The organism is Methylosinus sp. PW1, assembly GCF_000745215.1.
Lineage (GTDB): Bacteria > Pseudomonadota > Alphaproteobacteria > Rhizobiales > Beijerinckiaceae > Methylosinus.
Map to the genome: position 1 here is coordinate 56,688 of NZ_JQNK01000008.1, position 56,123 is coordinate 112,810.

54 protein-coding genes and 3 pseudogenes (1 of these 57 only partly in view) are annotated in these 56,123 nt (G+C 64.0%); 19 read left to right on the forward strand and 38 right to left on the reverse strand.

All coding sequences use genetic code 11. The features are described from left to right. The 10 genes from pheT to K369_RS05740 form a co-directional block, all read right to left on the reverse strand. Positions 1-139 carry the 5' portion of a phenylalanine--tRNA ligase subunit beta gene (gene pheT / locus K369_RS05690; protein ID WP_036289041.1) on the reverse strand. 2,285 nt of this gene lie to the left of the window's left edge, so 139 of the gene's 2,424 nt are visible here — the first part of the coding sequence; it begins with the start codon at positions 137-139; the stop codon falls past the left edge of the window. Between the two features lie 6 nt (positions 140-145). Beyond that, positions 146-634, reverse strand: a complete 489-nt coding sequence (locus tag K369_RS05695) for a hypothetical protein (protein ID WP_036289042.1) — start codon at positions 632-634, stop codon at positions 146-148. After that, entirely contained in the window at positions 634-951 is a 318-nt protein-coding gene (locus K369_RS05700) for a hypothetical protein (protein ID WP_156967748.1), read from the reverse strand. Before K369_RS05700 ends, K369_RS05695 begins: the two co-directional genes overlap by 1 nt. A 34-nt stretch (positions 952-985) precedes the next feature. Beyond that, entirely contained in the window at positions 986-2,068 is a 1,083-nt protein-coding gene (gene pheS, locus K369_RS05705; protein WP_036289056.1) for a phenylalanine--tRNA ligase subunit alpha, read from the reverse strand. A 121-nt stretch (positions 2,069-2,189) separates the two neighbouring features. Next, the gene (locus K369_RS05710; protein ID WP_036289076.1) at positions 2,190-3,323 is read right to left on the reverse strand and encodes a hypothetical protein; all 1,134 of its coding nucleotides are present in this window, start codon (positions 3,321-3,323) and stop codon (positions 2,190-2,192) included. Between the two features lie 326 nt (positions 3,324-3,649). Beyond that, a complete protein-coding gene (locus tag K369_RS05720) occupies positions 3,650-4,837 on the reverse strand; it encodes an acetate/propionate family kinase (protein WP_036289078.1) in 1,188 nt (395 codons plus the stop codon). After that, complete coding sequence (locus tag K369_RS05725) at positions 4,834-5,790, reverse strand: bifunctional enoyl-CoA hydratase/phosphate acetyltransferase (RefSeq protein WP_051949095.1); 957 nt, start codon at positions 5,788-5,790, stop codon at positions 4,834-4,836. Before K369_RS05725 ends, K369_RS05720 begins: the two co-directional genes overlap by 4 nt. A gap of 34 nt (positions 5,791-5,824) precedes the next feature. After that, positions 5,825-6,268, reverse strand: a complete 444-nt coding sequence (locus tag K369_RS05730; RefSeq protein ID WP_036289079.1) for an ArsC/Spx/MgsR family protein — start codon at positions 6,266-6,268, stop codon at positions 5,825-5,827. Positions 6,269-6,548: 280 nt separating this feature from the next. After that, positions 6,549-7,325, reverse strand: coding sequence for a M48 family metallopeptidase (locus K369_RS05735; protein WP_036289080.1), 777 nt, complete (start codon positions 7,323-7,325; stop codon positions 6,549-6,551). Between the two features lie 118 nt (positions 7,326-7,443). Next, positions 7,444-8,070 (reverse strand): SCO family protein, encoded by a 627-nt coding sequence (locus K369_RS05740; protein WP_051949096.1) that lies wholly within the window; start codon positions 8,068-8,070, stop codon positions 7,444-7,446. 329 nt (positions 8,071-8,399) lie between these two features. On the opposite strand from K369_RS05740, the gene K369_RS05745 reads away from it, so the two are divergent. Beyond that, positions 8,400-9,947, forward strand: coding sequence for a helicase HerA-like domain-containing protein (locus tag K369_RS05745; protein WP_036289083.1), 1,548 nt, complete (start codon positions 8,400-8,402; stop codon positions 9,945-9,947). 114 nt (positions 9,948-10,061) lie between these two features. Next, positions 10,062-10,871 (forward strand): hypothetical protein, encoded by an 810-nt coding sequence (locus K369_RS05750; RefSeq protein ID WP_156967749.1) that lies wholly within the window; start codon positions 10,062-10,064, stop codon positions 10,869-10,871. Positions 10,872-10,888: 17 nt separating this feature from the next. Here K369_RS05750 and K369_RS05755 read toward each other — a convergent pair whose 3' ends face one another. Beyond that, positions 10,889-11,368, reverse strand: coding sequence for a hypothetical protein (locus K369_RS05755; protein WP_036289091.1), 480 nt, complete (start codon positions 11,366-11,368; stop codon positions 10,889-10,891). Positions 11,369-11,383: 15 nt separating this feature from the next. Beyond that, positions 11,384-11,584: pseudogene (locus tag K369_RS05760) on the reverse strand (HNH endonuclease); the annotation flags it as partial. 227 nt (positions 11,585-11,811) lie between these two features. Here K369_RS05760 and K369_RS05765 point away from each other — a divergent pair. Next, positions 11,812-13,248 (forward strand): site-specific integrase, encoded by a 1,437-nt coding sequence (locus K369_RS05765; RefSeq protein WP_210165042.1) that lies wholly within the window; start codon positions 11,812-11,814, stop codon positions 13,246-13,248. 7 nt (positions 13,249-13,255) lie between these two features. Further along, positions 13,256-16,387 carry a VPA1269 family protein gene (locus K369_RS05775; RefSeq protein ID WP_084570529.1) on the forward strand — a complete coding sequence of 1,044 codons (3,132 nt, stop codon included), beginning with the start codon at positions 13,256-13,258 and terminating at the stop codon, positions 16,385-16,387. Positions 16,388-16,397: 10 nt separating this feature from the next. Here the strand turns inward: K369_RS05775 and istB (K369_RS05780) are convergent, their stop codons facing one another. Both istB (K369_RS05780) and K369_RS05785 read right to left on the reverse strand, forming a co-directional pair. Further along, the gene (gene istB, locus K369_RS05780) at positions 16,398-17,126 is read right to left on the reverse strand and encodes an IS21-like element helper ATPase IstB (RefSeq protein WP_024882319.1); all 729 of its coding nucleotides are present in this window, start codon (positions 17,124-17,126) and stop codon (positions 16,398-16,400) included. After that, positions 17,059-17,740: pseudogene (locus K369_RS05785) on the reverse strand (IS21 family transposase); the annotation flags it as partial. The pseudogene K369_RS05785 and the gene istB (K369_RS05780), both read right to left, overlap by 68 nt. A gap of 183 nt (positions 17,741-17,923) precedes the next feature. Here K369_RS05785 and istA (K369_RS05790) point away from each other — a divergent pair. Both istA (K369_RS05790) and istB (K369_RS05795) read left to right on the forward strand, forming a co-directional pair. Beyond that, positions 17,924-19,465 carry an IS21 family transposase gene (gene istA, locus K369_RS05790; RefSeq protein ID WP_036288765.1) on the forward strand — a complete coding sequence of 514 codons (1,542 nt, stop codon included), beginning with the start codon at positions 17,924-17,926 and terminating at the stop codon, positions 19,463-19,465. Positions 19,466-19,478: 13 nt separating this feature from the next. Beyond that, on the forward strand, positions 19,479-20,231 hold the full coding sequence (gene istB, locus K369_RS05795) for an IS21-like element helper ATPase IstB (RefSeq protein WP_036288768.1): 753 nt from the start codon (positions 19,479-19,481) through the stop codon (positions 20,229-20,231). A gap of 508 nt (positions 20,232-20,739) precedes the next feature. Here the strand turns inward: istB (K369_RS05795) and K369_RS05805 are convergent. From K369_RS05805 to istA (K369_RS05815), 3 genes and pseudogenes are all read right to left on the reverse strand, one after another. Further along, positions 20,740-21,933, reverse strand: a complete 1,194-nt coding sequence (locus K369_RS05805) for an IS91 family transposase (RefSeq protein WP_036289122.1) — start codon at positions 21,931-21,933, stop codon at positions 20,740-20,742. Between the two features lie 9 nt (positions 21,934-21,942). Then, positions 21,943-22,527, reverse strand: coding sequence for a site-specific integrase (locus tag K369_RS05810; RefSeq protein WP_036289128.1), 585 nt, complete (start codon positions 22,525-22,527; stop codon positions 21,943-21,945). 107 nt (positions 22,528-22,634) lie between these two features. After that, positions 22,635-23,534, reverse strand: a pseudogene (gene istA / locus K369_RS05815) (IS21 family transposase); the annotation flags it as partial. 161 nt (positions 23,535-23,695) lie between these two features. Between istA (K369_RS05815) and K369_RS05820 the strand changes: the two are divergent. Together K369_RS05820 and gmtX are read left to right on the forward strand one after the other, a co-directional pair. Beyond that, positions 23,696-23,857: a hypothetical protein gene (locus K369_RS05820; protein ID WP_245278112.1), complete on the forward strand. Its 162-nt coding sequence runs from the start codon at positions 23,696-23,698 to the stop codon at positions 23,855-23,857. A gap of 41 nt (positions 23,858-23,898) precedes the next feature. Beyond that, positions 23,899-24,630: a gamma-mobile-trio protein GmtX gene (gene gmtX, locus K369_RS05825; RefSeq protein ID WP_036289135.1), complete on the forward strand. Its 732-nt coding sequence runs from the start codon at positions 23,899-23,901 to the stop codon at positions 24,628-24,630. 432 nt (positions 24,631-25,062) lie between these two features. Here gmtX and K369_RS26210 read toward each other — a convergent pair whose 3' ends face one another. From K369_RS26210 to K369_RS05835, 4 genes are all read right to left on the reverse strand, one after another. Further along, positions 25,063-25,386, reverse strand: coding sequence for a hypothetical protein (locus tag K369_RS26210; RefSeq protein WP_156967750.1), 324 nt, complete (start codon positions 25,384-25,386; stop codon positions 25,063-25,065). A 98-nt stretch (positions 25,387-25,484) separates the two neighbouring features. Beyond that, entirely contained in the window at positions 25,485-25,757 is a 273-nt protein-coding gene (locus tag K369_RS26215) for a hypothetical protein (protein ID WP_156967751.1), read from the reverse strand. A gap of 342 nt (positions 25,758-26,099) precedes the next feature. Beyond that, positions 26,100-26,666, reverse strand: a complete 567-nt coding sequence (locus K369_RS05830; protein ID WP_036289139.1) for an HNH endonuclease — start codon at positions 26,664-26,666, stop codon at positions 26,100-26,102. Next, positions 26,663-27,184 carry an HNH endonuclease gene (locus tag K369_RS05835; RefSeq protein WP_245278113.1) on the reverse strand — a complete coding sequence of 174 codons (522 nt, stop codon included), beginning with the start codon at positions 27,182-27,184 and terminating at the stop codon, positions 26,663-26,665. The genes K369_RS05830 and K369_RS05835 overlap by 4 nt, the downstream gene beginning before the upstream one ends. Positions 27,185-27,510: 326 nt before the next feature. Here K369_RS05835 and K369_RS05840 point away from each other — a divergent pair, with 326 nt between their 5' ends. Next, positions 27,511-29,010: an exopolysaccharide biosynthesis polyprenyl glycosylphosphotransferase gene (locus K369_RS05840; RefSeq protein ID WP_036290151.1), complete on the forward strand. Its 1,500-nt coding sequence runs from the start codon at positions 27,511-27,513 to the stop codon at positions 29,008-29,010. A gap of 136 nt (positions 29,011-29,146) precedes the next feature. Here the strand turns inward: K369_RS05840 and K369_RS05845 are convergent, their stop codons facing one another. The 5 genes from K369_RS05845 to K369_RS05865 are packed head-to-tail and all read right to left on the reverse strand — an operon-like array spanning position 29,147 to position 36,732. Then, entirely contained in the window at positions 29,147-29,452 is a 306-nt protein-coding gene (locus K369_RS05845) for a hypothetical protein (RefSeq protein ID WP_036289141.1), read from the reverse strand. Between the two features lie 43 nt (positions 29,453-29,495). Next, positions 29,496-33,269, reverse strand: coding sequence for an AAA family ATPase (locus K369_RS05850; protein WP_036289146.1), 3,774 nt, complete (start codon positions 33,267-33,269; stop codon positions 29,496-29,498). Further along, positions 33,269-34,492 carry an exonuclease SbcCD subunit D C-terminal domain-containing protein gene (locus K369_RS05855; RefSeq protein ID WP_036289149.1) on the reverse strand — a complete coding sequence of 408 codons (1,224 nt, stop codon included), beginning with the start codon at positions 34,490-34,492 and terminating at the stop codon, positions 33,269-33,271. The genes K369_RS05850 and K369_RS05855 overlap by 1 nt, the downstream gene beginning before the upstream one ends. A gap of 54 nt (positions 34,493-34,546) precedes the next feature. Then, entirely contained in the window at positions 34,547-34,999 is a 453-nt protein-coding gene (locus K369_RS05860) for a cupin domain-containing protein (protein WP_036289152.1), read from the reverse strand. Positions 35,000-35,013: 14 nt separating this feature from the next. Then, positions 35,014-36,732 (reverse strand): OFA family MFS transporter, encoded by a 1,719-nt coding sequence (locus tag K369_RS05865; RefSeq protein WP_036290154.1) that lies wholly within the window; start codon positions 36,730-36,732, stop codon positions 35,014-35,016. Between K369_RS05865 and K369_RS26220 the strand changes: the two genes are divergently transcribed. The 4 genes from K369_RS26220 to K369_RS26225 all read left to right on the forward strand — a co-directional run bounded on the left by K369_RS26220 (position 36,677) and on the right by K369_RS26225 (position 39,310). Next, positions 36,677-37,072, forward strand: coding sequence for a hypothetical protein (locus K369_RS26220; protein WP_156967752.1), 396 nt, complete (start codon positions 36,677-36,679; stop codon positions 37,070-37,072). The two genes, K369_RS05865 and K369_RS26220, sit on opposite strands and share 56 nt — an antisense overlap. Positions 37,073-37,141: 69 nt before the next feature. Continuing rightward, positions 37,142-38,140 (forward strand): LLM class flavin-dependent oxidoreductase, encoded by a 999-nt coding sequence (locus tag K369_RS05875; protein ID WP_036289158.1) that lies wholly within the window; start codon positions 37,142-37,144, stop codon positions 38,138-38,140. 121 nt (positions 38,141-38,261) lie between these two features. After that, entirely contained in the window at positions 38,262-38,915 is a 654-nt protein-coding gene (locus tag K369_RS25370; protein WP_198033051.1) for a DUF433 domain-containing protein, read from the forward strand. Continuing rightward, complete coding sequence (locus tag K369_RS26225; protein WP_156967753.1) at positions 38,912-39,310, forward strand: DUF5615 family PIN-like protein; 399 nt, start codon at positions 38,912-38,914, stop codon at positions 39,308-39,310. The genes K369_RS25370 and K369_RS26225 overlap by 4 nt, the downstream gene beginning before the upstream one ends. 368 nt (positions 39,311-39,678) lie before the next feature. On the opposite strand, the gene K369_RS05895 is transcribed toward K369_RS26225, so the two are convergent. Beyond that, positions 39,679-40,644 (reverse strand): hypothetical protein, encoded by a 966-nt coding sequence (locus K369_RS05895; protein ID WP_036289167.1) that lies wholly within the window; start codon positions 40,642-40,644, stop codon positions 39,679-39,681. Between the two features lie 128 nt (positions 40,645-40,772). Between K369_RS05895 and istA (K369_RS05900) the strand changes: the two genes are divergently transcribed. From istA (K369_RS05900) to K369_RS05920, 5 genes are all read left to right on the forward strand, one after another. After that, entirely contained in the window at positions 40,773-42,302 is a 1,530-nt protein-coding gene (gene istA, locus K369_RS05900) for an IS21 family transposase (protein WP_156967678.1), read from the forward strand. Beyond that, positions 42,292-43,074, forward strand: a complete 783-nt coding sequence (gene istB / locus K369_RS05905; protein WP_036286363.1) for an IS21-like element helper ATPase IstB — start codon at positions 42,292-42,294, stop codon at positions 43,072-43,074. Before istA (K369_RS05900) ends, istB (K369_RS05905) begins: the two co-directional genes overlap by 11 nt. A gap of 600 nt (positions 43,075-43,674) precedes the next feature. Beyond that, a complete protein-coding gene (locus K369_RS26230) occupies positions 43,675-44,121 on the forward strand; it encodes a helix-turn-helix domain-containing protein (RefSeq protein WP_156967754.1) in 447 nt (148 codons plus the stop codon). A gap of 384 nt (positions 44,122-44,505) precedes the next feature. After that, positions 44,506-45,210 (forward strand): transcriptional repressor LexA, encoded by a 705-nt coding sequence (lexA, locus tag K369_RS05915; RefSeq protein ID WP_018264383.1) that lies wholly within the window; start codon positions 44,506-44,508, stop codon positions 45,208-45,210. Positions 45,211-45,449: 239 nt separating this feature from the next. Next, positions 45,450-47,330: an AsmA family protein gene (locus K369_RS05920; RefSeq protein WP_245278114.1), complete on the forward strand. Its 1,881-nt coding sequence runs from the start codon at positions 45,450-45,452 to the stop codon at positions 47,328-47,330. Positions 47,331-47,339: 9 nt separating this feature from the next. Here K369_RS05920 and K369_RS05925 read toward each other — a convergent pair whose 3' ends face one another. The 8 genes from K369_RS05925 to xth all read right to left on the reverse strand — a co-directional run bounded on the left by K369_RS05925 (position 47,340) and on the right by xth (position 53,510). Next, a complete protein-coding gene (locus K369_RS05925) occupies positions 47,340-47,867 on the reverse strand; it encodes a GNAT family N-acetyltransferase (protein ID WP_051949097.1) in 528 nt (175 codons plus the stop codon). Continuing rightward, positions 47,860-48,150 carry a DUF1778 domain-containing protein gene (locus K369_RS05930; protein ID WP_036289174.1) on the reverse strand — a complete coding sequence of 97 codons (291 nt, stop codon included), beginning with the start codon at positions 48,148-48,150 and terminating at the stop codon, positions 47,860-47,862. Before K369_RS05930 ends, K369_RS05925 begins: the two co-directional genes overlap by 8 nt. 264 nt (positions 48,151-48,414) lie before the next feature. Beyond that, complete coding sequence (locus K369_RS05935) at positions 48,415-49,209, reverse strand: ABC transporter permease subunit (protein WP_036289176.1); 795 nt, start codon at positions 49,207-49,209, stop codon at positions 48,415-48,417. Continuing rightward, positions 49,206-50,120, reverse strand: a complete 915-nt coding sequence (locus tag K369_RS05940; RefSeq protein ID WP_036289178.1) for an ABC transporter permease — start codon at positions 50,118-50,120, stop codon at positions 49,206-49,208. The genes K369_RS05935 and K369_RS05940 overlap by 4 nt, the downstream gene beginning before the upstream one ends. Next, positions 50,120-51,193, reverse strand: a complete 1,074-nt coding sequence (locus K369_RS05945; RefSeq protein ID WP_036289180.1) for an ABC transporter ATP-binding protein — start codon at positions 51,191-51,193, stop codon at positions 50,120-50,122. The genes K369_RS05940 and K369_RS05945 overlap by 1 nt, the downstream gene beginning before the upstream one ends. Before the next feature lie 55 nt (positions 51,194-51,248). Beyond that, on the reverse strand, positions 51,249-51,959 hold the full coding sequence (locus K369_RS05950; protein ID WP_036289183.1) for a bifunctional 2-polyprenyl-6-hydroxyphenol methylase/3-demethylubiquinol 3-O-methyltransferase UbiG: 711 nt from the start codon (positions 51,957-51,959) through the stop codon (positions 51,249-51,251). Beyond that, positions 51,941-52,408: a DNA polymerase III subunit chi gene (locus tag K369_RS05955; RefSeq protein ID WP_036289184.1), complete on the reverse strand. Its 468-nt coding sequence runs from the start codon at positions 52,406-52,408 to the stop codon at positions 51,941-51,943. The genes K369_RS05950 and K369_RS05955 overlap by 19 nt, the downstream gene beginning before the upstream one ends. A gap of 325 nt (positions 52,409-52,733) precedes the next feature. After that, positions 52,734-53,510 carry an exodeoxyribonuclease III gene (gene xth / locus K369_RS05960; protein ID WP_036289185.1) on the reverse strand — a complete coding sequence of 259 codons (777 nt, stop codon included), beginning with the start codon at positions 53,508-53,510 and terminating at the stop codon, positions 52,734-52,736. A gap of 122 nt (positions 53,511-53,632) precedes the next feature. Here xth and K369_RS05965 point away from each other — a divergent pair, with 122 nt between their 5' ends. Beyond that, positions 53,633-54,250 carry an HAD family phosphatase gene (locus K369_RS05965; protein ID WP_036289186.1) on the forward strand — a complete coding sequence of 206 codons (618 nt, stop codon included), beginning with the start codon at positions 53,633-53,635 and terminating at the stop codon, positions 54,248-54,250. Between the two features lie 9 nt (positions 54,251-54,259). Here the strand turns inward: K369_RS05965 and pyrF are convergent, their stop codons facing one another. The 3 genes from pyrF to K369_RS05980 are packed head-to-tail and all read right to left on the reverse strand — an operon-like array spanning position 54,260 to position 56,067. Beyond that, positions 54,260-54,973, reverse strand: coding sequence for an orotidine-5'-phosphate decarboxylase (pyrF, locus tag K369_RS05970; RefSeq protein WP_036289187.1), 714 nt, complete (start codon positions 54,971-54,973; stop codon positions 54,260-54,262). Between the two features lie 22 nt (positions 54,974-54,995). Next, the gene (locus K369_RS05975) at positions 54,996-55,424 is read right to left on the reverse strand and encodes a GNAT family acetyltransferase (RefSeq protein ID WP_036289189.1); all 429 of its coding nucleotides are present in this window, start codon (positions 55,422-55,424) and stop codon (positions 54,996-54,998) included. 37 nt (positions 55,425-55,461) lie between these two features. Beyond that, on the reverse strand, positions 55,462-56,067 hold the full coding sequence (locus tag K369_RS05980; RefSeq protein WP_036289191.1) for a class I SAM-dependent methyltransferase: 606 nt from the start codon (positions 56,065-56,067) through the stop codon (positions 55,462-55,464). Between the last annotated feature and the right edge of the window lie 56 nt (positions 56,068-56,123).

Here is a 56,123-nt window from a genome sequence, read left to right on the forward strand (position 1 = left end):
TGCGGAAATCCTTCAGCTGCGCGGCGGGATCGTGCAAATGCTCGACCTCGAGGCCGATGCGCGTCAGAGTTTCGACGACCTCCTCGAGCGAGGCGTTCGTCTCGAGATGGTCTTTCAGCCAGGAGAGTGTGAGTTTCATTCGAGGTCAGTTCCTGCCGGCGTCGGCGATGGCGTTTCGACGCCGCTTTGTCACGAGATGGGCGGCGAGCAATAATCTCGTTTCCGCCTCGAGAGATTTTATGGCCGCGACGGTCTCCCGCGCTTCCTCGACCAATTTGAGCGTATCGTCACGTCCGTAACGGAAAGGTTCTGGATCATAGTCCGCCTCTTCGCGCGCCTGCTGGAGGCGTAAAAAGGACGAGCCGATTTTTTCGACTTCGGCGCCATAGGATTTCGAGGTCCGCGCTCGCTCGAATAAGCGGCGGGCTTCGTTGTGATCCAGCGACCGATAGACTGGACTGAAAATGCTCCACGGCTTTTTCCATCCGACGAGCTCGTCGGCGCATAGGCCGGCGAGCGCGTGAAAAACGGCGTAATAGGCAGTCGAAGCGGCGCGCCGCAATGACGCTTGTCTCGGCTTGCCCTTCTCGCGTTGGGCGAGATCATGCGCGATATCGAGCAGATCATCGATCATCAATGCGACGCCGAAGATTTCGCATCGCGCGCGCGAATATCGTCGACGGCATATTCGTCGCCCGGGAATTTGAAGCTCAGATAGGGGAAGCGCGTATCGCCCAGCGCCAGAAGAGCGTTGCTGACCGCCACTTGTGTTTCTATCGACTCCCGGGCGCTCAGATCGTCTGGCCCGGTCTTCGTCACTATATCGAGGAACAGCGCCGGCTCATCGGCATGGTTGAAATCCTCTCGGACGTCGACATGATCGAATCGCGCAGGACCGAGCGCGCGACGCAGCGCATCATCGATCGCATATCGCATGGCCTCGGTCATCATCTTCATCTCTCCATGCCGCTTTCGCTTCGAAGCCTCACCCGCTCAAGCCCCCCGCCAGCGTCGGGAAATCCAGCGGCCTGAATCCATAATGCGTCAGCCAGCGCGCATCGGCCTCGAAGAAGGCGCGGAGATCCGACATGCCGTATTTCAGCATGGCGAGCCGATCTATGCCGACGCCGAAGGCGAAGCCCTGATATTTGTCGGGATCGAGCCCGCAATTGCGCAGCACATTCGGGTGCACCATGCCGCAGCCCAATATCTCCATCCAGTCCTCACCCTCGCCGAAGCGAATGTCGCCGTCCTTGCGGCGGCATTGCACATCCACTTCCGCGGAGGGCTCGGTGAAGGGGAAGAAGGAGGGGCGAAAGCGCATCTTCACGGACTTCACCTCGAAGAAGGCCTTCAGAAACTCCTCCAGCACCCATTTCAAATGGCCCATATGGGTCGTCTCGTCGATGACGAGCCCCTCGACCTGATGGAACATGGGCGTATGCGTCTGGTCGCTGTCGCAGCGATAGGTGCGGCCGGGGCAGATCACGCGGATCGGCGGCGCCTTGCTCAGCATGGTGCGCACCTGCACCGGGCTCGTATGGGTGCGCAGCAGCTTGCGCTTGCCGTCGGCGCCCGGCGGAAAGAAGAAAGTGTCGTGCATCTCCCGCGCGGGATGCCCCTCGGGGAAGTTCAGCTTGGTGAAATTATAATCGTCGCTCTCTATGTCCGGCCCTTCGGCGACCGAGAAGCCCATATCGGCGAAGATCGCCGTCAGCTCGTCCATCACCTGTGAGATCGGATGAATGCGCCCCAGCTCCTGGCCGCTCTCCTGCACCGGCAACGTCACATCCACTGTCTCGGCGGAGAGGCGCTTCCCCAGCGCTTGCCGCTGCAGAATGTCGCGACGCGCGGCGAGCGCCTCTTGGGCCTTGTCCTTCAGCGCATTGATCTTGGCGCCTTCGGTCTTGCGGTCGTCCGGCGACATTTTGCCGAGCGTCGCCAGCAGCGCCGAAATGCTTCCCTTTTTGCCGAGAGCGCCGACGCGCACGGCCTCGAGCGCGGCCTCATCGGCCGCCGCCGCGATCGCCGCCAGAGTCTCGGTTTCCAGTTCCGCTATGTTCGTCATCGTCCCGCCACGGCTTTTTTGAGATTCCGGGGCGGTTTGTGCCACGCTCGGCAGGCGATGTCGAGAACGCGGGCGGCGGGGGCGCCGCCGCGCCGGGGCCGCCGCGCCCGCACCGACTATTTTAGATTTTCCAGCGCAGCGCCATGCCGGCCTGCCAATTCTTGGAGAGCTGCGGCCCGTTCAGGCTCTGATAGACCGGAATGCCCGCTTCCAGCGCGATGGTGAGCGCCTCCACGCCGATGAGGGCGCCGGCGATCGTCGCGCCGCCCCACAGCTCCACGCGCTGGCCGCCGTAGAAATTCGGATTGGCCGCCTGCGCCTTGCCGCGGATCATCGGATCGAGCCCGCGGATTTCGCCCTGCGTCGAGGCGCCGACGCGGAAAGTGGTGGTGAGGCCTTTGATCCAGCTATAGCCGGCCCAGCCGTTGAACTCGTGCAGATCGCCCCAGAGATAGCCCTCCGGATTGGCGGCGAGCGGAAAGCGGCCGCGATAGGAGAGGCCCCAGGACCATTTGTCGAAATGGCCAGCGTAGACGATTCCCGGCAGAACGTCGAAAGTGCCGGCGCCCGGCTGCAATGCGTAAAAGGCGCGGCTCGTGGCGTAGCTGCCGTCCGGCAGCAGCAGGCGGAAGGTGTTATGGGTGCTTCCCGTCGGGAAGCTCACGCCGAGATTGAGCTGAATACGGTGTATCGGGTCCTGATAGACGCGATAGATCGTCGAGGCGGTGAAATCGGTCAGGCCGTCGGTTCCCGTATGGCTCAACCCCAGCCGGTTGAGGCTCGTCGGCCCTTGGAAGGTCAGCATGTCGAGATTGCGCTCGATCATGCCGCCGGTAATCACGACGGACCAGTCTCTGGTTATTCCATAGGCGAGCGCGAGCGTCTGCGAAGCGACCGAGACATTCTGCGGCACCAGCCGGAGCTTCAATGTCGGATGGCCGAACCAGGGCGTCGTCGCCGCCACCTCTTCCGATGAGACCTGCCGCGTTCCCTTCAGCGTATGCGAGAGATTGGCGAATTGCGGGATGATGGAGACGACGAGCTTGCCGGCGGGCGGCATATCGGCGCCGAAGACGCCGAGCGGCGCGGGCGGGAGCGGAGCCGGCGCCGCCACATCGGGCGCAGGCGCGGGGACGAGCTTCGCGGGCGCGTCCGCGCCCACCGCCTCTCCGACGCAGACGCCGAGCAGAGCGGCGGCGATGGCCAAAGTCTTCGCGCTCGCAGCGGTCGGGCGCGGCGGAGCGCTTCGTTTCATTCTCATCATTTTGTGTCTGCCCCTCGTCGGCGCCGCGCTCCGTCGGGGCGCGACGGACAAAAAAAGCCGCCGTCCGACGATCGCGCTTTGGGCGCGACACGATCGGAACAGCGGCGTTGCTGATTTTGGCCCGTCTTTGGGCCACGCCGAAAGCTCGGCTCTCGGCGTCCGACTAGACGCAATCTCCGCGCCATCTCAGCGCGGCCGGCCTCGTCTCGACAAATCAGGCGCTTGTGAAAAAGCGGCGCGCGGGCGGCGCGATAATTAGCCCGCAAAATATGCGACGGGCGCCGAATTGCTGTGCGATTTTCGGCGCTTCGTCGCTCTCAGTGGACGCCGAGCAGCGCTCGCGCGGCCTCGGCGATCACCGCTTCCTCATTGGTGGGAAGCACGAGGGTTTCGATGCGGCTCGACGGCGCGCTGATGATTTGCGCATTCGCCGCATTCGCTTCATCGTCGAGCTCGAGGCCGAGAAAACCGAGATAGGCGCAGATGCGCGCGCGCATGGAGGGCGAATTCTCGCCGACGCCGGCCGTGAAGACGAGGAGGTCGAGCCCGTTCAGCGCGCTCGCGAGCGAGCCGATCTCGCGCGCGGCGCGATAGGCGAAGAGCGCCATCGCCTCCTCCGCCGCGGGATAATCGCTCGCCTCGAGCGCGCGCAGATCGTCGCTGATCGCGGAGACGCCGAGCAGGCCGGATCGCTCATAGAGCAGCGCATGGACTTGCTTGGGCGAATAGCCCTCCTGCATCACGAGATGCAGCAGCAGGCCGGGATCGATCGCGCCGCTGCGCGTGCCCATCATCAGCCCGTCGAGCGCTGTGAAGCCCATTGTGGTGGCGACGCTCTCAAGATCGCGCATGGCGCAGAGGCTGGCGCCATGGCCGAGATGCGCGACGATCGTGCGCCCCTGGGCGCGTTCGAGGCGGCGCAGCTCTTGCGCGATGAACTGATAGGAGAGGCCGTGAAAGCCGTAGCGCAGCACGCCGCGCTCCGCGAATTCGCGCGGCAGCGGAAACAGCTGCGCGAGACGCGGCTGCGTGCGGTGAAAGGCCGTGTCGAAACAGGCGATCTGCGGCAGCTCGGGCGCGCTGTCGAGCAGGCTGCGGATCGGCGCGAGATTATGCGGCTGATGGCTGGGCGCGAGCGGCGAGAGCGCCTCCAGCCGTCGCAATATTTCGGGCGTGACCCGCACGGGACGGTCGAAATCCGCGCCGCCATGGACCACCCTATGCCCCACGGCCGCGAGGGGAAGCTCCGCCAGACGCTCGCCGATCGCCGCGATGAGCCAGCGCGCCGCGCCCTCGTGGTCGATGTCTGGCGCGGGGCCGGGGCCGGCGGCGAGCGCCGCCGCGACCTCGCCTTTGACGGAAAAGCGCGCCGGCTGGTCTTTCTCCTTTATGGCGGTGACGCCGCCACGGCAAAGAGGCGCGAGCGTCGCCGCGTCATAGAGCGCGAATTTGAGGCTCGAGGAGCCGGCGTTGAGCGCCAATAGAACCGCAGAAGGGCCGCTCACGCAGCCTCCACGACGCGATGGGCGAAGAGCTGCGCCAGCGCGCAGGAGACGATGCGGGCGCGCACGCCATCGGCGCGACTCGTCAGCACGATCGGCGCGCGGGCGCCGAGCACGATGCCGGCGTCCTCGGCGTCGGCGAGATAGACGAGCTGCTTGGCGAGAATATTGCCGGCCTCGAGATCGGGCGCGAGAAGAATATCGGCGTCGCCGGCGACATTGGAGACAATGCCTTTCGCCTTCGCCGCCTCGGGCGAGATGGCGTTGTCGAAGGCGAGCGGACCATCGACGTCGGCGCCTCTGATCTGGCCGCGGTCGGCCATTTTGCAGAGCGCCGCGGCCTCGATCGTCGAAGGGATTTTGGCGTCCACCGTCTCCACGGCGGAAAGAACGGCGAGCTTGGGGCGCTCTATGCCGAGCGCATGGGCGAGATCTATGGCGTTTTGCGCAATGTCGCGCTTCTCAGCGAGCGTGGGGGCGATGTTGATCGCGGCGTCGGTGACGAGCAGCGGCTTGCAGTAATTGGGCACGTCGAGAACGAAGACATGGCTGACGCGCCGCTCGGTGCGCAGGCCCGTCCCTTCGCGCACCACGGCGCCCATCAGCTCGTCGGTGTGGAGCGACCCTTTCATCAGCGCCCCGAGCTCGCCGCGCCGCACCAGCTCGACGGCGGCGTCGGCGGCGGCGTGGCTATGCGGCGCGTCGACGATCTCGACGCCCTCGAGCGAGAGGGCGGCCGCTGCGGCTGCGGCCGCGATCTTGGCGCGCGGCCCGACCAGAACGGGAGTGATGAGTCCCTGATCGCGCGCAGCGAGCGCGCCTTGCACGGAAACCGTGTCGCAAGGATGCACGACGCCGATGCGAATGGGGCGCAGCGCGCGGCATCGCTCGAGCAGCGACTCGAAATACAGGCCGCAAGGCGCGCCGGAGGCCGCGACATCGCGCCGAAACAGCATCGGACCTCCTTGCGACCTTCGCTCGCTCCCGCAATCAGTCGGCGGGCGCGGCTCCCGCCTCGCTCTCGGCGCGTAGCGCCGCCGCTTCCGTCCGCACGCAAGTGTCGCTCACCCGCTTCTCGGTCGGCTGCAGCCCGATCCAGGCGCCGATCCGCTCGGGATCGAAGCCCGCCTCGCAGCGGCCGCCGACCTTGATGAGCGGTCTGCGGATCAATATTGGATCGATGATCATCATGACCAGCGCCGCTTGCGGCGTGATGGTCTCTATGTCGATCTCGCCGGATTTGACGCGGGGCGCCGCGAGATTGAACCACTCGCGCACCGGCGTCTCGCCGAAATAAGGCCGCAGGCTGGAGACGCTCCAAGGCTCGGCGAGCAGATTGCGCACCTGCAGCGCATGGCCGGAGGAGAGCAGCAGAGCCTTTTGGCGCGCGTTTCCGGCGCAGCCGGGTTTCTCGTAGAAGATAACGTCGGCCATACGCCACCTCGAAGAGCGACTACCGAAGAAGGAGCTTTGTCTCTTTTATAGCGCATTTTTGTGCGCTGCGGAACGGCCGTGATTCGTTCGGGAGGAGAATTTTAACGAATCAGAAACCATTAGCGGTGAAGCGCCGATAACGACGCGTCTTTACGTAGAAGGGCGTGACGCGCCGATGACAGCGCGTCACGCGAAGCGGCGGGCCGCGCGTTTCATAAAGAGGCAGGCCGCTCCAGGATGGCGCGGTCGCTTCATAGAGAGGAAAGTGAGAAGGCCGCGTCTATTCGGTCACGCCGAATTTATGTAAATGCGCGCCATGCGTGGAGAGCCAGCCCTCGGCGCGATCCGTCTCGGCGCAGAGGCGCCGCGTCAGCGCCCAGAAACGATCCGAATGATCGAGATATTCGAGATGCGCGACCTCATGCGCGGCGAGATAGTCGAGCACGAAAGCGGGCGCCATTATGAGCCGCCAGGAGAAATTCAGCGAGCCCGACGCCGAGCAGGAGCCCCAGCGGCTCACCGTGTCGCGCAATCCGACGCTGCGCGCGGGCAGGCCGAGCGCGCGCGTGTGGCGCTCCACCGCCGCCTCGAGATCGTGGCGCGCCTCGCGTTTCAGAAAATCGACGATGCGGCGATGCACATGTTCCTCGCGGCCGGCGACGCAGAGATCGAAACCGTCGCAGAGCGCCGTGTCGAGAGCGAAACGCGTCTCCGTCCATACGGTCCCACGCGCGCTGGGGCGATGCGCGATGGAATGGTCCACGCCGCGGAGCGGCACGACGGCGCCGTCGCGAAAGGGGATCGTGTCCGGCAGGCGATTGAGCCGCGCGGCGATCCAGGCGGCGTGACGCTCGGTGAACTCGCGCGCCTCACGTAAGGAGGCGCGCGCGGGCATTGTGAGCACAGCGTCGCGCGCAGCGAAGCGCACGCGCAGCGTGAAGCGCCGCGCGCTGCGCAGACGGCGCAGCGAGACGGTGAGCGTCTCGCCCGCATGTGTGAGTGTCAGGGCGGTGGAGCCCGCGGCTTTCGCGAGCCCGTCGCGTCGAAGACGAAGCATGATTCGATGCTAACGCAAAGCCGCGCCGAGTCGCGACAGGGAAGTTCGCGACCTACACAAAAAAATCTCGGCTGTGTCGTTTTTGCGTCTCTGTGTCTTCGCGTCTCGGCGTCGCGCGTCACATATAGCGCTCGAGATCGCGCGCGGCCTCGGCGGGCTTGCGTCCCACATTGAAGGAGCTGACGAAGCGGCCGTTCTTGTCCATCAGATAGACGACGGTCGTATGGTCGACCGCATAGTCCTCGCCGCTTTCCGCAGCCTTCTTCGAATAGATGCGATATTCCTTCAGCATCGGATCGAGCTGCGCGCGCTCGCCGGAGACGCCGACGATGCGCGGATCGAAATTGGAGAGATAGTCCTTGAGCACGGCGGGCGTGTCGCGCTCGGGATCGACGGTCACGAACAGAGCGCCGGCGTTGGCCTTCGGCCCCAGCGCGCGCAGCACCTCGGAAATCTCGAACAGAGTGGTGTGGCAGATGTCCGGGCAATGCGTGTAGCCGAAGAAGACGAGGAAGGGCCTGCCGAGAAAGTCCTTCTCGGTGACTGTCTGGCCATTATGCGCGACGAGCTGGAACGGCCCGCCGATGGCGGAGGCGGGCGGCGGCGGCGGCTTGAGGCTGGTGAACGCCACCAATGCGGCGAAGGCCGCGAGAAAGACTCCGCCGATCGCGAAGAGAGGCAGCTTGGGAAGGTCGCGGCCCTTGGCGCGACCCTTTTGCGAACTCTTGGCGTAGCTCTTTGACATGCGTTTCTTCCCGAAGATATGGCGTCGTTTCTCGTTTATCGCCGCGGCCGAGTAGATCGCGGCGCGTCGCGATCATCGGCGGCTCTGTAGAGCGGCTGGGCCGGGCGGCGGCGATCTCGCGTGACGCTCCTCTCTATGCGCGGAACTTAGCCTGCGGAGGAGCGTTCGCCAAGCGTCACAGCAGAGCGTCACAGCAGAGTGGCGCGGCGGAGCGAGGCCGTCGCCGCGGCGCCGCGTCGCAGCACGCCTTACGAAATCGCCCGCGGCGGCGACGGCCGGATATATAATGTCGGCGCATCGATTCTCCCATTGAGCGCAGGCGCGAGAACATGAGCGACGATCCGAACGCCAGCCCCGGAAAAATCCTCGTCGGCGCGAGCGCCGACGGCGTTTATAGTTACCTTACCCTTTCCGTCGGCAATCGACACGGCCTCATCGCCGGCGCGACCGGCGGCGGCAAGACAGTGACGCTGCAAAAGCTCGCCGAAGGCTTCTCCAATGCGGGGACCGCCGTCTTTCTCGCCGATGTGAAAGGCGATCTCGCCGGCCTGTCGCAGCCCGGCGAGATGCGCCAGGCCTTTGTCGATCGTTCGCTCGAGATCGGCCTCGCCTATGCGGTGGACCGTTTCCCCGTCGTGTTCTGGGATTTGTTCGGCGAGCAGGGGCATCCGGTGCGCGCCACCATTTCCGAAATGGGGCCGCTGCTGCTCGCGCGCCTGCTCGAGCTCAATGACGTTCAAGAGGGCGTGCTCAATGTGACGTTCCGCGTCGCCGACGAGCAGGGGCTCTTGCTGCTGGACCTCAAGGATCTGCGCGCCGCGCTCACCTATGTCGCCGACAATGCGGGCTCTTTGAAGACGAAATACGGCAATGTCGCGCCCGCGACCGTCGGCGCCATTCAGCGCCAGCTGCTGGTGCTGGAGACGCAAGGGGCCGAGAAATTCTTCGGCGAGCCGGCGCTCGACATTTCCGATTTTCTGCGCGTCGATCGCGACGGCCGGGGCGTCATCAATATACTCGCCGCCGACAAGCTGATGCGCTCGCCGCGGCTCTACGCCACTTTCCTGCTGTGGCTCTTGTCGGAGCTGTTCGAGCAGCTGCCGGAGGTCGGCGATCTCGCGCAGCCCAAGCTCGTCTTCTTCTTCGACGAGGCGCATCTCCTCTTCGACGATGCGCCCAAGGCGCTGCTGACGGCGATCGAGCAAGTGGTGCGGCTCATCCGCTCCAAGGGCGTCGGCGTTTATTTCGTCACGCAAAATCCGCTGGATGTGCCGGACAGCGTGCTCGGCCAGCTCGGCAATCGCGTGCAGCATGCGCTGCGCGCCTTCACCCCGCGCGACCAGAAAGCCGTGCGCGCGGCGGCGGAGACCTTCCGCCAAAATCCGGCCTTCGACACGGCGGAAGCGATCATGCAGCTCTCCGTCGGCGAGGCGCTCGTCTCCATGCTCGACGCCAAGGGCAAGCCGGAGATCGTCGATCGCGTGCTGATCGCGCCGCCCGCCTCGCGCGTCGGGCCGATCACCGCCGAGGAGCGCGCCGCCGTGCTGGCGGAGAGCGCGCTGCGCGGCAAATACGACATGCCCATCGATCGCGAATCGGCCTTTGAAATATTGCAGAAGCGCGCCGAGGGCCATTTGAGCTCGGCCGGCGCCGGCCCCGCCCGGCCCGAGGCGCAGACGACGCAGGCGAGCGCCGGCGGCGGTCTCATCGGCACGCTCGGCGGCGTGGTCGGCGGATTGTTCAAGCGCGAGAATCCCAAGCGCATGTCCACCGGCGAGCTGGCCATGCGCTCGGCGGTGCAATCGGCGGCGCGCTCCATCGGCACGCAGATCGCGAAGGAAGTGCTGCGCGGCGTGCTGGGCGGGATATCGCGCTGATGGACGACGCTCTATGGCGCGATCGACCAGACCGGAAAATCCGCCTTCGCATCTTTCAGATCGATGGTCGGCACGCAATGCTCATTGAATCGTCCATATATAGAGTCGCATATAATGCTCCGCCCACAGGCCTGGTTGAGAAAGAAATGGCTGCGGCGCGCTTTGCGCGATTATCCGCTCTATGATCCGCCGCACAAGGTGGAGGAGCGGCTGCTCTCGCGGGAGCAGGCGGCCGAGAATTTCGACTATTTCATGAGCGTGCGCCATGAACGCGTCGCTTATTTTCGGGAGTGGCTGCGCCGTTATTTCTGCGTCTCCATCTGGCCGGACGAGAAAGGTGTCAGGGCGCTCAATCGCTGGGGCAATAAATTTGCGGGGTTGCTCGTTCTCGTGGGGCCGGACGGCTATCCGACGGGTTCATACTACACCTACGACCCGCCGTGGACGGGCGAGAACACCGGCTACAATGTGATCTTCGACATGGGAATCACAACCGGCGAATTCATCATCGGCAATTGCCCGAATCTGCATTGGGATTTCGATCCGATCTCGCCGGTGCTGCCGCGCAGGGCCGAGAAGCTGAAGCAGTCGGCAGGCATGGGTTTCCAGAGGCCGAGGCTGACTGGTTTCGACGATCCGGTTTCGGAAGGCGTGCCTCTGCATAACGCCTATGGGTTTGCGCGGCAAATGCTGAGCAATATGGTCACGGTCGAGGGTTATCGCAGATATAGCGGCCGTCCGCGTGGTATGCGGCGGATGACCCGCGACCAGCTTCTGAGTGGATTCACGGCGACGATACGCATCTACCCGTCCGGTGACCTGGGCGGCGAGATTGACGAGCTGCGGCGACATATGGAGCCACAAGAATATTTGAAATTCGTCGACAGGATATCGGTCGAAGAGGAAGACGACGACGATGAGTGACGATAACGCGGCGATATTCACATAAGCCCTTGCGGCCGCTCTCCGCGCGGCTCTCGCCCGCGCATGGCGATCAGCCAATAGATCGTCCCCGTCAAAGCCCCGGCGAGAAAGAACAGCAGCGTGAAGCGCCCCTCGGCCGGGCTCGCCTCGATAAAGCGTCCGCTCCCGCGCGCGGCGCGGAGTATCGTCGGCGCGGCGGCGGCGAGCAGGGCCGTCGCCCCGGCGTACCAGGTGTAGGCGCGCGCTCCGGCGATCTCGCCGACGAGCGCCACAATGGCGAGCGGCGCCGCGCAGGCGGCGATCCCCATGGCCCAGAGCAGATAGCCGAAGGCCGCCGCGACATCATCGGGCTCGGCCGAGAACAGCGCGCCCATGGCCAAGGACGAGCCGGCCTCGCGCGTCGCGGGATCGCTGAGCGCGGCGATGGGCAGGAAGATCATGCCCGCGCCGGCGGCGAGCACGAAGGCGAAAGAGACGACGAGGAGGCGACGCAGCATGTGGCTCGATTGCGATCAGGGCTCCAGCACCGAATCCCAATAGAGATAATCGAGCCAGCTCTCATGGAGATAATTGGGCGGGAACAGCCGCCCATTGCGGTGGAGATCGGCGACGCTCGGCTGAAAAGGCGGCTGGGCCGGCAGCATATGCGCCTCATGCGGCAGCCGGTCGGCCTTGCGCAGATTGCAGGCCGAGCAGGCGGCGACGACATTCTCTTCTATGGGGGTTAAAGCGATATATTGCAACTCGCACTCCCTGCCGAAAAGCCACGATTTTGCGGGCTGTCTCGCCGCCGACATACCCCATGGGCGACCGTTATGGTCCAGCTTGATCCTGCGTTCTTGGGGGTTGTATATTGCATCGTGTAACTCTGACAAGCGATTCGATTTTTCATTTTCGATAGGGCTGCGGGGCGATGGGCAGGTTCCATACTACGGTTTGGGTGCCGGTGGAGACGCCGCCTGGACAATCGATCCCGCTGATCGTCCTCGACACCGGTCAGATCCTCTACGAAGCGTGGTATTTTTTCCGCGCCGACGGCGTCCGTGGCCACAGCTCCGCTTGGTTCGAAAAAGCGGCCCGCTTCATCGGCTCCTTCTACGACTATTTCCGCGCCACTCATAAAGGGTCGCTTGGGGACAAAGCCGACGCGGACGCTTTTATCGACAACTGCATGAGTGCTTTTGCTTACGGCACCGTGCAACCCGACGGCACGGACCCCACGGGGTTGTTTTGGGAGCCTTGGATGCCGTCGAAGCTCGCTCATGCGAGGAGCGTCCTCAAGGACTTCTGTCGCACTGTCACCGACCTCTGGGGGGAGAAGAACCCGCTTTCCGCCAGCCGCTTCGCCTTGGCCACGTCATCCGCTTTCGCCCGCGAACAGAAACAACGCCACTCGAAGCTGTTCCACCTCTCGTTCCGAGATGCGGGGAATCACGGGAAGGTCAAGCCGCTTAATGCCGCGCGCGGCGCGATCGTCGCCCGCAGGGGCAGTGCGAAGGTGTTCCCCAGGAGGCTGATCGGACCGTTGCTGTTCGAGGGGTGCCTACGTACGCGTCAGGCGAAGGACTTCGGGCACCCGATCGCGAACAAGTACAATCTAACGCTGATGATGGCCCTGACATTGATCGCCGGCGCCGGGCTGCGGAAGTCCGAAATCTTCCATATGTTTGTGGACGATGTTCGGACGAACAGGGTGCATCTGTACGATCCTGTCCTTGGACAAATCTCTTGGAGGGGAAAGCGCACCGGCAAACTGGTGTCGGGGCAGCGCACCCAATATCTGGCCGAACAATTCGGGCGAACGCCGAGAAGCAAGCTGCCGTACCACGATAGCGAGCATGCGGGGTGGAAGTCGATGCTGCTCGATCATGGCGAGCCAGACTTCTATGCCGTCGCCCATTGGATGAACGGCCGGCTTCGGTCCCTTTTCTACCATCTCTATCGCATCTATCGCGACCATGTGCGACCGACGGGACTGGACCATCCGTACCTTTTCGTATCGTTGAGCCATCTGGATTTCGGAAGGCCTTGGAGCATCGGCGCCTTCAACGAAGCCTTCGAGGCGGCCCTCGATCGCATCGGTGAGACGCCCGACGCCAATCGAGGTCTGAACCCGCACGGCTTGCGCCACCTCTATGGACAGACCCTCGTGGACATGAGCCTGCCGCCCGTGGTGATCCAGCAGGCAATGCACCACAAGAGCATCGAATCCCAACTGGTCTACACGAAGCCATCATTCGAGCGCATAAAGAATATGCTGGATGCCGCGAGCAATTTCGATTCCGATAACGATTATGTCATTCCACCAAATAACGGAATATTAGATTATCACTGGAAATCTGATCCCTTGAATCTTTTTGCCCATTGGAACACATGAGCGAGCTATGTTGGACACACCTGTTACGAAGCGCCTGCTGCACGTCACTACCGAGGTAGAAACTTTCGGAAATATAGAGGTCAACCTGTCGCTTAATCGGCTATTCGTTCGAAACGAGCCGGTGGACAAATGGCATTCATACGCTAATTCTCTGAGAGAATATTTGGAAGTGAAGGCGGGAAAATCTCTGCTTCACTACAACAAATGCAATCATGAATATTTCACGGGTGTCCGTGATGCCTTGCTCGAGGCAAAAAGCGTCGACGATGTAATCGGATGCATCGATGAAATGCTTGAGTGTTCGGTCGAAATTCGGGAGCACGGGTTCGGCGTTGGCGACGATAAAAAGCGTGCGAAAGGAGGCGTTAGGCTCCGTCGCGGCGTCAGGCTCCTTATCGAACAGGCGCGCAACCACGATCTCATACTTTACCCCGCAGGCATGATGACGCCCGCTAACGTAGGTTGGATCGGCAGCGGCGTCGAGGCCCAAACATTTGTCCTTCATCGGGATCTGAAGGAGGTCGTGGAGAGACTGACGCTCGGAAGGACAAACGAGTATGATCGCAAAAGGCTTTCGACATTGTTCGAGCATTTGATCGGTTGCGCGAGATTCGCTTCAGTCACGGATTTTACCGAGAAGTTCTTCGATAGATTCTGGGCGTGGATCGACGACGAATATCGTGAGTCGATCAAAACGACAAAAACACAGTCCTCGGCGCATGCCAGGACAAAATGTCAGCTTGATAAAATATTTGAGGCGCTGTTTTCAAATCAGTTTGGAATTGATCCAGAATTCGAATTGAATTATGAGAGGAAGATCCGCGATAGACTCATAAAGAATAAAAATAGTACGCTGAATCATTCTTTTGCATGGTTGGTGGATGGCGACGATGCTCGCCCTGACCTTGCGGCGTGGGCGGAGGCGTTCTCATGGTGGATTAATAATAAGCCCTTCAAATCTCCAGAATCCTTGGTCACAAGTATCAAGCCGTTCATCAAATGGTTACGGTCGCTTCGAGATCCGCCGTTGGCGCCGCAGGAATGCTCGAGGCGTCACATCAAACGTTTGCAGGATTCCGCCGAGCCGGAAATCACCTACATCGAGTATATCCATCGGGAAGGCTATGCAGGACGACAAATCGGCTACAATGCCCTGAGCGACTTGAAGAGGTTCTTCGAGCAGTGGCAGGACGAGCACGGACGAAACTTTCCAGACTGGCAGTCGCCAATCAAATCGTTCGATAATGATTCCAGTTGGACATCCGGTTCTGGAAAAACCGACAAGGAGGTTCTCCCGATCCGTATTATCAAGATGATGAAGGATCTGATCACCGAGAACGATTACGCATGGCCGAGATCACTTTCTGAAGACTACTTTGATTTCTATGACGATAAACTGGATTGCTTCGTAAATGTCTGGTGTCCAGCTCGATCTCTCGGCTTGCTTACATTGCTCATCATCCCCATTCGGACGATCCAGATGCGCCTGCTGGACAGCGGCGAGGCGGACGAAACCATCTATGATCGCGAAAAGAAGGAATGGATCGCGAATGAACACCCTCTTGCCGTCCAAGGGCGGCAGGAAGGGTTCTGGAAAAGCCTCTACGACCACTCTTCGCAGAGGGACTCCGTGGGAATACACATCACCACGAACAAGACGGCGGTGGTTACGTCGGCGGAGTTCGAGGTCGGCTACGACATTCCATGGGACTGCGCGGAACTGGCCCCGCACATCGACTTTCTCATCGAGTGGCAAAAAAAATACAATCCAGCCAAACGGTTGATGACGCGTCGACTCTGCACGGATAAGCGGCTTAACCCGAACGACGCCACAGAGAATTTGCCCGGCTATACGTTCCTGTTCCGCGACCCGACAAACACGAGAGGTCACAAGGACGAGCCGGTTACGTACAACCGGCTGAACAATCTCTTCCCCAAATGCCTCGCGGAGATCGAGCGCAGACTGGCGGCTCAGGGCGAGAAGGTACAACTTACCAGATCGGCGGCCGAGGATGAACTGACTGGAGCCGTTCCCCGCAATCCGTCGTATTCCCTCCACGGATTGCGGGCGGCGGGCATCACCCACTTCGTCAAGGCCGGCGTCCCGATCCAGGTGATCGCCGAGTTCCTGTCGGGGCATGCGACGATCCTGATGACGCTGCACTACGCCAAATTCGGCCCAGCCTACATCACGGACGTGCTCGATCAGGCTCAAGCCGCTCTCGACGACGGGATGGAGGAGGATTTCCTCTCCTTCATGAACGAAGTCGACGCGAATCGCCTGAGCGATTTCGTGGCGTCCAACGACGAAAGCGGCTTGGAGCGGTTGGCGGACACTTCCCCGGGGCTCTGGTCGATCGGGCTCGATGGCGTGTGTCCGACCGGTCGAGCCATGTGCGACCAAGGCGGGGAAAAGCTGTCTTCGCAGAACAACCCCCACTATGCGCCAGTTCCCGGCGGCCCCCGCAACTGCGCCCTCTGCCGGTTCTTCATCACCGGCCCCGAGTTCCTGAACGGCCAAGTCGTGGCTTTCAACACCCACGTCTTCTCGATCGGTGAAAAGGCCAAGGATCTGCAACGCGTCAAAGAGAAGGTCGCGGAAGCCGAGGCCGCCGGGAAGAAGAGCCGGCTCGTCGAGCGCGAGCGCAACCTAGTCGATGCTCTCGAAAAGGAGATCGACCTGATGCTCAAGTCCATGCAGGCCCGCTTCGCGCTGATCGAAAAATCGAGGGTGCTGCTGCACGACCGCGCCCGCAAGGGCGGCGCCCAAGAGGACGACAGGCCGAAGCGGCTCGGTTGGCTCACCCGCATGGGGGCTCAGGAGGACATCGAAGTCGTTCTGGAACATACCTCCGAATGGGATCTCGTCGACTTCGTCGCCCATGCCTGCGAGCTTTTCCCCGAGAAGGCCGAGCCTTCCGCCCGGCTGAAGAAGGGAAAGATCCTCGACCAGTTCCTGAAGAAGAACGGCTACGAAGCCCTGTTCTACCAACTGTCTGTCAATCGGCATCGAAAATTGACCCCCGATCGGCGTTCAAAATTGACCCCCTTTTGGCGTAGGGCGGAACGCGAGCGCTCGCCCCGGCGGAGCTGGCGGGGTTGCGCAGCCGGGGCGAGTGCGTTTCGGTTCGCGATGTGATCGGGAAGCGTCAGGCGCGGTTCTTGAAGCGCCAGCTTTCGTTGCCGGTCTCGACGATGTCGCAATGGTGGGTGAGGCGATCGAGCAGCGCGCTGGTCATTTTCGCGTCGCCGAACACGCTCGGCCATTCGCCGAATGCGAGATTGGTAGTGATGATGATAGAGGTGCGTTCGTAGAGCCGGCTGATCAGATGGAAGAGCAATTGTCCGCCAGATTGCGCGAAGGGCAAGTAGCCGAGCTCGTCGAGTATGATGAAGTCCATTCTCGTGAGATATTCCGCGAAGCGTCCCTGACGACCTCCTCGCGCTTCGGTCTCGAGCCTGGTGACGAGTTCGACGGTGTTGAAGAAGCGGCCGCGTTTTCCAGCGCGAATGCAATTTCTTGCAATCGCTATCGAAAGATGGCTCTTCCCCGTACCGGTTCCACCGACGAAAACACAATTACGTTGTTGGTCGAGGAAGCCGCCGTTCGAGAGATCGCGCACCAACCCTTCATTGATCGGCGTACCGTTGAACTGGAAGCCGTCGAAGTCCTTCGCCAGCGGCAATTTGGCGATCGTCATCTGATATTTGATGGAGCGCGCGTGCTTTTCGGCGATTTCCGCCTCGAGAAGATCGCCGACGATGCGTGGCGGCTCATGCTGCCTCTTTATGCCACTCGACATCACCTCGTCATAGGCGTTCCTCATGCCGAAGAGCTTGAGCTCTCCCATGAGATCGAAGAGCTTGGTGCGTTCCATCAGCCTGTTCTCCTCAATTGATCATAGCGGGCGCAGTCGGCGAGCGGCATGTGCAGCAGCATCAACGACTCGGGCGTCGGGATCGTCGGCGGGGGCGGCGGCTCGCGCCGGCGAGCGAGAATGTTGAGAATGACGTCGGCGGAATGGACGCCTTGGCCGAGCGCCTCCGCGCAGGCGGCTTCCACCGCGGTCAATCCGTCCTCGACGACGGCGGCCAGAACCTTGACCATCTGTCGATCGCCATCATTGCTGCCGGCGAGCTTGCGCCGCACGCGCTCGATCGCTCCCGGCAACACCCAGTCCTTGAACGGCGCGCCGTTCCGTAGCGCGCCGGGCTTGCGCGCGAGAACTGGCACATAATGCCAGGGATCGAAGATCGTCGCGCCGCGCCCGAAGGCCCGAGCATGTTCGGCGACCACCCGCCCTTTTTGGCGGAAGACGATGCGGTCGGCGTAGGCGTGGATCTCGACCGGGGCGCCGACGGCGCTCGCATTGACCGAGTATTTATTGTTGTCGAAGCGCACGAGGCAAGTCTTCGACACCGACGCGGTCAGCTCGTGGAATCCGTCGAACCGCCCGCGCAGCGGAACGAGCTTCGGGCGCTCTTCTTCTGCGAATTCCGACGCAATCCGGCCAGGGATTCCGATTTGATCCCGGCCGGCGTTCCGATTTGAAGTCGGCCACCGTTCCGAACTGAAGCCGGCCACCGGGAGGCCCTTCCGGTCCTCTTTTCGTCTGCTGCCCACAGGTCAGCAACTGCGGCATTCCGCTTCGTCGAGATCGACGAGGAGAACGGGATGCCGGCGAAGAGAGAACTCACGATGCGACAACTTCGGCAGATGCTGCGGCTCGCCCATGAGGGGGTGAGCGCGCGGGAGATCGGGCGGCGGCTCGGCGTGGCGCGCAGCACGGTGCAGGATTATTTGAAGCGAACGGCGGCGGCGGGGCTGATCTGGCCGCTGCCGGAAGAGACCAGTGACGACGCGCTGGAGCAGCGGCTGTTCGCGCGCCCCGGCTTCAAGACGGGCCAACGACGCCGGGTCGAGCCGGACTGGGCGGAGCTGGCGCGGGAGATGAAGCGCCCCGGGGTCAATCTGATGATCCTGTGGGAGGAATATCGGGACGCCAACCCCGAGGGCTATGGCTACAGCCGGTTCTGCGATCTTTTTCGTGGCTTCGAGCGGCGGCTGACGCCGGTGATGCGGCAGCATCACGTCGCCGGCGACAAGGTCTTCGTCGATTATTCCGGCAAGCGGATCGGGATCGTGAACCCGGTGACCGGCGAGATCCGTGAGGCGGAGATTTTCGTCGCCGTGCTCGGCGCCTCCAATCTCACCTACGCCGAGGCGAGCTGGACGCAGAAGCTGGCGGATTGGACCGGCGCGCATGTGCGCATGTTCCGCTTTTTCGGCGGGACGCCGCGGCTGCTGGTTCCCGATAATCTCAAGAGCGGCGTCAATAAGTCCTCTTTCTACGACCCCGAGATCAATCGGACCTATGGCGCGCTGACGTCGCATTACGACGTCGGCGTGCTGCCGACGCGCCCGCGAAAGCCGCGCGACAAGGCCAAGGTCGAAGCCGGGGTGAGATTCGCGCAGTTCTACATTCTGGGGCGCCTGCGGCGGCAGACCTTCTTCTCGCTCGCCGAATGCAACGCCGCTATCGCGCGCGCCATGGAGACGATGAACGGCCGGCCGATGCGCAAGCTGGGGATCAGCCGCAGAGAGCTGTTCGAGAAAATAGAGCGCGACGCCCTCGGCCCCTTGCCCGCGACGGATTGGGAGTTCGCCGAGTGGAAGCGGGCGCGCGTCAGTATCGATTATCACATCGAGGTCGAGAGCTTCTTCTACTCGGTTCCGCACGCCCTCATCCACGCCGAGGTCGACGTGCGCGTCACCGAGCGGATGATCGAGATTTTTCACCGCGGTCAGCGCGTCGGCCTGCACGAGCGCCGCTACATGGGCGCCCGGCACGGCACGGCCCCGGAACACATGCCGAGCGCGCACCGGCGTTACGCCGCCTGGACGCCGGATCGCTTCCGCCGCTGGGCGGCGACGATCGGGCCGCACACCGAGGGGCTCATCATCGCCGTGCTCGCCGCGCGGCGTCATCCCGAGCAGGGCTTTCGGACCTGCCTCGGGCTGCTGAAGCTCTATCGCGGCGTCGACGCCGCCCAGGCCGAAGCCGTCTCCGCCCGCGCGCTGGAAATCGGCGCGCTCAATTGCAAGAGCGTCGCCGCATTGCTTGCCGGCAAATCCAGGGCTTCCGGCGCGAGGGACGGCGCTCCGGCGACGCTGCTCGATCACGAAAATCTCCGCGGTCCCGGCTATTACCACTGAAAGGAACCCATCGATGCTCGCCCATCCGACACTCGATCTATTGAACGCGCTCGGGCTCTATGGCCTCGCCAAAGGGTTCAAGGAACTCGAGCACAAGGCCGAGGCCCGAGGCCTCGACCACGCCGAATGGCTCGGCCTGCTGCTCGAATACGAGCTGACGCTGCGTCGTCAGAAGCGCTTCGAGACGCGCTCCCGCGCCGCTCGCCTGCGCCATCCGGCCAGCGTCGAGGATGTGGATTATCAGAGCCCACGCGGGCTCGACCGGGCTCTGTTCCTGAAGCTCGCCGCCTGCGACTGGATCGCCGAACGGCGCAATCTGCTGATCACCGGGGCGAGCGGGCTCGGCAAGAGTTGGCTCGCCTGCGCGATCGGCCAGAAGGCCTGCCGGCAGGACATATCGGTGCTCTATTATCGCGTGCCGCGCCTCTTCACCGATCTCGCGGTCGCCCATGGCGACGGAAGCTACGGCCGGCTGCTGCGCAAGATCGCACGCGCGCGGCTGCTGATCCTCGACGATTGGGGGCCGGAGGCGCTCGTCGGCGACCAGGCGCGCGATCTGCTGGAGATCGTCGAGGATCGCTACGACGCCGGCTCCCTCGTCATCACCAGCCAGGTTCCGGTCGATCGTTGGCACGAGATGATCGGCATACCGACGATCGCCGACGCCATCCTCGACCGCGTCATCCATAACGCCTACCGGCTCGAGCTCTCCGGCGACAGCCTCCGCAAGCGCCGCTCGGCGCCCGCAAAACTCGAACAGGCTTGACCGCGTCCACGACGCGAAACATCATCCAAATCGATCTGCGCACGCACGACGCCGGTGGCCGACATCAAATCGGAACGCCGGCCGGCTTCGGATCGGAACAGGTGGCCGGCTTCATATTGGAATGCACGGCCGGCTTCGTCGGAATACTTGAGGGTTCAAATAGGTCCCGCGCCACGGATGATGCAGCGGCTGGACCGCGGGACCTATTTGAAGCCGGATTGAACGAAGCCGCGGTGACGTTAGCCACGATCTATGGGCGCTCGATGCGCCGGGCCTGATTTAGACGGCGCCATCGGAGATGGGGACAGCTGCGAGGATCGAGCAGCGAACGGCCGAAAGGGCGCCGATGCTCGATGGCGCCGCAGCTTCGGGTGGATCTGCGATCGGCGCTGCGCTCGCGATCTCTGGATGGCGGCGTGGAAACGCGCGCCGCGCCGATCGCTCCCGTTCGGCGCAGGAGTGTGTCCGTCGAAGTCGGCGAGTAAGAACGGGCGGCGATTCATCGGCCTCATGAGGTGTCGCATCTTTGCGTCGAGTGGCGCGGCGGCGAAGGACGCGGCCAAGGGCCGAAATCGACCATGCGGCCGCCGCAGCAGGGGCAGATGTCGATCCTCTTGCCGGTGAGCATGGCGTATCGCTCGCGATAGTCGGTGGGTTCGACGCTCGGCGGCGGTTCGGCCATATCGAGAGCGGCGCGGATATGGGCGAGCTTCTGGGCGCGGCGGGCGTTGGCGAGAAAGCCGAAATGACGAATGCGCCGAAAGCCCTTGGGCAAGACGTGTATGAGGAAGCGGCGCATGAACTCGTCGGCGTCGAGAGTCATCGCCTTGATTTTGTCGTTGGCGCGATAATCTTTCCACCGAAAGCGCACGACGCCGTCGTCGCATGCCAGCAGCCGTCCATTGGCGATCGCGACACGATGCGTGTAGCGGCCGAGATAATCGAGGACCTGTCGCGCGCCGCCGAACGGGCGCTTGGCGTAGACGACCCATTCGATGTCGCGCAACGGGGCGAGATAGCGGGCGAACGCAGCCGGCGCTCGCAGCGCCGCGAGGTCGCCGAAGAACGTCAGATTGCCGGCGTCGAACGCTGCGTTCACGCGCTCGAGAAACAAGCGACGATAAAGCCGGGAGAGAACATGCACGGGCAGGAAGAAGCCGGGTCGGCAGGCGACCCAGCGTCCATCCGGCCCGAGACCGCCGCCCGGCACGATGCAATGGACATGCGGATGATGCGTGAGAGTCTGCCCCCAGGTGTGCAGGACGGCGATCATGCCGGTCTCGGCGCCGAGATGCCTCGGATCGGCGGCGATGACGCGGATCGTCTCGGACGCCGCCTTGAACAGAATATCGTAGACGAGGGCCTTGTTCTGGAGAGCGATCGCAGCGATCGGCGCCGGCACGGTGAAGACGACGTGAAAATACGGAACCGGCAGGAGCTCGGCGCGACGATCGGCGAGCCACTGCGCACGCGCGAGCCCTTGGCACTTGGGGCAATGTCGATTGCGGCAGCTATTATAAGAGACGCGAACTTCTCCACAGTCCTCGCACTGCTCGACATGCCCGCCGAGCGCCGCCGTTCGGCACGCCTCGATGGCCGCCATCGCGCGGCGCTGGTCGATAGACAGTCGGACGCCTTGCGCCGCGCGAAACGCGGCGCCATAGCGGCGGAAAATATCCGCGACCTCGATCTTTTGGCGCATGCGCGCCGACTATTCGGGCGGCATCACCCTGAGCGAGAGACGGTCGAAGGGGCTCGGCGTGGCGGCGATGAGATCAGCGGCGACGCGTGTGTAGCGCGACGTCGAGGACAGATCGGCGTGACCCAGCAGAACCTGGATGACGCGAATGTCGACCCCGCTCTCCAGAAGATGACGCGCGACCTCGCCGACCCGCAGCCCGGCCGCATATGCCGTCGTCAAAGCGACGCGGTTGCGCAGTCCGACGACTGCTTCCAGAAACTGCGCGACTTCTTCCGGCGCGAGGACCGGCGTCAGCTTCTCCGGCTCGCGGCCGAAGACGATCCGCTCCAAGGCGTCCTTTTGACCGAGCGTGACGCCGTAGAAAAACCGCAGTGCGCAGGCGACCTGGTTGATGTGCGTCCAGGAATATTTTTGGGTGACCAGATGTAGCTGATAGGCGCGGACGTGCTCCGTGCCGAGCAGGTCCGGCGAACACTCGAAATGTCGGCTGAAACGCGCTACCGCATAGAGGTAGGATTGCTGCGTCGCCGGCGAGAGATTGCGGATCGTCATGTCTTCGGTCATGCGCTGACGAAGAGGGCTCGTGGCAGCCATCTGGGGCTCCTGTCTCGAGAGGGGTGATGTGGCAATCACATCCTCTCAGACAGGAAGCTTCACTTCACCGATCTCGCCGCCCCTCCCGCGTAGCGGGTTCGTTCAATACGCACTTCTTCGAATGCCTCCCAGACCGTCTTGTCCGCGATTTCCGGATGCGGATGAGCCTTGGCGTAGGTGACGCATTTATCGAGAAGCCAGGCGTTCATATCGTCGTAGGTCTTGAACCGCAGGCGCGGCGTGAAGAACCGCTCCCGCGCCAGGCCGACTTGATTTTCGACCTGGCCTTTCTCCCAGCCGGACGCTGGCGTGCAGGCGACCGGCTCGACGAGATGATGGCTGCACATTTGCGCGAAGCGACGATTGAACTTGCGCTCCTTGCCGACGAAGATCGTCTCCACCGCCGTCTTCATATTGTCGTAGATGCCGCGCGTGCAGGCGCCCCTGAAGAAGGTAAAGGCGCGATCATGCGCGTCGAAAACCATCTCCTGCGTCTCACGCGGATAGGCGCGAACGAAAGGCATGCGGCTGTGGCACAGACGCATGTGCGCCACCTTCACGGTCGTCGTCACGCCGTCGAGCACAACGATCTCGTGGCTCCAGTCGAACTGGTAGGCTTCGCCCGGCTCGAAGCTCAACGGCACATAGGCGGCCGCCGTCGCCGCGCCTTGCTCGCTGCGCCATTTGCGCGAGTAGCGACGCACAGCGTCATAGCCGCCCGCGTAGCCCAGGCCGCTCAGATCTTCGAAAATACGGATCAGGGTTAGCCGCTCGCGCGGCGCCTTCTTCTCGTTCTCCGCGAGAACCTCATCGAGCTTGTCCGACCAAGGCCCGAGCTTGGGAAACGGCTGATTGTCGCGCTCGTAAGCGAAGGACGTTGCCTCCGACCGCAGCGCCTTGCGGACCGTGTTCCGTGAAATGCCCAGATCGCGAGCGATCTCCTTGATCGTCTTGCCCTTGACGAAATGTTCGCGACGGATTCGTCCGATCGTCTCCACAATCAACATCCCCCACCACCCGCCGTTTCAACCAAAACGGGCGGACTGTCCGGACTTCACCAGAGGGGGTCAATTTTCAACGCCGATTCCCCTCGTATGGGGGTCAAACTTGCACGCCGAATAACAGCCAGATGCTCAAAGTGGTGATTCCCGTGACGGCGAGCCAGATCATGGACAGGACGATGCTCTACACCGCCGTGACGAGGGCGCGGGAGAAGGTCGTTCTGGTCGGCAGCCGGGAAGTGTTCAGGAAGGCGGTCGTCGATCCGCCGAGCTATTCGGTCCGTACGACCGGGATGCACGATGCGCTGCGGGCTGCGGTGCAGGGTTGAGTTGGCGTGGGAGCGTTGGCTCAACCGGGAAAGAGGCGCCGATGGCCGATCGCGAGGCCGAAGAGAACGATCCGTCCGATACGAAGCTTGCCGAAGAGTTCAAGAACGGCCTGCTGGAGAACACGACCGCGCGGGGCCGCGCCAGCATCGAGCGGGTGTGGACGGCCTGCTGCGAATTGATCGCAGCGGGAAAGCCGATCACGGTGTCCGCGGTCGGGCGCATCACCAAGGAGCGGTGGGGCGGTCCCAAGGAGCAGGGCATCCGCGACCAGCCCGATCGGCTGAAGCGGCTTGTGGATCTCTGCGCGGCCAGCCAGAAGGAAACGGAGGCCGTCCGCAAGCGGGGCAGATCCAAAAGCCGAGGGGAAGCCGCCATCGAGGAGCTCGTCGCCGAAGTTCGGGATCAGACGACGAGGGTGCGCATCCGCGCCGTGGCCGAGGAGCGGAACCAGCTACGGCGCGACTTGCTGACCCTCCGCAAGGCCTACGGGCGCCTGACGCCAATCGCCGCGCTGACGCCCGAGCAGTGCTATGACGCCCTTCCGCAGGCGGACGCGGAGGCCGACGCCCCCGAGACCGCCGTCCTGCCGGCGCCGGCGGAGGAGGCATTCACGGAGGCGGAACGGGACGCAGTGCGGCGGTTTCTGGACGAGGAGTTCCTCTTCGACGAGGGCTTCAAGATCGACGAGGTGCGCGGGCTGCTCTCGGAGCAGGGGAGGATCGTGCTGCCGTTGGCGTTCGTCACAGCGTTGCGGAAGGTGATCGATGACTAGCCACACAGGCTTACGTCCTCGCCAACTATGCGAATGCACGATTTCTGTTTGCGCTGTGTATACAACATATGAAATATGAAGGGCATACCAATGCCTTTTGGACGAAGAAACAGATCGCAGCCCATAGAGCTGCCCTCGATCACACATACGAAAACCGACAATTTTGGTTGTTTTGCATTGCTAGTGACTTGATTGTCTTATAGTATAATAAATACCCCAAACGACTAATGCAGCCATCGATATATCTATAATTCCAGACTCATGAAATACGCCTAGTACAGCACGAAAAGAAACAATCCAAAACACTGGGTTGCATAGGAATAGTATTGCAAATAATATGTAAAAAACAACGCGCATTGATGCCTCTCTGCACATGATGGTTTTGCGACGTGGCCATAGAGGCGCGGGGCTGTGCTTATTATGGGTGTTTAATTATTTCATAAATATCGCAATTATTGATGTTATTCTCTTTCTTGCTTCTTCGATAATAAATGGACTGGCTGCTAATTTAGTAAATTTATCCTTAGATAGCGTAATTCCTCTATATTTACAATACTGCTTTGCAACTGCTTTTGCGACTTTAGGAAGTTCTTTCTCTAGAAATGAATCTGGATATTGGGGATTTATAGGCTTTTTTAACGAAGCCTGTTTGCCATTCTTGGCGAGAGATGCGGCGCAATAATGAATTGTACAACGACCATCATCGCAATTGGTGTTGTGAAAATCACAGAAAAAATTTCTTTGCATCTTTCTCATATCTATATGCCAGCTTTATACCGCTAGGTGTTTTGGCTCCGCCAACCATCAAAGCAACAGCCGCATTTAAGCTGGTGCATTTGTTGCTAGCTATTTTATTAGTGTCGTCCAACTAGGGTAAGTTTAGTATCTGCCATAATATCGTTAATCGTGTAGCGAGCAATCAGTTCGCCCTCTGTGTCGAGGATTATAACCTCTTCTGCGGCGCACGTGTGTTCGGCCTTTGGCCAGAAACATCGATCGTCGGTCGCATAAAATCCAAATAGGGCGGTCTTGGCGTGCTCCCGAAATTCTGCTGGGGTTGCCGAGATGCCCGACCAAGGCTCTTCATGAATCACTTGCCCGGTCAGGCGACGAAAAACCATACGCATGTTTGCGTGCTCCTTCGAATGAAGAGTTGATCTTTGGTGTTGGGAAGTCAAGAGCCTCAAAACGGCACCAATTTCGCGAAGATTAAGGTGCAGCTTCACCTTTCGATAGAGCAGGACTTCGTCGAGAGATTGAAAAAGGGTTGCAGGCCTCGCCTGCAACCCTGCCCGTCGGCGAGACTGGGGGGCAGAGTGTCAAAGGCGGCGCGAAGCGCCGGGACCGGAGCAACCCGGAGCCACGCGCAGCCCGAAGGGCGAGCATGGCGAGGATTGCGAGGACCCACCCTTTGACACGTCGTTGGGGGCAAAGCCCCCAGTCCTTTCTTGGTCTTGACCGCCCGACCGTTACCGTTCGAGCTCGCTATCCCAATACAGGAAGTCCATCCACGACTGATGGAGGTCCTGAGCGCATTGGAGCCGGCGAGCGATCTCGTCGAGCTGGCGAGGGCTCGGCTCGAAGGGTTGTCGCAGCAGCCTCATGCCGGCCTGCTTGGGCGTGAGATTGCCCTTGCGAAGGTTGTCCGCTGGGCAGCACGCCACGATGTTCGACCACTCGGCAATTCCATTTTTGCTACGCGGAATCACGTGGTCGAATGTGAGTTCCTTGGGGCTGAATTTATCGCCGCAATATTGGCAGCGGAACTCGTCGCGCACGAAGACGTGGTAGCGCGTGAACGCCGCCACCTTGCGCCGTCGATAGGCTTTGAGGGCGACTACGGAGGGGACTTCGTGCGTTCGCGAGGCGGATCGGACGTGGACGTCCTCATAGGCTTTCACCTGCACGACCCGATCCTGCATGACGGCCACGAAGGCGTCCTGCCAGCTCCAGATCGAGAGTGGCGCCCACGACAGCGGCTGCATGTCGGCATTGAGAACGAGGGTGCGCAGATGCGCTGCCGGATGCTCGGTCATATGAGCATCTCCGCGCAACGAGGCATATTGTAACCCTGTGGCCCATGGGCCCCTTGCGGGTTACAAGAGGCGGTTACACGATATATCGTGTTCCTAACCCTCTGAACCAACACATACAATATGTCCCCCACCCCCCGGAGGACATCCCAGGTGGTGGCGCCGCCCTTGGAGCGGGGGATCACGTGATCGAAGGTGAGATCGTCCTGCTGTCCGCAATATTGGCAGGTGAAGCGGTCGCGAAGAAAGACGTTGAATCGGGTGAAGGCGGGATGGCGGGCCGGCTTTACATAGGCTTTGAGCGAAACGACAGAGGGCAATCTTATTTCGAAACTCGGACTTTTGACCGTCTTGTCATATTCCGAGACGATGTTGACCCTGTCGAGGAAGACCGCCTTTATCGCGTCCTGCCACCCCCATAGGGACAGAGGATAGTAGCTCAGCGGCCGATAGTCGGCGTTGAGAACCAATGCAGGACAGGCCTGCGGCGAAACATTGGACTGGCGAAAGTGAACGGTCACCTCGGCCCTCTTTCCGCGAATCGTTCGGACGCCTCCCAGCCCCCGAGCCGCGGCCATAGTCTATAGGCAGGATGACGCCATTGTGAAGGCTTCTCTCGGCGCCGCGGCGCCGCAGCCGCGCGATTTCGCCCTCGAATATGGTAAATATTTTATTTATCAATGAGTTGGGCGCGGGCTTCGCTTTCGCCTCCCCGCCGCTCCCTCCGATTCGCCGCCTTTTCGCCGCTCTGCGGGCAGGCGGATTGCAGCTTCCGATCCGAAAGCCGGCCAAAACGGGGGAATTGCTCCATTACGGCACGGCGGCAGTATCGGGTTGGAGACGAGCCGTGTCGAGTATCGCCGATCTTCCCTTTTCGTCGCTCCGCAAGGACGACGCTCGCGTCAAAGCTGGAACCGACAGCGCAGCATTGCGCAGCGGCTGGTCGCGCGCCATGCCGAGCCCGAATGCGGCGCTGATGCGCGCCTCCTTCTCGGTGATCGCGGCGCTGGTCGATGTGGCGGTCATTCTCGCCACGGCCATCGCCAGCGAGACGCTGTATCATTATTTCGCCTATGGCTATGACGGCTCGACGCTGCCCAATCTGCGGCTGTGCATGTTCGCGGCGATCCTCTTCGTGCTCTCGAACGTCATGCGGCACGAATATGCGATCAAGAATTATCTGACATTGGAAGGCCATGGCTGGCGCGGCGCGGTTCTGTGGAGCGTCGCTTTCGTCTGCGCCTTGACCTTCGGCTTTCTCGCCAAGGCCACCGAGGAATCCTCGCGCGGCGCCTTCGTGCTCTTCTATGCGACGGGATTTCTCTCCGTCTATGCGGCGCGCGCGGCGCTGGTCGGCGTGGTTCGGCGCAGCGCCGAGCGTGGCGGCGCCTCCGCCCGCCGGGTCTTCCTCGTCGGCTTCGAGAGCGACATAGACGAGTTCATGCGCCGCTATCAGCCCTGGGAGAGCGGCATGAATGTCGTCGCCGCCGTGGCGCTGCGCGACCGCGCCGACGCCATGCAGGATGATCTCGCTCTGGCGCAGGCCTCCGCCCGCATGCTGCTGCCGGATGATGTGTTCATTCTCGCGCCCTGGAGCCGCACCGACGTCATCGACGATTGCGTGGCCGCCTTCCTGCGCGTCCCGGCGTCGATTCATCTCGGGCCGGAGCGCGTGCTCGACCGTTTCGTCGATGCGCATATCAACAAGATCGGCTCGATCGCCAGCCTCAATCTCAGCGGCCGCCGGCACGATTCGCTCGAGATCATCGCCAAGCGTCTCTTCGATATCGTCTTCTCGGCCGCGGGCCTCGTCGCGCTGTCGCCGCTGCTGCTCCTCGTCGCGGCGGCGATCAAGCTCGACAGCAAAGGCCCGGCGCTGTTCTTCCAGCGTCGCCACGGCTTCAACCGCGAGCCCTTCCGCATCGCCAAATTCCGCTCCATGACGACGATGGAGGACGGCCGCGACATCACCCAGGCGACGGCCGGCGACAAGCGCGTGACGCGCGTCGGCCGCTTCCTTCGCCGCTACAATATCGACGAGCTGCCGCAGCTCATCAATGTGCTGCGCGGCGAGATGTCGCTGGTCGGCCCGCGCCCGCATGCGCTGGCGCATGACCAGATTTTCGAGCGCAAGATCGCCCTCTATGCGCGCCGCCACAATGTGAAGCCCGGCATCACCGGCTGGGCGCAGGTGAACGGTCTGCGCGGCGAGATCGACTCGCCGGAGAAGATCCGCCTGCGCGTCGAGCATGATCTCTATTACATCGACCATTGGTCGCTGCCGCTCGACGTGTGGATCATCTTCATGACGATCTTCTCACGCAAGGCGTATCGCAACGCGCTGTGAGGCCAATTTTCCAAGTGATTGCTTCGCTCGAAGAAGCGATGATCCTCGTGGCCGTCATTGCGAGCGAAGCGAAGCAATCCAGAGCCGTGAGGCGGCAGAAAAAACGTATGACACGGCCGTCCCGGCGCGCGCCAATTCAATCGATCGCTTGCTCTCCGAGGGTCAAGGCGGCGAGAATGCCGAGGGAGACGACAGGAAACGCCAGCAAAAAGCCGAGCAGAAGCGAATCGACGTGAGCAATTTTGCCGAGGCGAATCGAGCAAGCGGCGAATACCGAGTAGACAATCACGAATGGTATCAGGATTTGCGGGTAGGTCGATTCGTTCGGCAGTCCGATGAAACGAAACAGTGGCGCGATCAGTGCCGCCATCCAGATCAGGATCGGGAAGGCAAACACTGTTCCGACAGAGAAGCCGAGCAAGAGTCCGATAAAGAACCGCATATAATATTCCTTTTTTCGAACGCGCTTCGAAGGCGCTGCGTCGTCATGTCGGCTGCAGCGCAGAGATCCATCCTCCTCGCGCCTCTATGCGCACCGCGCTGCGGCCGCCGCCGCGCTTCTCCACCCTGATCTGCACGGGAATGCGCTGGCGCAGCGACTCGACATGGCTGATGACGCCGACCTTGCGGCCCTGCCCATGCAGCCGCTCCAGCGCGTCCATGGCGACGTCGAGGGTTCCTTGATCCAACGTGCCGAAGCCTTCGTCGATGAACAGAGTGTCGACGAAGGAGCCGCGCCCCTCGAGGCTGCATAGGCCGAGCGCCAGCGCGAGCGAAGCGAGAAAGCGCTCGCCGCCGGAGAGCGAGCGCGTCGAGCGCCGCTCGTCGCAAAGATCGCGATCGACGATCTGCAGGCCGAGATCGGCGGTGTCGCTGGCCGAGCGCTCGAGCCGATAGCGCGTCGTCAGCGTCGCCAAATTGCGATTGGCGAGCGCGACGAGATGCTCCAGCGTCACGCTCTGCGCGAAGCGGCGGAACTTGTCGCCGCTCGCAGAGCCGATGGCGGCGTCGACCTCGGCCCAGCTCTTATGTGTCGCCTCCGCTGCGGCGATCTCGCCGGCCAGCGTCTGCGCGCGCCCATGCGCGACATCATCGGCGGCGAGCCGCTCGCCGATCTCGCCGAGCCGCCGCGCCAGAGCTTCCAATTTCGCCTCCGCCTCGGCGCGGCGCGTGTCCGCTATTGCGACATCCTGTTCCGGACGCCCGGCGGCGAGCGCATCGGCGAGATCGCGCGCGCGCGCGTCTCTTTCCGTTCGCGCGGCGGCGAGCGCTGCGTCCGCCGTCTCCAGCCGCGCGTGCAATTGCGCGCGCTCCTGCGGCGAGACGGCGAGCAGGGCGAGGGCCGCCGCTTCGTCGATCTGCGCAATGATCAGGGCCTCGGTGAAATTCCGCGCTTCCGTCTCGCTCCGCGCGCGCGCTTCTGCGAGCGCCTCGCCGGCATGGGCGAGATCGCGCTCGGCGCCCGCGCGGCGCGCCTCGGTCTCGGCCTTGTCGCGCGCGGCGGATTCGAGCGCCTGCTGCGCCGCGAGACGCGCGTCATTGCAGCGCGTGCGATGGATCGCCGTCGGCTCGCCGCCCAGCAATTCGCCACGTTGCGCGCGACGCTCGGCGAGGACGCCGGCGCGCTCTTCGCGCTGACTCTTCGCCGTCGCCGCCGCCTCGGCGCGGGCGCGCGCCTCTATGCGAAGGCCGGCGAGATTTTGCATCAGCTCCTCGAGGCTGCGCACCATATGCGCGGCGCTCTCCTGCGCCTCGCGAAAATCCGCGCCGCGCTGCTTCAGTCGCCGCATCGCGCCCGCAGCATCGCGATCGAGATCGGCGAGCGAAAGATCGCAGAGCGGCAGAAAAGGCGCGAGCGCGCGATCGACGGCGCTCAGGCTCTCCGTCGCGGCGGCGCGGGTCTCGCCGATGCGCGCGGTCTCTTCACGCGCGGCGGCGATTCGCGCGACGATGTCGTCGCGCCTCTGCCGGCGCTCGTCGATCGCGGCGGCGAGACGATCATGCGCGAGGCGCAGCGCATCCATATCGGCGCGTAGCGCCTGCGCGCTCTTCAGCCGTTCGTCGAGCGCATTGCTCTCGCGCTCGAGGCGCTCCGCGAGGCGCGTGAGCGCCGCGTCATCCTCGATCGAGGCCGGCGCCGGCGCATCCTCGGGCCAGCGCGCGCGCGCTTCATCGTAATCTCTCGCGGCCTCGTCGCTTTCGGCGAGCGCCTCGTCGCATCGGCGCGTGGCGTCGGCGGCGCGCTCCTGCGCTGCGGAGAGGCGGCCGCTCGCCGCGGCGATCGCGCGCTCGGCTTCCACCATCTCGCGGCGCAGCGCGTCGCGGCGCGCGCGCAGCTCGGCGATCAGCGCATCGGCGGTCTCGCTCTCATGCGCATGGGGATGCGCGCGCGCGCCGCAGACGGGGCAGGGCGCGCCATCGACGAGGCTCGCGCGTAGCGCCAGCGCCTGCTTGGAGACGGCGACGTCGGCGATCTCGCCCAGCCGCTCCACCTCGCCGCGCTTCGCCTCGCAAAGCTCGCGCGCGGCGCTTGCATCGCGCAGCGCGCGCGTCTCGTTTTCCTGCACGACATTCGCGCCCTCGAGATCGAGCATGGCGCTGCGCCATAGGTCTCGCGCCTTCGCATGGCGGCGCATCTGCATCTCGAGCTGCGCGGCGAGACGCGCGAGCGCGTCCACCACGCGGCGACGCTCGCTCGCCTCGTCTTCCTTCAGCTGCGCGAGCGCGGCGCCGCGCGTCTCTATTTGCTCGGTCAGCGTGGCGCGCTCGGTTTTCGCCGCGCGATCCGCGCCGTCGAGCGTCTCCAGCTCGCGTGTCGCGGCGTCGATCTCCGCGCCGAGCTTTTTCGCGCGCGTGGCATCGCGGGCGAGCGATTTCGCCGCCTCGCCTCGGCGGCCGAGCCACTCGGCGATTTCGCTCCAGCGCGTGAGCAGCGGCTCCGCCGCGGCGAGACGCCCCAGCGCGGCGCGCATCGTCTCGGCGCGCGTCTCCGTCGTCGCGACTTGCGCGACCAGCGCGGTCTCTTCGTCGGCTTTCTGCTGCGCGACGCGCGCGGCCTCATGCGCGATTTTTTCCGCTTGCGCCGCCTCTCGCTCCGCCGCGAGGACTTCGGCGTCGAGATGTTCGGCCGCCGACCATAGCGGGCCGAAGTGTTCGAATTCGGCTTCCGCCGCCTCCAAACGCGCGCGCTTTTGCGCTTCTCTTTCGCGCGCCTCTTCGAGCGCGGCTTGCGCTTTCGCTGCGGCTTCGCGTGCGGCGATCTCGCTCGCCGTCGCACGCGCGAGATTTTGCGTCGCCGCCTCGCGCGCGGCGAGGGGCGCGCGCAGCGGCTCGGCGAGATCGAGAATCTTCGCCCGCTCGCGCGTTTCCGCCAAGGATTCCTGCGCGGCGAGCGCCGACAGCTCGCGGGTTTCCGCCTCGGCGAGGCGCGTCTCCATTTGCGTGATCGCCGCATGGCGTTGCAGCAGAGCGGCGGCTTCGTCGCGCTCGCGCGCGGCCTCGGCGCGGGCCGCGGCTGAGGTGTCGCGCTCGCTCTCCAGCTCCGCGCGCGTCTCGGCCGGCAGCAGGCCGATCTCGTCGCGACGGCGGCGCAGACGATCCAGCGCCTCCAGCGCGGCTTTCGTTCGCAGATAGACGCGCTTGGAAATTTCCGCATAGACGGAGGCGCCGGTGATCTTCTCGAGCAGATCGGCGCGCTCTTTCGAATCGGCGCGCAGGAAAGCGTCGAAATCGCCTTGCGCCAGCAGCACGGTGCGGCGGAATTGCTCGAAGGTGAGATCGGTGAGCTCTATGACCTTGGCGCGCACCGGCTCGACGCCCGAGGCCACCGCCGCGACGACCGCGCCGTCCGTATCCAGCTGATGCAGCGCGCGGCTGCGCTGCTGCAGATTGCCTGTCGCTCGCCCGCGAGCGCGCGCAATGTCGCAGCGGGCGCGATAACGCTCGCCGTCGCGGCCGAGAAAATCCACCTCCGCGAAGCCGCGTCCCGCGCCGCGGCGCAGAATGGAGCGCGGATCGGCCGCGCTCACCGTCTGGCCGCTGGGGTCGGGAACGCTCTCATTGACGCCCTGCGCGGCGACGCGCGGAAATGCGTCGTAGAGCGCGAGGCAGAGCGCGTCGAGAATCGTCGATTTGCCGGCGCCGGTCTCGCCGGTGATGGCGAAGAGGCCGGCGCCGCGCAGAGGCTCCTTCTCGAAATCGATCTCGAAACGCTCGGCGAGGCTCGCGAGATTTTCGCCCCGGATCGCGAGAATGCGCACTATTCCTCCATCGCGGCGGAATGGAACAAAGTGAGATGCTCCGCCGTCGGCTCGGCTTTATGGGTGAGCGCGAAGGCCTCGCGAAACAGCTCGACCGGCTGGCGTTCCGAAAGGCGCAGCGCGGCGGGCGCCGGCGCCTCCGTCTCGGCGCGCTGCGGGCGCTCCACGGTGAGCGAGGCGAGGCGGATCGGAAATTTCTCCGCTATCGCGTCGATCTCGGCGTCCAGGCCGACGATCGGCCCTTCGGCGGCGATGGTCAGATGAACGAAAGGCTTCTCATCCGCCGGCGTCGCCGGATCGAGGGCGAGCGCCGCGAAAGCGGCGTCGACATCGTTCCGCGCCATGCCGCCGCGCGGCGGAATGCGCAGGCAGGCCGTGGGACGCGGCAGCGGGACATGCTCGACCGTCGTCGCGGTTTCCGTGATCGTGACGATCGACACGCCGTGACGATAGTCGATCTCGGTCTTGGAGAGCGGCAGCAGCGAGCCGGAGTAGCGGATGCTCTCGCGCCCGATCGCCTGCGGCCGATGCAGATGGCCGAGCGCGACATAGGCGACATCCGGCGGGAACACGTCCGGCGGAACGGCATGCTCGCCGCCGACGAGAATGCGGCGCTCGGCGCCTTCCGATTCGAGGCCGCCGGCGACATGCAAATGGCCGGTGACGATGAGCGGCGCCGCGCCGATGCGCGCCCGCGCCGCGGCGATCAGCTCGCTATAGAGCGCGCGCACGGAGCGCACGACGGGCGAACCCTCGCTCTCGCCTTCGAGAACCGGCAGATCGGCGGCGCGCGGATAGGGGACGACGAGAAGATGCGCCTCGATCGCGCCGCCGGCGCCGCGCAACGGCACGAGATGGACATCGGCGTCGATCTCGCCATTCTTGCGCGCGATCGTGCCGACGCCGGCGACATTGACGAGATCGAACAGAGCGCGCGGCGCCTCTATGCGGCCGGCGGGATCGTGATTGCCGGCGAGCAGGACGATGGTCGCCGCGGGCAGGGCGGCGCGCAGCTCCTTCAGCGTGTCGTAGAGGAGCTTCTGCGCCTCGGCGGAAGGATTGAGGCTGTCGAATATGTCGCCGGCGACGATCACCGCATCGACGCGGCGCTCCGCGGCGATGGCGACCAGCGCGCGCAGGACCTTGCGATGCTCCGCCTCGCGCGGCCAGCCTTGCAGCTGCGCGCCGAGATGCCAATCGGCCGTATGGAGAATCGTGAGCAGCTTCGCGTCCTTCGTGTCTTGGCGGCGTCGTCTACCACGAAGACGAGAAGGACGTCAGCGCGGCGGCGGCTTCGGCCACAGGCTGAGGCCCGTGGGGCCGACGCCCGTCTCGAGCAGCAGGACGTCCCCGTCCTTCGCCCATCCGTAGTGGACTGTCTCGGCCGGCACGAGAATCGAATCGCCCGGCCCCAGCGCCCGCAGTGTCTTCTCGTCGAATTGCGCCCCGGCGCCCGAATAGAAGCGGCCCGAGATCACGTTGATGAGCCGCGCATCGGGATGTGTGTGCGGCGGCGATTTCGCGCCTGCCGCATATTTCACCGAATAGGCGTAGAGGGCGCCGGGCTGCGTCGGCGTTCCGAGCGCCAGAGCGACCGAGAGACCTTCGAAGGTCGGCACGGCGGCGTATTTCAGCTCATTCTGCAGAAGGACGGTCGGCGGCGCGCTTTCGGCGAGCGCGTCGCCGGTCGTGAGCGCGAGCCCGGCGAGGAGGAGCAGTCGTTTCGACATGACGAGAGCCTTCTCTAGTGGAACAGGACGAAGGTCTTCTGCAGCGTGATCGACACGCCCCAGGCGAGCGGAATGCCGACGGCGGCCCAGGCGGCGAAGAGCAGAATTTGCGAATTGCCATTCTGCGCTGCGGCGGCGCGACGCGCATCGGCCGCGGCGGCCTCCGCAGCCTGTCCCTCCTCGACATAATCCTCGAAATCGGCGTGCGGCTCTTTCTCTTCCTGAACCACGGCGGCGACGCTGGTCTTCTTCTCCGCCGCGACCTCCTCATCGGTCATGAACAGCTTCTCGGCGACGGGCCGCACGGCGAGATCGCAGACGAGGCCGAGAACCAGCAGGCCGGCGAGAATATACATGGTCTGATTATAGACCGCGTCGCGCGCGACGCCGTGGTCGAGCTGATAGTCGCGCAGATAATTGACGAGCACCGGACCGAGCACGCCCGCCGTCGACCAGGCGGTGAGCAGGCGGCCGTGAATCGCGCCCACATAATGCGTGCCGAAAATATCGGCGAGATAGGCGGGAATGGTGGCGAAGCCGCCGCCATACATGGAGAGGATCACGCAGAAGAACGCCACGAACAGCACGACATTGCCCTGCTGCGCGGCGAAGGGCGCGGCCGAATAGAGAATTATGCCGAGGATGAAGAAGATGGCGTAGGTCGTCTTGCGGCCGAGCTTGTCGGACCATGTGGCCCAGGCCAGGCGCCCGCCGATGTTGCAGAGGCTGAGCAAGCCCGTGAAGCCGGCGGCGATGGCCGCGATCTTCGCCTTTTGCGCGGCGTCGAGGCTGGAGAAGCCGATGTCGAGGCCGATCAGCTTGCCGCCGAACACTTCCTGCAGCATGGGCGAGGCCATGCCCAGCACGCCGATGCCGGCGCTGACATTGAGGGTCAGCACCGCCCATAGCAGCCAGAATTGCGGAGTCTTCCAGGCGACGTTCAGATGGACGTGGCGATTGGTCACCATTTTATTGGCGGCCGCGGCGGAAGGCTCCCAGCCCTCCGGCTTCCAGCCGTCGCGCGGCACGCGATAGCCGAGCGAGCCGCCCACCATGAAGACGAAATAGATCGCCGCCATGGTGACGAAGGTCTGCCACACGCCAACGGAGCCCGGAGCCGCATAATAGGACATCAGCCTGTCGGCCAGCGGCGCGCCGATCATCGCGCCGCCGCCGAAGCCCATGATCGCCATGCCGGTCGCCATGCCGCGCCGGTCCGGGAACCATTTGATGAGCGTCGAGACCGGCGAAATATAGCCGAGCCCGAGGCCGATGCCGCCGATGACGCCGGAGCCGAGCCACAGCATCCAGATCTGATGCAGATAGACGCCGGCCGCCGAGATCAGCAGGCCGCCGCACCAGCACACCGACGCGGCGAGGCCCGCCTTGCGCGGACCGGCGGTCTCCAGCCAATGGCCGAACACGGCCGCCGAGGAGCCGAGAAAGACGAAGAACAGAGTGAAGGTCCAGCCGAGCATGCTGATCTTCCAATCGCAGCTCGTGGCGAAGACGGTGGCGAAAAAGCCCATATCCGCGGGGCAGGCCTTCGGCTCGGCGCCGCCGATGACGCGCGACAGCGGCAGCCAGAACACGCTGAATCCATAGGCCATGCCGATGCACAAATGCACGGCGAGCGCCGCCGGCGGCACCAGCCAGCGATTGAAGCCGGGCGCTGCGATGGAGCGCTCCCGGCTGAAAAATTGCCGGGATGGCGTTGCGGCTGCTACCGACATCAAATCCTCCAAAAATCGAGCTGCGCTCGCTCCGCGGCGTCGTGAACGGTTCCCCGAACGCCGCCTTCGCGACGCCCGCTTTTTCGCGATGAGCGCCTCGTGGCGCGTGCTGGTTTTCGACAATGCCGAGCGTTGCGACTTTTTCAACTGTTTCTATCGGAAAATCGTCACAGCGCCGACGATCGATCAATATGTTTTTCTCGTCGCTTTATTTGATTTCTCTATTATGACGCCCATCCGCCGGATTGGACGAGAGCTTTCTATGGGCCGACCGAAATTCCCGCGCGACGCCAATGTTTTTGCGCTTGCGGGCGGGCTTTTGCGTCCATATTCTGTATGACGATATGTAACTGCCGTATATAGCCAAGGCGCGCATCGGAGCGGCGGCGCGCATCTCGAGGCCCTCGCCATGCGGTTCGGCGTCTTCTCCACTTACGAAAACCCGCAGCAGGATTATGCGCGCTGCTTCGAGACGCAGACGCGCCTGGTGCGTCACGCCGAGGCGCTCGGCTTCGAGGAGGCCTGGGTCGCCGAGCATCATTTCGAGCCGGACGCCGCCTGTCCCTCCATTCTCACGCTTCTCTCCTATCTCGCCGGCGTGACGAGCACGATACGGCTCGGCTCGGCGGCGGTGCTGCTCGCTTTCCGCAATCCGATTCAGGTGGCGGAGGATGTCGCCACCATCGACCTTCTCTCCAAGGGGCGCTTCGATTTCGGCGTGGCGCGCGGCGGGCCTTTCGAATTGCAGAACCGCCATTTCGGCGCCGGCAAGGATTCGACGCGGGAGATGACTCTGGAGGCGCTCGGCCTCGTCAATCGCCTGCTCTATGAGGACAGAGTGACGTTCACCGGCGCGCATTACGAGGCCAATGGCCTCAGCCTCACGCCGCGCCCGTTGCAAAAGCCCATTCCCACCTATCTCGCCACCACGACGCCGGGGGCGATTCGCTACGCCGCGCGCAATGGCCATGGCGTGATGGCCGGCCCGCCTTTCCCCATAGAGCAGATCAAGGAGACCTTGCGCATCTATCGCGAGGCCGCAGGGCCGGAGGGCGATCCGCGCTTCACCATGGCGCGCTTCTATTTCGCCGCGCCGCGCCGCGAGCAGGCGCTGGCCGAGGCCGTTCCCTTCCTCTCCCGCTTCGCCGAGCGCATGCGCGGCAATTTCGCCCGCCAGGACGGCGCCGCGCCGGCCTCGCTGACAGAGGAGGGCCTGCTGCAACGCTCGCTGATCGGCGATTTCGACGAGGTGGCGGAAAAGATCGCCGCCTATCGCGAGGAGACCGACGCGCGGGCGATCTTGCTGAAGCCGATCTCGCGGGATTCGGAGAAGAATTTGCGCTCCCTAGAGGATTTCGCGCGCCATGTGCGGCCGATGCTGGGCGTGGAGGCGGCGGCGGCGCAGTAAGGGGTGGCGATCGAGTTCCCGCTCTCGTAACCGTTGCGTTCCAGCGGCGATCGGCGCCCGTCATGGTGCTGCCGTCGAATTTCTATCTTTTGCGGCCTATTTAAACGCGGTAGGGTGCTTTATGGCTCACAAACCGCCTAATGAGATCGTTTCGGCCTTTACGGAGGAACAGGCGTCCCGTCTTACCGGGATTACTGTGAATCAGCTCCGTTATTGGGACAAGACGCGACTGTTTTGCCCACAGTTTGCCGCTGCGGATCGTCGTGCGCCGTTCAGTCGCGTCTATTCGTTTCAGGATATCGCTGCCTTAAGAGTGTTGAATGTGCTCACGAAGCAGTATTCTGTGTCCGTGCAGCATATTCGTGAAGTGGCAAAAAGGCTGTGCTCCATGGACAATGGAGCATGGGCTCGAACAACTCTGTATGTTCTCAAGCGGAAAGTAAATTTCGTAGACCCGGCCGATGGGAAGCAAAAAGAGATCGTCAGTGGACAATATGCGATAGGGATACCGCTCGAAAAAGTGGTCTCGGATACCAAGCGCGACGTTCAGCAAATGTCTGAACGCTCATCTTCGATGATCGGGACGGTGGAGACGCATCGCCACGTCGTTAGTAATTCTCCCGTAATTGCTGGGACGCGAGTTCCTGTGAAAGCGATCAAGAGCTTTGCCGACGCGGGATACACCGTCGAGCAGATTCGATCTGAATATCCGACGCTTACGAGAGAAGACATAGAAGCCGCTATTTCTTACAAGTCGAAAAACAAGGCCGCGTGACAGAGAAGATTCGCCTACGTTTGTTCCTCGATGAATGCGTGCCGGACAGCGTCGGGCGCGTCTTTTCCGATGCGGGGCACCACGTGATCTATCTTCGAGACGCTGGCGCGCGAGGGTCGCCAGACCCACTTGTTTGCACATTGGCCGAAGCAAACGAAGCGATCCTCGTGAGTCTCGACGGCGATATGAAGCAACTCGCGAAAGAAAATGGGATCAGTAAAAGGCGATTTATAAATCTGAGCCTTATAAAATTTTCGTGCGAAACTGTGAAGGCTGCGCAGCGCGCTGCTGACGCGATGTCGGTGATCGAGCACGAGTGGCGCCGAAGTCGAGACAGCGAAGGAAGGCGCATTTTCATCGAGATTTATCCGGGAACGATCTCGATCAAGCGATGATTTGCCTTCTGGACGAGACATCGATATCGGGTGATAGACAGCGATAATTGGTGATGTTCACCGGGATTGCCCGGGATCAGCCGCGATCAGCCGGGATCGTCCGCCTTTGGCCGCGCCGTCGCTTTTTCTTCGGCGGCACCGGCGGCAGGCCTCGCAATACATTCATGTAGCGGAAAATCGAGGACTTCGCCGGGGCTCGTTCGGGCGAGAACCGAGCCGCGATGGCCGCCGGCATTACTCCGACTGGCATCGTCCCGAAAATCGACCGCAGAAATGCGGCGACTTCCGGGTCTTTTTCCCACCATGGCCGCCGGAAGAGCGGAACGTCGAATGATTCGGCCATGGTTCAAGCCTCCTTCAAGCCGATTTCAATGGCCTTCCGGCCCGTCGTGAAGGCCATGTGAGCCAAGCCCGCGGGTTCCATATCGGATGTTGCCGGCGACTCGGCCGATACTTTCCAATTCGTGCCGGAGCTGGCGGGCGAGGCCGAGGGCTTTCTCCAGGCCTGCGGTCTCTACACTCGGCTCGGCCTTGACCTCGAGGGCTTCCTTGATCTCGCGCCCGACCTCGCGCGCCTTGTCGCGACCTTCTTCCATTTTCGCGGCGTCGACCTGTGGCGCGGCAGGCGGAGGGGTGGGCGCGTCATGCAAATCGCTAAAGGTCGGGACTTTCTGGGGAGCCGGGAGGTTGTGCGGGTCCGACCACCAGGGCAGGGAAATTCCGTGGGAGCGCCACCACTCATGAGCCCTACGGGTGATTTCGGCCTCGTTGCGAGCCAAGGTCTCGGGCGTCCAGCCGAAAGCTTTTTCCTCCGCCTTGCCGAGCGCCCATTGTCCCGCCCATTGGATCGCACCGAGCGCGAGGCCGTTACGGAGCGTTGCGCCGACGCCGCGAGCGATCTCGAGGACGCGCTCAGTCCCTCCGGCCCCTTTGACGAATTCCGTCGCGAAGTCGCTCGGCGCGCCGATGACTTTCGAAGCGGCGCCCGCGCCGTTCCTGAGAGACAAGAGAGCATTCGCGCCCTTGGCGCCCGCGAACAGCGCCCCGCCGCCAACGGCTCCCGAGAGGAGCGTATCCACCCATGGGCGATCCTCGACATTGGATTCCCACCAATCGAGAAAAGACGTCGCGCCATGGAGACCCGAGGTTCCGGCGCCCATGAGCGGTTCGGCCGATGTGCGCTTGAAATTCTCGAATTGGCGCTCGAGAGCCTTGAAGGCCGTCGAGGCGTCCTTGTTCTTCCAGACGTCGGCCGCTTCGAAGCCCATGGCTTGCGTCGAAAGCGCGATATCCTTTTCGATGCGTCCCTTATTGGAGCGATAAAAGTCGAACATTCCCCGTGTCGACGGGTGTTGATTTCCACTGAGAGCTGACCCAGGCAGCACGAGTTTTTCCACCGAGAACTGACCCATGTTCGAACCTTTCCCCCTCGACCGTCGTGGGGGACCTTGGAGTGATCGACATGGAGTTATTGAGCGTCATCCGACGCTGGCGATATCGGCAGGAGTTTTCGATCCGGGAGATTGCGCGACGCACGGGGCTGTCGCGCAATACGGTGCGCAAATACCTGCGCTCGGACAGCGTGGAGCCGGGGTTCGCCACGCCCGATCGACCGAGCCGGCTCGATCCGTTCGCCGACAAGCTGGCGCACATGCTGCGTCAGGAGGCCGCAAAATCGCGCAAGCAGAAGCGGACGGTCAAGCAGTTGCACGCGGATCTGGTCGCCCTCGGCTACGACGGCTCCTACAATCGCGTGGCGGCGTTCGCGCGCGAGTGGAAGGCGGCGCGGCATCGGGAGCAGCAGACCTGCGGGCGCGGCGCGTTCGTGCCGCTGACGTTTCTGCCCGGCGAGGCGTTCCAGTTCGACTGGTCGGAGGATTGGGCGATCATCGCGGGCGAGCGGACGAAGTTGCAGGTCGCCCAGTTCAAGCTCTCCTACAGCCGTGCGTTCTTCCTTCGCGCCTACCCGCAGCAGACGCATGAGATGCTCTTCGACGCCCACAACCACGCCTTCCGCGTGCTGGGCGGCGTGCCCCGGCGAGGCGTCTACGACAACATGCGCACCGCGATCGACAAGATCGGGCGTGGCAAAGAACGCCAGGTCAACGCCCGCTTCGCCGCGATGGTCAGCCACTTCCTGTTCGAGGCCGCATTCTGCAATCCGGCCTCCGGCTGGGAAAAGGGGCAAATCGAGAAGAACGTTCAGGATGCTCGTCATCGCCTCTGGCAGCCAATCCCGAGCTTTCCGTCGCTGGCGGCGCTCAACGACTGGCTGGAGGCGCGATGCCGCGAGCTGTGGGCCGAGATTCCGCACAGCGCGCAGCCGGGGACGATCGCGGAGGCTTGGCGCGAGGAGGTTCCGCAACTGATGCAGCCTCCGCGGCCATTCGACGGCTTCGTCGAACACACCAAGCGGGTCACGCCGACGTGCCTGATCCATCTGGACCGCAATCGCTACAGCGTGCCGGCTTCATTCGCCAATCGCCCCGTCAGCGTGCGGGTCTACCCTGAGCGCGTCGTCGTCGCCGCCGAGGGGCAGATCGTGTGCGAGCACGCCCGCGTCTTCGCCCGGTCGCATGACGACAAGAGCGTGACGGTCTACGACTGGCGGCATTATCTCTCCGTCATCCAGCGCAAGCCGGGCGCGCTGCGCAATGGCGCGCCCTTCGCGGAACTGCCGGTCGCCTTACGGACGCTGCAACAGCGCATGCTCGAGAAGCCGGGAGGCGACCGTGAGATGGTCGAGATTTTGGCTCTGGTCCTACAGCACGACGAGCAGGCCGTGCTGACCGCCGTCCAATTGGCGCTGGAGGCCGGCGCGCCGACCAAGACGCACATCTTGAACCTGTTGCATCGCTTGGTGGACGGCAAGCCGGTCGACGCGCCGCCCGTGAAACCGCCCAACGCGCTGACGCTCACCACCGAGCCGCAGGCCAATGTCGAGCGTTACGACGCGCTGCGCAAGGGTCGGGAGGCGCGCCATGCGTCATAATCCCGCCGCCGGCGCCATCGTCATCATGCTGCGCAGTCTCAAAATGCACGGCATGGCGCAAGCCGTCAGCGAGCTGACCGAGCAAGGCTCCCCGGCCTTCGAGGCCGCGCTGCCGATCCTGTCGCAACTCTTGAAGGCGGAAACCGCCGACCGGGAGGTGAGATCGATCGCCTACCAGCTCAAGTCCGCGCGGTTCCCGAACTATCGCGATCTCGCCGGCTTCGACTTCGCCAGCAGTGAGGTCAACGAGGCGCTCGCGCGCCAGCTTCATCGCTGCGAGTTCCTCGAGGATGCGCATAACGCCGTCCTGGTCGGGGGACCTGGCACGGGCAAGACGCATCTGGCGACAGCGATCGGCGTCCAGGCGATCGAGCATCACAGAAAGCGTGTGCGGTTCTTCTCCACCGTCGAGCTCGTAAACGCGCTCGAAGCCGAAAAGCACCAAGGCAAGTCGGGCCAAGTCGCGGCGCGGCTCGTTCATTCCGATCTCGTCATCCTCGATGAGCTCGGCTACCTGCCGTTCAGCGGCTCCGGCGGGGCGTTGCTGTTCCATCTGCTGAGCAAGCTCTACGAGCGAACCAGCGTCATCATCACGACGAATCTGAGCTTCGGCGAATGGGCCGCCGTCTTCGGGGACGCCAAGATGACGACGGCTCTGCTCGATCGCCTCACTCACCGCTGCCATATCCTCGAAACTGGAAACGACAGCTTCCGGTTCAAGGACAGCTCGGCGAAGGCGGACAAACCTGCAAAGGAAAAGACCAAAACTTGACGACCGACTGAGCCGCAAGCCATCTTCAACCCGGGTCACTTCTCAATGGAAATCCCGGGTCAAATCTCGACGGAAATCTACAGTGCGGGGTTCGGCGGGCTGTGAAGAGGCTTTCAAACGCTCTTGAAGGCCGAGCGGGAGGCTATCGACGCGGACTTCGTAGCGGACCCCAGACTTTCCGCCCCGGCCCGTGACCGTGCGGACGATAAGAGCAGCGCCGCGCCAAGTCGTCGCCTTCCCGCTGGCGATGCGAGAGACGGCGATTTCCAAGGTCCGCTCGGTTTTCCCGGCCGCGCCCGCAATCGCAGATATGGGAACAAACTCGTTCATGCGGCGCCCGGCTCGCGCTGTAGTGCCGCCGCGACGACGATTTCGCGAAGTGAGTGCGAAACCTTGCCATTTCGCTGGCCACGTAGGGCTTTCTCGACGGATTGCCGCGTGACACGATTGGCGATACACCACGCGTTGAGCGTCGTGCCCTGCGCAACAAAGCCCGCCCGGACCATCAGGTAAAGATCATCCGACGGCGGGACAACTAGGGTTAGGGTGCGTCTGATTTGGTGCATAATTTAAAATATGCACCTAAACGAGTGGCTGTCAATGACCGATGCTAAGACCGACGACACGATTGCGGCTCTCAGAGAAGCACTCCGCCGCCGTTCGATTAAACTCACGACGCTTGCCGAAAAAATCGAGGTTCCGTATCGGTCGCTTCAGAATTACTTAAATAAAAATGACATGCCACTTTGGGTTTACGAAAAAATATGTCGTTATGCCAGCATCGACCCCACGTATCCAATAAACAATGGTCGCTCGTTAATTAACAGAAATGCCATAGCGGGGGCGTTGATAGACGTATTTGGGCAGGAACTACCATCGCTGTCAAACGATAGCGACAGTCTCTCTGTTATTTCTGCCCCCGCAAAAGATCGATCAAAGGCCGATTTGCGTCGCGATGCGTCGGCTTTTGCTGTGCTCTTGTCGGGGCATTATGATCTTAACATCGAGCGAGAGTTGAGCGAGCCGATCGACGAAAGCAAGGACTGACTTTCGGCAAAACTTTCGGCAATCGAGGAAATCACGCTTAGACTTTCGGCAATCATAGAAACGAAAACATGCGCGTTCTCAATGAGATGGCGGCCGCACGCGACCTTCAAGAACTTTCGGCAATTAGTTCGGCAATCGCAGGTGACTTATCTGTTTGAAATTACGCGGATTTCAGAAATGGATTTCCAAATAGCGATGTCTGTCGCGCTCAAATAGCGATGGTCGCTCCACTTCGGCGTTCGACAGAAAGTTACTCGCGATACCGCCCTTGCGGAACGCACCGAGAACGCCTATCCTCCCGTTCATGATTTGTTTATGAACCCGCGGCATCATGCTCGGGTTCGGTCGTGGCGCGACGCGGGCGGGCGGCGCCGGGGGGCTTCCATGCTGACCAAGAAACAGAGCGATCTGCTGCGCTTCATCCATGAGCGCCTGAAGGAGACCGGCGTGCCGCCCTCCTTCGACGAGATGAAGGACGCGCTCGATCTGCGCTCCAAATCCGGCATTCACAGGCTCATTCTCGCGCTCGAGGAGCGCGGCTTCATTCGCCGGCTGCCCAATCGCGCCCGTGCGCTCGAGGTGCTGCGCCTCCCTGAATCGGCGACGCCCCGCGTCGCCGCGCGCGGCGGCAAATTCTCGCCCTCGGTCATTGAAGGCGCGCTCGGCCGCGTGCGCCCCGTGCCGGCCGGCGAGCCGGAGTCCGATCAGCAAGTGGCGATTCCGGTCATGGGCCGCATCGCCGCCGGCACGCCCATTTCTGCTCTGCAGAATCGCAGCCACACCATCAGCCTGCCGCCGGATATGCTCGGCGGCGGCGAGCATTTCGCGCTCGAGGTGCGCGGCGATTCGATGATCGAGGCCGGCATTCTCGACGGCGACGTCGTCGTGGTGAAGAAGCAGGACAGCGCCGACACCGGCGATATCGTCGTCGCCCTCATCGACGAGGAGGAGGCGACATTGAAGCGCCTGCGCAAGCGCGGCGCCTCCATAGCGCTCGAGGCCGCCAATCCGGCCTATGAGACGCGCATTTTCGGGCCGGATCGCGTCCGCATCCAGGGCCGTCTGGTCAGCCTTCTGCGCAAATACTGAGAGCCTCGCGCCGCCACGATCTCGCCGCCCTTTGCCGCCATGGTCCGGCCTCGCGCGCTTTTGGCGCGCGGGCCTTTTCGCGTAGCGGCTGAGCGATTAAGGCATGTTGTTTCGTGTCGCGCCCTCGCCGAGGGCGCGCGCTGCGTCGCCAGCGGCCCGCGGCCGCCCCGCTTTTTTTCATGGACGATGGAATGTCGCACTCGACCGGCCCGATGCGCGAAATCGAAGGATCGAAGCCCTTGGGCCAAAGCCGCCGCCTGTCTCTCCCGCGCCTCCCGCGCCGCTGGCTGATCGCTCTTTGCGCCGTCGCCGCAGTGGCGATCGGCGCGGCCCTCGCGCCCTGGACCTTCTCGACCAATGCTTTGCTCGAGGAGATTTCCGGCCAGCTCAACGCCTCCTCCGGCCTGTTCATCGCCGCCAAGGGCCGCTCGACCTTCTCGCTGCTGCCGCGCCCGCACATCACCATAGACAGCATCGCCTTCGCCGATCCCACCGCGGCGCTGACCATCGAGGCGGACAGGCTGCACGGCAATGTGCTGCTGTTGCCCTTGCTCGCCGGCCGCCTGGAAATCGCCGATATCGAGCTCATCCGCCCATCGATAGAGGTCGATCTCGATCGCAAGCCGATGAGCGCCTCCGGCGCCGCCGTGCGCGCCGCGGCGGCGCGGCCCTCGACGCCGGCGGCCGAAAAGGCCGACCGCGCCCGGCTCGGCGGCGTCTCCATCGTCTCCGGCGTCGCAAGGCTCAAATATTCGGGCGGCGAGGAGACTTTGCAGGACATTGACGCGACGCTCGACTGGCGCACCGTCGGCTCGCCGGCGACGCTCGACGCCGCCTTCTCCTGGGGCGGCGAGCGGCCGCGCGCCATGCTCTGGGTGCTGAAGCCCGGCGCGTTGCTGCGCGGCGAGCAGACGCCGGTCACGGTGCGGCTCGATTCGGACAGCGTGCGGCTGGAGGCGGAAGGCTTCGGCCAGCTCGGCGCCAAGCCGCGCTATATGGGCCGCATCACCGCCTCCTCGCCCTCGCTGCGCCATGCGCTCGGCCTCGCCAAGGTGAGCGCGCCGCTGCCCGGCCCCTTCGAGAATGTGCAGCTCTCCGCCAAGGCCAGCGTCGGCCTGCGCGATTTTCAGCTCACCGATGTCAAGCTCTCGGCCGACGACAATGAGTTCGAGGGCACGTTCGCGCTGCGTCACGAGGGCGAAAAGCCCATCGTCCACGCGACTCTCGCCAGCAATTTCGTGTCGCTGAAGCCGATAATCGCCGATCTGCCGGCGCTCTCTGGCGCCGACGGCCAATGGAGCCGCGACGCTTTCGTCCTGCCGAATATTCAGGACGCCGATGTCGATCTGCGCCTTTCTGCGACGCGCGCCCGCATTTTGCGGCTGAACCTCGAGGACGCCGCTCTGTCGCTGCTGCTGCGCGGCGGCCGGCTCGAGCTCGCGCTCGCGGAGGCGCAGGCCTATAAGGGGACGGTGAAGGGCCGCGCCACTTTCGCCGCCAATGCGGCGGGCGCGCTGGAATTCCACGGCAATGCGCAGCTAACCGGCGTCGACGCCGGCGCGCTCGCCTGGGACCTCGCCGCGCGGCCCGATCTCGGCGGCGCGCTGGACGCCAATTTCACGCTCGACGCCACTGGCGACAGCGTCGCGCAGATCACGCGCGATCTCGACGGACGCGCCAGCCTCACGCTGAGCGAGGGCGAGGTCGGCGGCATAGATCTCGAGCGCGCGCTGCGCCGCGTCGACAAGCGGCCCTTGTCGAGCGCGATGGATATTCGCTCTGGCCATTCGCTGGTGGATCGCGCGAGCGCGACCATCAAGATCGTCAAGGGAACGGCCAATATCGAGGACGGGCAGGCGCATGGGCCGGGCTTCGCGCTGGCCTTCGCCGGGCAAACGCGCATTCCCGAGCGCAGCCTCGCGATGAAGGCGCAGGCCAATGAGGCCGACGCCGCCGGCAAGCCGCGCGAGAAGGGCGTGCAGATCGGCTTCGATCTCTCCGGCCCCTGGGACGATCCCGTCTTCGCGCCGGACGCCGCCGCGCTGATCAAGCGCTCCGGCGCCGCCGCGCCGCTGCTGCCGCGCGTGGAGCCGGAGACGGGCGCGACGAAGGAGCGGTGAGGTTTTCCCCTAGCCTCTCTCTTTTCCGATCACCCTATCGAGCTTCACGAGATCGAGCGCCAGCGTCGGCGTTTCCACCGGCAGCCGCATGAAGCCACGATGTTGGTAGAAGGCCTCCGCCGCCGGCGAGATCGCATGCACGACAAGGAGCCGCGCGGATACTTCGCGCGCGGCGCGCAGCGAGCGTGAAACCGCGTCGTGAAGCAGCGCTCTGCCGACGCCGCGTCCCTGCCAGCGCGCGTCGATGGCGAGGCGCCCGAGGATCACCGAAGGAATATGTCGCGGCATGTTTCGCCGCATGGAGCCGAGCGCTTCCCGATCGAGAATCTGGCCCATGCTCAGCGCGTAGAAGCCGACGACCTGTGGCGAGCCGGCGGCGCAGAGCACATAGGTCTTGCTCGCGCCGGCCTCCATATTGGCGAGGGCGCGCCTCACCAGCCATTCGTCCAGAACCGCTTCGCTGCAGCGAAAATCCGCGAGCTCGTGGCTCTCGCTCAGCGGCGCGGGCGGCTCGAGAGACGCTCGCGCTTCAGCCATTCCGCCAGGGGGCTCTGCTCGCGGCGAGCCGCTTCATGCCCGCGTCTTCTTCCGCGGAAGCCGGGGCGTCCATCCAATCGAGAATTTTTCGAAAGGCCCGACGGTCCGCCGCGATAGTCGTCTGATCGAGCAGGACATTCTTGGCCGCGTTCAAGGCGGAGGCGAGCATGAATTGCGAGCGATTGGTTCCCGTCAATTCGGCCGCCTGGTCGATGAGCGAGCGGTCCTGCTCGCGAGCGCGCAGGTGAATATTGACTTCGGCGAGCGGCGGCGAGGGTTTCATGTGATCGAAGATGGCGTCGTGTGTTTATAATGTCAACATCCGCGCGCCTCACCCGGGGCAGATCGGGCGAACGAGAAGTAATGATTGAAGAGGCGCATCACCTCCCCCTCGAGGGGGGAGGTCGAGCGCCGTAGGCGCTCGGGAGGGGGTGAAACCCCGAGTCTTCGCCGTGAACCCCACCCCGTCCGGCTATCGCCGGCCGACCCTCCCCCTGAAGGGGAGGGTGAGCGCGCCTCTTTCGGCATTCACCCGATCGCCGTTGCCTCATCCCGCCCCGCCGCCCTTGGCGCGCCCGCGTGTGAGCAGCGCCGATAGGCCGAGCGCGATGGCGACGAAGCCGAGCAGCAGCGTCGAGATGGCGTTGACCTCCGGCGAGACGCCGAGCCGCACTTGCGAGTAGATGCGCATCGGCAAGGTGGTGGCGCCGGGGCCGGTGGTGAAGCTCGCGATCACGAGATCGTCGAGCGAGATGATGAAGGCGAGGAGATAGGCGCTGACGACGGAGGGCGCGATCAGCGGCAGAGTGACGAGCGCGAAAGCGCGAACCGGCGTCGCGCCGAGATCCATTGCCGCCTCCTCCAGCGTGCGGTCGCAGCCTTTCAGCGCGGCGTGGATCATCACTGTCGCGAAGCACATCGTAAAAGATGCATGCGCCAGCACCAGCGTGAAGAATCCGCGCTCGACGCCGAAGGCGACGAAGACCAGCAGCAGGCCGAGGCCGAGCACCACTTCCGGCATCACCAGCGGCGCATAGATGGAGCCTGCGAAGAGCGTGCGCGAGCGGAAGCCGCCGAAACGCGCCAGCGCCAGCGCGGCCAGCAATCCGTTGAGCGTCGCGATCAGCGCCGAGAGCGCCGCGGCGGCGAGGCTGATCTCGGCTGCGCGCAACATCTGCTCGTCATGGAGCAGGGCGGCGTACCATTTGGTCGAGAAGCCGCCCCACACCGTCACCAGCCGCGAGGCGTTGAAGCTCATCGTCGCCAATATGACGATCGGCCCATAGAGAAAGCCGAAGCCGAGAAGGAGCGCGGCGAGGCGCAGAAGACGCGCGCCGCTCATCGCGCGCCCTCGCGCAATTGCGCGCGCTCATAGAGAAGAATGGGAATGAGCAGCAGAGCCAGCAGCGCCACTGCCGCGGCGGAGGCCGCCGGCCAATCGCGATTGGCGAAGAAATCATTCCAGAGCGTGTGGCCGATCATCAGAGTGTCGGAGCCGCCGAGAAGATCGGGAATGACGAATTCCCCGACCGAGGGAATGAAGACGAGCAGCGCGCCGGCGACGATTCCGCGGCGCGACAGCGGCAGAGTGACGGTCGTGAAGACTTGCCATGGCGTCGCGCCGAGATCGGCGGCGGCTTCGCGCAGCGACGCGTCTTGCCCCTCGATCGCCGCATAGAGCGGCAGCAGCATGAAGGGCAGATAGGAATAGACGATGCCGACGACCACCGCGCCGCTGGTCGCGAACATCGGGACCGGCGCGTCGATGAGGCCGAGCGCCATCAATGCATGATTGATGATCCCTTCGTCCTTCAGCAGCGTGATCCAGGCGTAGACACGGATCAGAAAGCTCGTCCAGAAAGGCGCGACGGCGAAGCCGATGAGAATGGTGCGCCAGCCGCGCGGCGCGCGCGCTATGGCGAGCGCGAAAGGATAGGCGATGAGAAGGCAGATCAGCGTCGCGGCGCCGGCGATGGTCAGCGAGGAGAGATAGGAGTCGAGATAGAGCGAATCCTCGGCGAGGCCGCGATAGGCGTCGAGGCCGAGCTGCGAGAGCTTCTCGAAAAAGCCGGCGACGTTCGCGCCGTCGAAGACGGGCTCATAGGGCGGCCGCGTCTGCGCAGGATGCGACAGCGAGATTTTGACGATCAGCGCGAAGGGCGCGAGGAAGAACAGCGCGATCCAGGCGTAGGGCGCGGCGATGACCAGCATCTCCCCGCGCGTGAGCCTGCGTCTTTTGCCGCCCTCCGGCATCACTCGCTCGCGAAAATGCGCCCGGCCTCGGGCGCGATGGAGATGCGCGCCGCATCGCCGACGCTGAATGACGCGCCGCTGTTCGCGCCGCGCGAGACCCGCAAGGCCTCGCCGCCTGAGAGGCGCAGACGAAGATGCGTCGTCTCGCCGCGAAAGGCGACGTCCTCCACCACGCCGTCCAAGATCTCGCCGTCCAAGCCTGCGCTCGCCTCGGTCGCCGGCGCGATGGCGATGCGCTCCGGCCGCACGGCGAGCACGGCTTTCGCGCCTTGCGAGAGACCGCCGCCTTCCGCCGGCAGGCGGCCGAAGGGGCCGACGAAGGCGCCATTCTCGATGCGCCCCTCGAGGAAATTCATCTGGCCGATGAAGCCGGCGACGAAGCGCGTCGCGGGGCGCTCATAGACCTCTGTCGGCGCGCCGATCTGCTCTATGCGGCCGGCGCGCATCACGGCGATGCGATCGGCCATCGCCAGCGCCTCGTCTTGATCATGTGTGACGACGACGAAGCTCGTCTTCAGCCGGCGTTGGATTTCCTTGATCTGAAATTGCGTCTCCTCGCGCAATTGTCGATCGAGCGCGCCCAAGGGCTCGTCGAGCAGCAGCAGCCGCGGGCCGGGCGCGAGGGCTCTGGCGAGCGCGACGCGCTGGCGCTGGCCGCCGGAGAGGCGGTCGGGCCTTCGTGTCTCGACGCCCTCGAGCCGCACGATCTGCAAGAGCTCGGCGACGCGGGCGGCGATCTCCGCTCTGCCCTTGCCCAGGCGGCGCAGGCCGAAGGCGATGTTCTCGAACACGGAGAGATGCGGAAACAGCGCGTAGGATTGGAACATGAGATTGACCGGGCGCCGATGCGGCGGCGCGCCGCGCATATCGGCGCCGCCGATCTCGATGCGGCCGGCGTCCAATGTCTCGAAGCCGGCGACGAGGCGCATCAGCGTGGTCTTGCCGCAGCCGGAGGGGCCGAGCAGAGCGAAGAATTCGCCGGCGCCGACCTCGAGCGACACGTCCTCGAGCGCCGCGATCGCGCCGAAGCGCTTGGACGCGCCTTTGATCGAGAGTAGCGGCGCGTCGGTCATTTCGCTCCCGTCCTGCGATCATGGCGTCGCGAGCCTTCCGGCTCGCCGATTGCCGTCAGCCGTCCCGGCGGAAGGCCGCGCGCCAATGGCGGACCATGGCGTTCGTCGCGGAAATATCCTCGAGCGCCTCGCAACGCAAGCCGCCCACGGCGAGGGCTTCCATGCGGCTCGGCGGCAGCGGCCAGGGCGGGCCGCCCACCTCTTGGCCCTCGTCGCGGGCGCGGGCGATGACGAGCAGCAATCCGCCCGGCGCGACCAGGCCGGCGAGCGCCTGCGCCGCCGCATCCAGCAGCGTGTCGGGCAGGGCTTGCAGCGTGTAGCATTCATGGACGATATCGAAGCCGCCGCGCCATTCCTGAGGCGTGGCGAAGAGATCGGCGGCGCGATAATCGACGGCGCTCTGCGGAAAGCGGCGCCTCGCCCAGGCGACGGCCTGCTCCACGAGATCGAAAGCGGTGACGCGCGCGCCGGCGGCGGCGAGCGCCTCGGCGTTGTCGCCGAGACCGCAGCCGATATCGAGCGCGCGCAACCCGTCGAGGCGCCGGGTCGCGAGCCAGTCAGCGAGCAGCGGATGCGGCGCGAGATGCGCCCATGGCACGCCGGCGGCGTCGCCCTCGGCGAGGCGATAAACGGCCTCGAACCAATCCTTGCGCTGTGGATCGGCCGCGACGCCGCCGGGCGTCTTATGCGGGTCGATCTCGTCGAGACGGGCGCGCGCGGCGGAGCGGCGCGCGAAAAACTCCTCGGTCACGCCTGCTTCTCCCATTTGCCTTCCTCGCTCTGGCGCCAATAGGAGAGCGTGTGGCCTTCCGTCTTCAGCTGCCGCCATTGCGCGCGCGCGGCCTGCACCGCGGCCTCGTCATTGCCGTCGAACATGAGTATGGCGCGCGCTTCCGGCGCGCTCGCAGTGTCGGCGAGCACGGGGGAAAGCTCCGCATTTTCCACGAAGAAGCGGACATGGGCGCGATTGGGATTGTCGCGGCCGATGGTGAGGAAGATCGGCTGCGTCTCGGGATCGTCGTCCTTGGCCGTGCCATGCGGCAGAAAGCTCTCTCCCGCATAGGACCAGAGCAGATCGTCGAGCGCCTCCAGCCGCCGTGCGCTGGTCGCCTGCACCACGACGCGCCAGTCGCGCGCCAGCGACAGCTCGAGCAGCCTGGGCAGAGCGCTCTCCAGCGGGAGGCGCTGGAGATGGTAGAACCAGACGTCCGTCATGGCGTGAGCTTCCATGCTTCGCGCGTCGAGGGGCTATGGGGTTTCACACGTCGCGAGACACGATGGCCGTCATGGCCGGGCTTGTCCCGGCCATCCACGCCAAGCAGCTGAGAAACCGAAGGAAAGCGCCCGCGATCGACGGATTTAGTCCACGGCCGGCGTCGTCGGAGCTTCGGCGTCCCGACAAACTTTATAGACGCCTCGGCGTCCTGGCGTGGATGGCCGGGACGAGCCCGGCCATGACGCCGCGAGTGCGAGCAGGATGGCGCATTCGACGGCGCTCGAGGGGGAAGCTCCGCTGCTGGGGTCCTCGTGCTGCCGCCCATCATTCCAACTCGCATCTTATCGGCACATGGTCGGAGGGCTTCGCGCCGGCGCGTAGATCCTTGTCGATGGTCACGCTCTGCAAGCGGTCGGCGGCTTGCGGCGAGAGCAGAAGATGGTCGATGCGAATGCCATTGTTCTTCTGCCAGGCGCCGGCCTGATAATCCCAGAATGTGTAGAGGCCGGCGGCGTCGGTGGAGGCGCGCAGCGCCTCCGTATAGCCGAGGTTCAGCAGCTCCTGGAATTTGGCGCGCGTCTGCGGCAGGAACAGCGCGTCGCCGGCCCAGGCCTTGGGGTCGTGGACGTCGCCGACCGCGGGAATGACATTGTAGTCGCCGGCCAGAACCACAGGCTCCTCCAGCGCCAGAAGGCTCGCCGCATGGGCGATGAGGCAGTCCATGAAGGCGAGCTTATATGTGTATTTCTCCGTGTCCGGCGGATTGCCATTGGGCAGATAGATGCTGGCGACGCGCAGGGCGCCATGATCGGTGGAGACCACGGCCTCTATGTAGCGGGCCTGCGGATCATGCTCGAATTTCGGCAGGCCGCGCACCACCTCTATCGGCGTCTTGGAGAGAATGGCGACGCCGTTGAAGGTCTTCTGCCCATGCGTCTCGACATTATAGCCGAGGTCCTCGATCTCGGCGCGCGGGAAGGCCTTGTCCTCGCATTTGATCTCTTGCAGGCACAGCACGTCCGGCGCGACTTCGCGCAGATAGGCGGTGAGCGGCTCCAGCCGCTGGCGGACGGAATTGACGTTCCAAGTGGCGATGCGCAAGGCGGGCTCCCGGTCATGGACCGGACCTCGTCATAGCGCGCGCGCCGATGGAATGAAATGTTTCGCTCCAATTGTCGTCACAGGTCGGGGCTATATGCTCGCCTCGAGCCCGGAGCCCCCGAATGTTCGTGAAATCTCGCGTCACCACCGTCGTCTTCGATGTCGGCAATGTGCTGGTCGATTGGAATCCCCGCTATCTCTATCGCAAGCTCTTCGACGATTCGCAGGCGATGGAGCGCTTCCTCGGCGAGGTCTGCACCTCGGATTGGAATCTGGAATTGGATCGCGGGCGGCCTTTCGCCGAGGCGGTGGCCGAGCGCGTCGCGCTCTATCCCGATCTCGCCGATCTCATTCGCGCCTATGATGCGCGCTGGAGCGAGATGATCGCCGGGCCGATCGCGGGGACGGTGGCGCTGCTGGAGCGGCTCGCCGCGCGCGGGACGCCGCTCTATGCGCTCACCAATTTCTCCGATGAGAAATATGTGGAGACGGTCCCGCGCTTCGATTTTTTCCAGCGCTTCGCGGGCGTCGTCGTTTCCGGCCGTGTAGGGCTGCTGAAGCCCGACGCCGCCATCTATCGGCTGCTGCTCGAGAGCTATGGGCTCAATCCGGCGGCCTGCATTTTCATCGATGATTCGGCGGCCAATGTGGAAGGCGCGCGCGCTGTGGGAATGCATGCGACGCGCTTCGAGAGCCCGGAGCAGGTCGAGCGCGATTTGCAGGAGCTGGCGCTGCTGTGAGCGGCGCGCTCAGCGACCGATAGCGGCCGAGATTTCCGCGATGATTTGCTCGGCGGCGGCGCGTGGGGCGGGCGCCTGCGTCACCGGGCGGCCGACGACGAGATGGTCCGCTCCGGCGGCGATGGCCTCGCCCGGCGTCATCACCCTCTTCTGATCGCCGAGCGCGGCCCCCGCGGGGCGCACGCCGGGCGTCACCAGCGCCATTTTCGGTCCGACGAGCGCGCGCATCGGCGCCACTTCCTGCGGCGACAGGATCAGCCCGTCGATCCCCGCATTCTTCGCCTGAGTCGCGCGTCGCGAAACCAGCTCGGCGACGCCGACGGAATAGCCGGCCTCGGCGAGATCGGAATCGTCATAGGAGGTCATCACCGTGACGGCGAGCAGCCGCAGGCCGCCGTCGCCTGCGCCCTGGCGGGCGGCGCGCATCGTCTGCGGAAAGCCGTGAATGGTGAGAAAATCCGCGCCGAGCCGGGCGATCTGCCGCGTCGCGCGCTCCACCGTCTGGCCGATGTCGTGCAGCTTCAGATCGACGAAGACCTTCTTGCCCTTCGCCTTCAGCTCCCCGACCAGCGGCAGGCCGCCGCCATAGGCCAGCTCCATGCCGATCTTGTAGAAGGAGACCGAATCGCCGAGCCGCGCGACCAGCGCGCGCGCCGTTTCCACACCGTCGACGTCCAGCGCGACGATCAGCCGATCGCGTGCGATGTCTGCGTTCGTGCCCATGCTCGCGCTCCTCTGGAAGAAGTCAGGACGGCGGCGTCAGCCATTTGCTCATGAGCACGCGCGGCGCGACCTCATAGCCGAGGCGCTCATAGAAGGAGACGACGCCGGTATTGGTCTCCCGCACGAGCAGCTGCGCTTTGACGACGCCGCGCTGGCGCAGCCAGTCCTCCGCGGCTTTCGCCATCTCGCGTCCGAACCCGACGCCGCGCGAATCGGGATGCGATGCGAGATAATAGAGCCAGCCGCGATGGCCGTCGTGACCGACCATGACGGCGCCGCCGATGCGGCCCACGCCATCCACCCCGACCAGCACATCCGAGCACGATCCGGCCTTGGCGAAGCGGAAATCCGCGGCCGGATCATTATAGCTGACCACGAGGCCGCAAGCGCGCCACAGCGCGACGACGGCCACTTCGTCCTCGAGAGCGGCGCTGCGAATCGCCAGACTCATGGGATCCTCTCGCGCCGCCGTCGCCCGCGGAACGTCGTCAGCCGGCCCGGCGGCTGTAGCGCCACACACGCGCCGGCGGAATATTCGCCCAGACCTGCGAGCCCACGGCCGTGAAGGCGGAGCCGTTCGGATGGCGCTTCAGCGGCATGGGCGAGAACAGGCCATAGGTGAACTGAATGATGATGCCGCCCGGCGCCATCATCTCGAAGCCCTGATCGAGCAGGCGCAACCGGTCCGATTCGGGCTGGTTGAGCAGCGGCAGGCTGGAGACGATGGTGGAGATCGGCCCTTCGACCTTGCCGGCGAGCGTCTGCTTCAGCGAATAGGCGTCGCCCTGCACAACCTCGACGCCGGGAAAGCGCTGGCGCAGGAGATCGCAGAACGCGGTCTCATATTCGACCAGCAGCAGGCGCGAGGCGGGAACCCCATGCTCCAGCAGCGCCTGCGTGACCGGGCCGGTGCCCGGTCCGAGCTCGACGATCGGCCCCTCGCGGGAAAGATCGACATAGCTCGCCATGGCGCGGGCGAGCATAGGCCCCGAGGGCGAGACGGCGCCGACGCCGCGAGGATTTTCCATCCAAGACCGCAGAAAGCGCGCATTATCGGCGAGAGCGGATTTCAGTGGCTCGATATTCAGTGACACGCTGAGACAGCCTCTCGATCGTTCCAAACGCGCGCGAACATGTATGAGGTCGCACG

Bases quoted from the DNA above. Each gene is read 5' to 3' on its own strand.
- pheS (WP_036289056.1), bottom strand. From the start codon at position 2,068: ATGACGAACATAGCGGAACTGGAAACCGAGACTCTGGCGGCGATCGCG.
- K369_RS05810 (WP_036289128.1), bottom strand. From the start codon at position 22,527: ATGGCTGCCACGAGCCCTCTTCGTCAGCGCATGACCGAAGACATGACG.
- K369_RS05820 (WP_245278112.1), top strand. From the start codon at position 23,696: ATGGACAGGACGATGCTCTACACCGCCGTGACGAGGGCGCGGGAGAAG.
- K369_RS26215 (WP_156967751.1), bottom strand. From the start codon at position 25,757: ATGCGTATGGTTTTTCGTCGCCTGACCGGGCAAGTGATTCATGAAGAG.
- lexA (WP_018264383.1), top strand. From the start codon at position 44,506: ATGCTGACCAAGAAACAGAGCGATCTGCTGCGCTTCATCCATGAGCGC.
- gmtX (WP_036289135.1), top strand. From the start codon at position 23,899: ATGGCCGATCGCGAGGCCGAAGAGAACGATCCGTCCGATACGAAGCTT.
- K369_RS05725 (WP_051949095.1), bottom strand. From the start codon at position 5,790: ATGCTGTTTCGGCGCGATGTCGCGGCCTCCGGCGCGCCTTGCGGCCTG.
- K369_RS26230 (WP_156967754.1), top strand. From the start codon at position 43,675: ATGACCGATGCTAAGACCGACGACACGATTGCGGCTCTCAGAGAAGCA.
- K369_RS05845 (WP_036289141.1), bottom strand. From the start codon at position 29,452: ATGCGGTTCTTTATCGGACTCTTGCTCGGCTTCTCTGTCGGAACAGTG.
- K369_RS05735 (WP_036289080.1), bottom strand. From the start codon at position 7,325: ATGCTTCGTCTTCGACGCGACGGGCTCGCGAAAGCCGCGGGCTCCACC.
- K369_RS05955 (WP_036289184.1), bottom strand. From the start codon at position 52,408: ATGACGGACGTCTGGTTCTACCATCTCCAGCGCCTCCCGCTGGAGAGC.
- K369_RS25370 (WP_198033051.1), top strand. From the start codon at position 38,262: ATGGCTCACAAACCGCCTAATGAGATCGTTTCGGCCTTTACGGAGGAA.
- K369_RS05745 (WP_036289083.1), top strand. From the start codon at position 8,400: ATGAGCGACGATCCGAACGCCAGCCCCGGAAAAATCCTCGTCGGCGCG.
- K369_RS05695 (WP_036289042.1), bottom strand. From the start codon at position 634: ATGATCGATGATCTGCTCGATATCGCGCATGATCTCGCCCAACGCGAG.
- istA (WP_156967678.1), top strand. From the start codon at position 40,773: ATGGAGTTATTGAGCGTCATCCGACGCTGGCGATATCGGCAGGAGTTT.
- K369_RS05935 (WP_036289176.1), bottom strand. From the start codon at position 49,209: ATGAGCGGCGCGCGTCTTCTGCGCCTCGCCGCGCTCCTTCTCGGCTTC.
- istB (WP_036288768.1), top strand. From the start codon at position 19,479: ATGCTCGCCCATCCGACACTCGATCTATTGAACGCGCTCGGGCTCTAT.
- pyrF (WP_036289187.1), bottom strand. From the start codon at position 54,973: ATGGGCACGAACGCAGACATCGCACGCGATCGGCTGATCGTCGCGCTG.
- istA (WP_036288765.1), top strand. From the start codon at position 17,924: ATGCCGGCGAAGAGAGAACTCACGATGCGACAACTTCGGCAGATGCTG.
- K369_RS05950 (WP_036289183.1), bottom strand. From the start codon at position 51,959: ATGGGAGAAGCAGGCGTGACCGAGGAGTTTTTCGCGCGCCGCTCCGCC.
- K369_RS05750 (WP_156967749.1), top strand. From the start codon at position 10,062: ATGCTCCGCCCACAGGCCTGGTTGAGAAAGAAATGGCTGCGGCGCGCT.
- K369_RS05755 (WP_036289091.1), bottom strand. From the start codon at position 11,368: ATGCTGCGTCGCCTCCTCGTCGTCTCTTTCGCCTTCGTGCTCGCCGCC.
- K369_RS05945 (WP_036289180.1), bottom strand. From the start codon at position 51,193: ATGACCGACGCGCCGCTACTCTCGATCAAAGGCGCGTCCAAGCGCTTC.
- K369_RS05925 (WP_051949097.1), bottom strand. From the start codon at position 47,867: ATGGCTGAAGCGCGAGCGTCTCTCGAGCCGCCCGCGCCGCTGAGCGAG.
- K369_RS05775 (WP_084570529.1), top strand. From the start codon at position 13,256: ATGTTGGACACACCTGTTACGAAGCGCCTGCTGCACGTCACTACCGAG.
- K369_RS05860 (WP_036289152.1), bottom strand. From the start codon at position 34,999: ATGTCGAAACGACTGCTCCTCCTCGCCGGGCTCGCGCTCACGACCGGC.
- K369_RS05865 (WP_036290154.1), bottom strand. From the start codon at position 36,732: ATGTCGGTAGCAGCCGCAACGCCATCCCGGCAATTTTTCAGCCGGGAG.
- K369_RS05875 (WP_036289158.1), top strand. From the start codon at position 37,142: ATGCGGTTCGGCGTCTTCTCCACTTACGAAAACCCGCAGCAGGATTAT.
- K369_RS26210 (WP_156967750.1), bottom strand. From the start codon at position 25,386: ATGAGAAAGATGCAAAGAAATTTTTTCTGTGATTTTCACAACACCAAT.
- K369_RS05805 (WP_036289122.1), bottom strand. From the start codon at position 21,933: ATGCGCCAAAAGATCGAGGTCGCGGATATTTTCCGCCGCTATGGCGCC.
- istB (WP_024882319.1), bottom strand. From the start codon at position 17,126: ATGGAACGCACCAAGCTCTTCGATCTCATGGGAGAGCTCAAGCTCTTC.
- K369_RS05930 (WP_036289174.1), bottom strand. From the start codon at position 48,150: ATGAAACCCTCGCCGCCGCTCGCCGAAGTCAATATTCACCTGCGCGCT.
- istB (WP_036286363.1), top strand. From the start codon at position 42,292: ATGCGTCATAATCCCGCCGCCGGCGCCATCGTCATCATGCTGCGCAGT.
- K369_RS05740 (WP_051949096.1), bottom strand. From the start codon at position 8,070: ATGTCAAAGAGCTACGCCAAGAGTTCGCAAAAGGGTCGCGCCAAGGGC.
- K369_RS26220 (WP_156967752.1), top strand. From the start codon at position 36,677: ATGGAGCGCTCCCGGCTGAAAAATTGCCGGGATGGCGTTGCGGCTGCT.
- K369_RS05710 (WP_036289076.1), bottom strand. From the start codon at position 3,323: ATGAAACGAAGCGCTCCGCCGCGCCCGACCGCTGCGAGCGCGAAGACT.
- K369_RS05965 (WP_036289186.1), top strand. From the start codon at position 53,633: ATGTTCGTGAAATCTCGCGTCACCACCGTCGTCTTCGATGTCGGCAAT.
- K369_RS05830 (WP_036289139.1), bottom strand. From the start codon at position 26,666: ATGACCGAGCATCCGGCAGCGCATCTGCGCACCCTCGTTCTCAATGCC.
- K369_RS05895 (WP_036289167.1), bottom strand. From the start codon at position 40,644: ATGTTCGACTTTTATCGCTCCAATAAGGGACGCATCGAAAAGGATATC.
- K369_RS05975 (WP_036289189.1), bottom strand. From the start codon at position 55,424: ATGAGTCTGGCGATTCGCAGCGCCGCTCTCGAGGACGAAGTGGCCGTC.
- K369_RS05700 (WP_156967748.1), bottom strand. From the start codon at position 951: ATGATGACCGAGGCCATGCGATATGCGATCGATGATGCGCTGCGTCGC.
- K369_RS05940 (WP_036289178.1), bottom strand. From the start codon at position 50,120: ATGCCGGAGGGCGGCAAAAGACGCAGGCTCACGCGCGGGGAGATGCTG.
- K369_RS05730 (WP_036289079.1), bottom strand. From the start codon at position 6,268: ATGGCCGACGTTATCTTCTACGAGAAACCCGGCTGCGCCGGAAACGCG.